The organism is Caballeronia sp. RCC_10 (assembly GCF_041360715.1).
GTDB lineage: Bacteria > Pseudomonadota > Gammaproteobacteria > Burkholderiales > Burkholderiaceae > Caballeronia > Caballeronia grimmiae.
In genome coordinates this window covers 1-51587 of sequence record NZ_JBFUPT010000024.1, presented here as the reverse complement: position 1 = coordinate 51587, position 51587 = coordinate 1, and the positions used below count along the sequence as shown (strand labels likewise).

Sequence of the window (51587 nt, the reverse complement as noted above, 5' to 3'; positions counted from 1 at the left end):
TTGCCAGCCATTATGGCCGACTCGGACCCCAGCTTTTTCCACTTACCGAGCTGTCCGAATTCCCGGCGCCACCTCTCTTTCTCGTTCGGGACGGTGACAAATAGATAACCGTCGAGGTGGTGCGCGATTTTCCTCAGGTAGCCATCGACAAGATGCGGCGGCACGTGCTCAAGGGTTTCCATTGAAACGGCGACGTCAGAGCGTTCATCTTCGGCGAGCGTCATCTGATCCGGCTGGGTGGCCTCGTAAAAAGTAAAGTTGGCGTGGCCTCCCCATTTCTTTGCAGCAATGTCGAGGCCGCCTTCCCAGTTCGCGTCATAACCTACGTACTTCTTCGGCGCGGCGGGAAGGAACTCGATCAGCTTTCCATCGAAGCAACCTAGTTCGAGCACGCTGTTAATTGCAAAGCGCCGGCGAACCAGCTCGCGCGAAACCCAGTGAAAACGAGCAAGGTGGAAGCGCCCACGAACGCCGCCAGAGAACAACCGTTCGTTATATCCATAGCCATCCTTCATACTTCTCATATGCACCCCACCGCCCGTGATGATTGGAGATGTCGACGAAGCGACGACATCCTAACTAAGCAGAAGTGTTGACGCTGAGCGCATCGAGGAACAATCTAGCTCCGCTTTGCTAGCCTCCGTGTGGGCTACCACACACTGGGGCGTCGTGTACTGCTAATGCAACGTTGCAAGCGTCATAGGTTATCTCGATGCCGTTGCAACTGCGCACAGGAAGCGATCAGTCACTACAACGCAAAAAAGAATCGCCGGTTGGCGGACGGTTTAATGCGCAAGACGGACGCTCCAGATCAAGATTAGCCCAATTTCGAACACCCGCAGTGCAATCGACCACTACGAATCGGCTTCTTTTTCTTTTGGTCGACTTAGCCACAGGGGGCGTTCGCTTCCCGAAAATTTCAGCCGCAATGGCTTTCTACCAGCCACCCAACGTGTTGACCCTTTACGCCATTGGCCACCTTCTCGATCACGCCCGCGATTTCGTGACCGGGGCACGCGGGAACCGCAGAGCAGGCCATTGCCCTTCTACGGTCAGGGACCGGCTATGACCAATTCGCCACGCATGTACTTTGATCAACACCTGCCTGTCGGGCGATTCAGGTATCCCGCGCGACGACTTCCAGAGGACCGTTCGATTTTGAACCCTCCACTGCCCCCATCGTTGGCATTGCTTACTTCTGTTCGTCGAAGGGGTGCGGCGTGGCTCTCACGACGCGCAAATATCCTTGCCAACGGGACCGCAAGGCGACTGCATCGTGAAGGAACTGGATGGGCGATTTTGACAGCAGTGATCCCAACGCTCAACGACGCTGAGCGCCGGCGAACGCAATTTGGCTGTTAGCGCTCGCCCTCTGTGTTTTGTAGTTTCTTCGTTCGCCTGTCCAGGGTTATCATTGGAGGACTTGGGCTGAGAAGAGCGGTATAACGCAACCTTAATAGGGGGCACAATGGTTCGGGCACGCGCAGGCGATGTGATTGTTCTTGGGTTTACGCGTTGGAACACTAAGAAGTTGCAAAGCGGCGAGGAGATCGTATTCAATGGGGATACGATAGGACTGCCAGGGCAAACGATCGTCGTAGTTGTACGTGATACGGACGATCAAATCCTCGGGGAGATGCACAAAATCATGGCTGTGCATCAGCCATGACGCTTCCCGTACAAATTGGCGGGGCAGCGGGCGGGAAGGCGTCAAGCTCCGAGCGGTAGACTGCTTGGCGAGTTCGTACTTAGGGTGATGAAGTGCCTAGACAAAGGCTACTGTTAGCCACGTGAGCCGTGTGACACTCATTTTGAGTTCGGCAACGGCCTACGTGACAGAGGCAGGTAATTGTGCCTCCTGTGCGAGGTTCCACCAATACCGCCCACGTTCGGTCTTGAATTTTGTAAGACCTTGCACACATGAGATGAGGTCCGATGAAAGTCGATTCGACCGCCGACTTTCGTATTCCTCAGGCCGCTTCAACAGAACAGATCAGTCCGCGGGGAGGTATCAAGGGACATGAGCGGCGAGGGATCTTCGCGCAGTTTTCGATGGAATGGCGCCGTACAACTTAATTGTCTTGGAGTAAATGTGCCGTCCGGTTTGCTGTGCGTATACGCATATTAATCCGGCTGTCTCGATGGAAGACTACTTTGTAGGCAAGCCGCTCCGATTAGCCGTGTTGTGACCGCTGGCCCATGGGCAGTGTGATAAGGGAGTAGCATTGACTTCACATCTAAATGCGTTGAGGCAACGGCTGCTGCGCGTCCACTCTGACCATCTACGGGCGGCGAAGGGGATGGGAAGGGTCGCGACATTCGTCTTGCTAGGCCGTGCTGCCGGCGCATGCAAGGAGATGGTCATTGCCTACCGGTATGGTACCGGCAACGTCGTCGACGCATACCAGATCGCGCTTACACTCGTGTCGTGGCTGCCCGGCGCGTGTTCAGCGGTGTTTGCCATAATCCTAGTACCGCTGTTCGTCGACCTGCGCAAAGACTCGTCCAGCGAAGAATCGTCATTTCTGGGGGAGTTGCTAGGCTGGAGCTTGCTTGTCGGCTTAGCGCTTACTTTTATGATTTACGTCGGTTCTCGGCTTGCTCTCAACATCATGGCCAGCCAACTCGCGTTGGCGACACGTGATATGGCGCATCACATGATGCTGGTGATGGCTCCAGTCGGTGTTCTTATCATGGTAGAAAATGCGTATTCGACCCGGCTCCAGTCGCGTGAACGCCACATCGTGACTCTGCTCGACAGTCTGCCGGCCGTAATGACACTTCTGCTTGTGCTTCTGATAAGCGTTGGCAACGCAATGGTGCCTCTGATGTATGGGGCGGTGTTGGGGTATGCTGCCATGGTGGCCTTGCTTTCGCCGCTTGCTGGCAAAGTCAACGGCAGATACAGTCGGCCTTCGCTCACCTTCAACTCGCGTCACTGGCGCCCGACGTTTCGCGCGGTGAGGGTTTTTATGTGGGGGCAACTCGTTGTGTGTTGCACCCCGGCGCTGGATCAGTACTTCGCAGCCCGTTTCGGAGACGGTGCAATCGCCACACTCGGTTATGCTAACCGGTTGTTCGGCCTCATCGCAAGCATGGGCGCGCTCGCGATTGCGCAGGGCACACTACCTGTGCTTTCGGATATTGTCGGAAGGGACGTCGCCAAAGGACGGCGTACCGCCATCCAATGGTCGGTCTTGATGCTGGGCGCGGGAACTCTGTGCGCGCTCGTGATATATCCGCTTGCGCCCTGGATGGTGCAGGTCGTTTACCAGCGGGGCGCGTTCACTGCGGCCAACACGGCCGTCGTCGCAGACTTGATCCGCTGTTCGTTACTCCAGTTACCGTTCTACTTCGCATCGCTCGTGATGATGAATCTGCTCGCGGTCGAAAAACGGTATAAAGGCATGGCTATCGTGACCGCCCTTGGCTTCTTGGTAAAGCTAGGCGGTAATGTAGCGCTGGTTCATTGGCTCGGCATGCCTGGCATACTGGTAGCAACCGGGGTCATGCATGCAGCGATAGTTTGCCTATCCACGGTCACCGTTTGGCGCGCGCGCCCGGAATAATCGTGACCCTGGGTGGTACGGCGGCAATCGGTTAAGCTGAAAGGGCGGCAAAGCATACTGGTCGGGATATCTCCGCGGCTCGAGGACATGTCTTCGTCGCTGCAGAACGCCTTACCGTCTGCGCGCTCACGGCGCACGTTGAAAAGTTTTTTGATTGGTCTGCCAGCATTAACGCGTTGGACAATTCGTCACTGTGTACGCTGTCGCACCGTTACGAACATCCGTTTCCTCCTAACCTGAACCGCAGGCACAGCTTCTAGACGTCGACGCGGGACAGCGCGCGCATTTACCGGCACTTCCGACCGAAGGACGTTTTGCGCACTTCTTGACTACGTGACTTAATTCTGGGGAGACTGCGCCACAATGGATCGACTTCTTAGAGCAACGCTCCGTCCGGAAGCTACGACAGCCATGCAAAGCCCCACGTCTGTCCAGTTTGAAGTCTTATGCGACATCGAGAGCTTCCGGTCGCTCGAGCGAGAATGGACGGAGCTTCATGAACGCGCCTGCGGAGAATACTTCCAGTCATTCAATTTTTGCCATAGCGCGCTTGTCGCTGAAGACACGGGGTCGCGCCGGAAGTTGCACTGTATTGTGGGCAGGCGCGATGGAAGGGTTGTCACAATTTGGCCCCTGTTCACCGTCAACAGGAGTTGGTGCACTTTTGCAGAGCCGCTGACTCCGCCAAATAGGTCGCCCAGCGATATCCTTGTCGCGCCCGAAGCCGATCGGGAGAGAATCGTTGAGTCGGCCTGGAGCGCAGCAGTTAACACAAGTCGTGCTGACGTCTTCGAACTCTGGCGCGTCAGAAAGACATCGCCCCTTTACGCCATTGTTTCCGGCAGTCAAGCAGTGAGGCGTGAGTTAGAGGATACTACCCCCTTCTCACGACTGCGCGCAGTGCAGGACTGGAAGTTATTCTGTCGGTCTCGCCCAGGCCGCGAGAAGAACGCGCCTGAATACCTTATGCGGCGGCTGGCAAGGCATGGAGAATTCATGGTTGAACATGTCGAACCGTCGGACCATCGGCTCCCTGCTTTCATCGAATGGTTCGTGGCGCAAAAGCGAATATGGGCCGTTGAGAAAGGGATCCCAAGCGAGTGGACGCACTCGGATGCCAGCCTTAAATTCTGGACAGCACTTCTTGCGGGCGAATACGCAAGTTCTAGCAGCTTTCAGTTTTTCATATTGACACTGGAGGGAAAGCCGGTCGCCGCCAACGTTTTAGCGACGACTGGTCAATGCGCCTACCTGGTCGCTACTACCTACGATATGAGATACAGCAAACTGTCACCGGGTACGGTGCTTGTCGACGAATGCGTTGGGTTGGCGTTTAGGAACGGGCTCGATTTTGATTTTGGACCAGGTGAGCAGCGATACAAGACGTCTTGGAGCGCGGGCGGTGGCTACGCAACATCGTCTTTTATTGTGCTATCGTCCCCTCGGGGAAAAGCAGGCTTTGTTGCTAAGCAGTTAATGAACAACACTCGCGCCAGTACTGCGCGCCTCGCTAGCCAGGTTTTTCCGAAGCGCCGAACGACCATGCAGTGACATAGTTCCAGCACGACGCCCAGACGCGAACAAACGAATCAGTTTGAGGAGATCTGCGACGATCCGAGATGCACTGAAAAAACGTCATCAGACCTTCGATAAACCGGACTGATCGAAACATAGACATCGTGGATTTCAGCAACGGGGATACCGGCTTCCCCTTTCGTCTAACCAGTCGCACCGATGTGCGCCCAACGTTTGAGGCGCGTAGTTCCTTTTTGGAACGCCCACACCTGGAGTGGCTCATTCAACTGTGCTGCACTTTAGTCGCTCGACAACTCGACCCGCAACTCGCCGACGGCTATCACGTTGCCGTCAGGCGAACTTGCTCCGTTGACCCGTATCAACGATACGACGACTTCTTTCAAGTCGGCAGACGTCATGCGTTGCAGAGCCTCGTTCGCACGCATGACGATGGAACCACCGCCATGATGGCTTGCCGCTGAGATTTCGAACGGGCCAACGGTGCCAACAAACTGCGACGCGCTACTGGCGTCCGCGTCTCCCGTCGCGGGCAAGTTGACGTACACGTTGTAGAAATAGCCCCCGCTTTTTCCTAGTGACGTCACAGCTACAGCGTCGAAGACTATGTTCACGAATTTGAACTGCGGTGTCGCGGCCTGAGGGCTGGACAAGGTGGAGGCGCCCCCCAAAGGAATTCCCGCGACAGTGTTCTGCAGAGCCGTTATGTCGGGTGCCATGAGAGAGACGAGGGCACTCACCGAGCTCTCGTTGAGTTTGACGTCTGCCACACCGCCTATCGAGCGTCGATTAGCAGTGATCTGGCGCGGCGCTGTGTTGGAGAATTTGCCAATCGAAGGACGGCCACGAATCGGTGACAACTGCGCTTGCACGCGGATAATCTTCCCGCGTTCAGCGCTCGGCGGCAACGCTGCCGGTAGATTCTGGTTGTCATATTGATAACCGAGAAGCGATGGCTGATACGTTTTCGACTTCGCGATGGTCAGCGCTGAAGCGTACGTGAAAGTACCGGACCAGTACGAATTCGATGGTGCTGGATAGTTGGTTCGTGCTAAGCCTGCCCATGCGTCGAAAAGTCGGTCAACGTTCGCATGATGCAGATAGAATATAGGATCGGTGGGCGACTGCAGGTCTGCCATCCAACCACCAATGATGTTATGTATCGGATTGTGCGGTGCGGACTCGAATGACACTTCATACGAGTTACTGGTTCCACGCTGGAAGTTGTTCATCGTTGTCGAAAAGGGGGCCATTGTTAGCGCACTGCGAACATTCGAATTGACACGACCAGCAACATATAGTGGATTACCCGTTGCGCTATCTAGAAAATCGCTCGGAATTGAAGGGTACGAGTAGTAGTCCCAATACGGCAAGGTTAGATTCATATCGCCTGAAACGGCGCGCAACTGCTGTTCGAAATAGTAAAGATAGCCTCGATGCCACGTGAAGAAAAACGGCGCCGTATGGGGGCAATAATTGGCGTGAACGTTGACCCAGTACGCCCACGACGTTGGCTTTGTCACGTCGCTGACGCCCCTCATTGTCTTTATAGCGTTGAGGAACGATGTATATTGTGGGGTCGTACGAAATGCCTGCCATTCGAGCCTCACACGGTTTGTCGTAGCAGCTGCGGCGGGGAGGGGCAGCGACATCAGTGCTACGGCAGAACCGGACGTCTTTAGGAAAGCGCGGCGGGTACGAAAGTTGGTTGTCATAAGTGCCTCCCTAATGGCGGCTAGCTTTGAGGGCTGGGCGCGTGGCAAAGCGCGAATGCAGCCATCGCAGTTCAGTGTCTTTTGACCCATATGCAACTTGCTATACGATACTCGGGGTCGCTTAAGCGGTACTGCCTTGTTAGATGGAAACGTGGGCGACCGCACATTAATTCCTGTAATGGTCTAGTCTCCCGCACAGGAAGAAGAGCCGATTTGCGGAGGATGGCATGAACGTTTTCCGGTCCTTCGGGGCTGCTACAGCCAATGTTGTTATGGAATTCCGATCGAAGCCTCTCGCGAAGGGAGACGTTCGTATTTATTCTAACGAGCAGCATCCTCATAGCGCGCTGAAATACCGCTCGCCACGCGAGTTTAGGCTCAGGGCCGATCTATCAACTCGAGCTTGAGGCGGTGTCCGGGGATATGCGGGCAATCCACCAACGTTGCATCGCACGTTGATGCAAGGAGCGTATGCTTCCCTAACGGTTAGACGTTGAGTTGTAGAATTTCGGGGCTCCATGCATCGGAGATTGCCTTGAAGAAAAGGAGATTCACGGAAAGTCAGATCGTCGCGGTGCTCAAAGAAGGCGAAGCCGGTGTCCCGGTTGCCGGACTTTGCCGCACGCACGGCATCAGTAACGCCACCTATTACTTGTGGTAGAGCAAGTATTCCGAGGTCCAGGTTTCGGAATTGCAGCGACTTCGCGAACTGGAGGCAGAGAATCAGCGGCTAAAGCGCAGGTACGCGGATTTGGCGTTGGTGGACGTCGCAATAAAGGACGCTCTGAATCGAAAATCTTGACGCCGTCGGCCAAGCGCGAAGTGGCAACGCAGCTGGTGCAAGCCAAACTGTCGATTACCCGCGCCTGTCAGATTACCGGCCTTCGCGGGCGGCGTACTACAAGAGGCCAGGCCAGCAGCAGCAGCCGAACGTGATGCCGAGGTCATTGATGCGCTCACTGGCATCGTGAGTCGGTACGGCCGTTGGGGCTTTTGGGAGTGCTATGACCGGCTGCGGCTTGATGGCCGCAACTGGAACCATAAAAGGCTGCACAGGGTGTATTGCGCGATGGGGCTGAACCTGCCGCGACGCTGCAAGCGGCGCTTGCTTGATCGGCCTCGCCAGCCGTTGGACTTGGCCACAGAGCCGAACCGCTGTTGGGCTCTCGATTTTACGCACGACGCCTTGTACTGCGGCAGGCGATTCCGAACGCTAAATGTGATCGACGAAGCGAACCGCGAATGGTTGGCAATCGAGATTGGCACGTCGATCCCCTCGGCTCGCTTGATTCGCGTGTTGAACCGGCTTGTGGAGTGCCACGGTATGCCTGAGGCGATTCGTTTGGATAACGGCTCGGAGATGATCTCTCACGCGTTCACTCAATGGGCGCAAACAAAGGGCATTGCGGTGCGCTACATCCAGCCTGGGAAGCCCAACCAAAGCGCTTTCATCGAGCGCTTCAACCGAACCTATCGAACGGAGGTGCTGGATGCTCGCCTGTTCGACAATTTGCGGCAAGTCCAAAGCATCACGGACAACTGGCTGATCGACTACAACGAATATCGCCCTCGTGATTCTCTGGGCGGCCTACCGCCGGCGCAAGCATGCCGCGGCTAACCATGGTCGGAAACGTCTACATGACGATGTCTACTTGGCGGGGAAGCGTACGGGAGAATCTCCGGCTCATACCACTAATTTTCGCATGGTAAACCCGCGGTTTGCGGAGCGAAGCCTCGCCGGCGCGAAAACATGCACCATCGCGTCTGGTTTTCGGAGCGACGGGGAAAGATGACCAGCCGCACCGGCTGTGCGACTATGCAGTGCTCGAAAGGCCCACTCGGCTGCCAGGTCAATGTTTGATGAACCGTTTCCAACGCTGAATGAACTTCGACAACTCCGGTTTACCGCGTACCGCCTCCTTGAAATTGTCAAATGCCTTCCATATAATTGGCACTCACTGCACGAGAGTGCTAACAACATATCCGTCCGACGGGTTTCTTCCCAAAGGACGGGCTTTCCCGCGTTTTCAGTCTCAATCTAGAGAGGAGTGTGTATGAACCTTCGTCCTTTGCACGATCGCGTCATCGTCAAGCGTCTGGACCAGGAAACCAAGACCGCATCCGGCATCGTGATCCCGGAAGCAGCGGCAGAGAAGCCGGACCAAGGCGAAATCTTGGCCGTCGGCCCGGGCAAGCGCGATGACAAGGGCACGCAGAACGCCCTCGACGTGAAGGTGGGCGACCGCGTGCTCTTCGGCAAATACGCCGGCCAGACCGTCAAGGTCGACGGGCAGGAACTGCTCGTCATGCGCGAAGAAGACATCATGGCCGTTCTGGTCAGCAAGTAAGCATCCTTCCTGTTAGCCGGGCTTCGCGCCGACAGGGCGGCGAGGCCGGCACACTGAATCGAATCAAGGAGTCTGGATATGGCAGCTAAAGAAGTTATTTTTGGCGATTCCGCACGCGCCAAGATGGTCGAAGGCGTGAACATCCTGGCCAACGCGGTCAAGGTCACGCTGGGTCCGAAGGGCCGCAATGTCGTGCTCGAGCGTTCGTTCGGCGGCCCGACGGTCACCAAGGACGGTGTCTCGGTCGCGAAGGAAATCGAGCTGAAGGACAAGCTCCAGAACATGGGCGCGCAAATGGTCAAGGAAGTCGCTTCCAAGACCAGCGACAACGCCGGCGACGGCACCACGACCGCTACGGTCCTGGCGCAATCCATCGTTCGCGAAGGCATGAAGTACGTCGCATCGGGCATGAACCCGATGGACCTGAAGCGCGGTATCGACAAGGCGGTTGCTGCTGCAATCGAAGAACTGCGCAAGATCAGCAAGCCCTGCACGACGAACAAGGAAATCGCGCAAGTCGGCTCGATCTCGGCAAACAGCGACACGTCGATCGGCGAGCGTATCGCTGAAGCGATGGACAAGGTCGGCAAGGAAGGCGTGATCACCGTCGAAGACGGCAAGTCGCTGCAAGACGAGCTGGACGTCGTCGAAGGCATGCAGTTCGACCGCGGCTACCTGTCGCCGTACTTCATCAACAACCCGGACAAGCAAGTCGCCGTTCTGGAAAACCCGTTCGTGCTGCTGCACGACAAGAAGGTTTCCAACATCCGCGATCTGCTGCCGGTGCTGGAACAAGTCGCGAAGGCGGGCCGTCCGCTGCTGATCATCGCTGAAGACGTCGAAGGCGAAGCGCTCGCAACGCTGGTCGTCAACAACATCCGCGGCATTCTGAAGACCGTCGCCGTCAAGGCTCCGGGCTTCGGCGACCGTCGCAAGGCCATGCTGGAAGACATCGCGATCCTGACCGGCGGTCAGGTCATCGCTGAAGAAACCGGCCTGACGCTGGAAAAGGCGACGCTGCAAGAGCTGGGTCAAGCGAAGCGCATCGAAGTGGGTAAGGAAAACACCACGATCATCGACGGCGCTGGCGAAGCAGCGAACATCGAAGCTCGCGTGAAGCAAGTGCGCAAGCAGATCGAAGAAGCGACCTCGGACTACGACCGTGAAAAGCTGCAAGAGCGCGTGGCCAAGCTGGCCGGCGGCGTTGCGGTGATCAAGGTCGGCGCTGCGACCGAAGTCGAAATGAAGGAAAAGAAGGCACGTGTCGAAGACGCACTGCACGCAACGCGCGCAGCTGTGGAAGAAGGCATCGTGGCGGGCGGCGGTGTTGCGCTGATCCGTGCTCGCCGTGCAATCGACGGCCTGAAGGGTGCGAACCCCGACCAGGACGCAGGTATCAAGATCGTCCTGCGTGCGATGGAAGAGCCGCTGCGCCAGATCGTCACGAACGGCGGCGAAGAAGCATCCGTCGTGGTGGCGGCTGTTGCTCAGGGTTCGGGCAACTACGGCTACAACGCGGCAACGGGCGAGTACGGTGACCTGGTGGAAGCCGGTGTCGTCGACCCGACCAAGGTGACGCGCACGGCGCTGCAAAACGCGGCATCGGTGGCAGGCCTGCTGCTGACGACCGACGCAGCCGTCGCCGAACTGCCGAAGGAAGATGCACCGATGCCTGGCGGCATGCCCGGCGGCATGGGCGGCATGGGCATGGACATGTAAGCTGGCTTCGGCCGGTGATGTCCGCGCGGGCTTCGTTTCTCCGGAAGCAAAGTCTGCGCAGCCAAAGAAAACCCGCAGCGATGCGGGTTTTTTTTCGCCTGTCGAAAGCGCGGCCCTACTTATTCATCTGCTCACGCAGATTCTGCGCCGCCGCTTTGTAGTCGTAAGTCGGATAAAACTCGGTCGTATATCCGCCCCACGCAGTCGTTTCGATCGCGCGATTCACTTCGCGCAACCGCTCGGCCGGCACCCGCAGCGTCACCACCTGACCGATGCCCATCATCACGTACCACGACACCACTTCGATTCCCGGCGGCGGAAACGTCTTAAAGAAGCCTTGCTCCTTCAACTGCTCGTTGATCTTCGGCAGCGGCTTCGACTGATCGTGCTTGAGGAAGATGGTCAGCAGGAACGTGCCGTCGCCGGCGGGCGTCGCGGGTGGAGGCGGTGGCGCGGCGGTCTGCGCGTGCACGGGCAACGCTATCTGAAGCAGCGAAGCGAACATCGTGATCTGAACGAGGCGTGCAATCCGTCGTGCCGACTTGTGCATCGGGCATTCTCCTTTCGATTGAGCGAAAGCTGAACCGCGCTTAGCGGTGATGAAGCCGCAACCGTTCCATCAGATGCAGCGCATTGGGCTGGGCGTTGCCTTGCGCGGTGTTGTCGAAGATGCACCAGACTTCGGCGCTTTTCTTCGCGCGTGCCTGCAGCGTGTGCGCGAGATGGTCGAGATACGTGTAGTCGTAGGAAGACTTGTACAGCTCGGGCGAGCCGTGCAAGCGCACATAAACGAGCGATGCATCCGCCCGATGCTTGATCTCGCAGTCATCGGGAATCGGATCGGCATCGACATAGGCGATGTGATGCGCTTTCAAGAGCGCCGCCGCATCGGCGGTGAACCATGTCGGATGCCGCGCCTCGCATGCGACCGGCAGTTTCGTGCGCTCGCGCAGCGCCTTGAAGAACGTGTCGGCCAGATCGTGCTCGAAGGGCAGGCTCGGCGGCAGTTGCGTGAGCCAGCAGCCCAGCTTGTCGCCGAGCTGGCTGGCGGCGAGCAGGAATTCGTCGATGAGCGCTTCCGTGTCGACGAGCCGCGCGTCGTGGGTGATCGCCTTCGGCAACTTTACCGAGAAACGGAACGATTCCGGCACGCTCTGCGCCCACTTCTCGTAGGTCTGCTCGCGATGCGGTTTATAGAAGCTGGAGTTGATCTCGACGCAAGTGAGCACGCGCCCGTAGCGTTCGATGTGCGAGCCTTCGCCGGGAAAACTCGCGGAGGCCGCGCTCGTCAGTGACCAGCCCGCGCAGCCGATGCGGATCGCGCCTTGCGGGCCGGGCTTTTGCAGATGGGGCAATCGATACGGCATGCGTTCGCGAAGCCTCCCTTATGTGGTCTCCGGCTACCTCGATTCACTGCTTTCTCTTCAGTGCCGCGCTTCTCCCGGCAGCCCGGCCGATTCGTCGGGCAGCGCCGAAGTCTCGCTTTCGTCGTCGGCGTCGTTGGAACGCGCCCAGAAAAAGCGATCCGGCAGATACGCGCCCATCCCCGGACGAAACGCGGCGCGCGCCGCCTGAAACACATACTCTTGCGCCTCGCGGGCGGCCTCAGCAGGCTCCTGACCGTTGGCGAGGAGCGCCGCGACGGCTGCGCCCAGCGTATCGGTCAGCCCCATCACGCGATTCAGCCCGCGATCCCACAGGTCTTGCCGCACCTGGCCTTCTTCGCTATAGAGCGTGTTGACATGCCGATGCGTACCCGTTTCCATCGCCAGAACATATTCGCAGCCTTGCGACAGAATATGGGAGATCGCGGAATCCAGCGTCGGGGCTTCGGCGTCGCTGTCGGGCTGCGCGAGCTGCAAAATCGTGGCGTGATCGGCGATCAGCATGGTCGTTTGCGGCACGAGCAGATCGGCGAGCGATTCGCGCAACTCGTCGGCGGACAGCACGTGTTCGTCGTCGAGCGTGAAGTCGGGCGCGAGGATCAGCGGGACGTCGTCGTAATCGGATACCACCTCGGCAATCGCGGATACGACTTCAGCCCGCGTCGCCGCGCCGATCTTGAACGCGGCGACCGGCATGTCCTCGAGCAACATGCGCGCCTGGGTGGCGACGGTATCGGGATCGAGGCCGGTCACTTCGTCGCAGCTCGCGGAGTCGCGCACGGCATAGCCGGTCAGGACAGTGGCGCCGTGGCAGCCCATGCTCGCGAGCGTCAGCATGTCGGCCTGTATGCCTGAGCCGCCTGTAGGGTCCGAAAGGCCGAACGTCAGAACGATCGGTGGCGAGTCGCCGGTCATGGCAAAAGCGGACATGGTGGATTGGGCACGTGTGGACAATCGGGTCGGGGAGATGCGTTGTTATTGTGCGCGCCACCCCGTTAGATTCGATTATGCGGCCTATTGACGCCCGCCTGTCGCCCGGAACGATGCATTTTCCGCCGGGCGGCGCGTGGCCGTCCCGCTATTCGGGAGAACGCGGGCGGGCGGGCGGCTTGCTAGGCATCCACCCGGCAACACGGTACCATCATGTCCTAATTTCAATCGATCAATCGACGCGGCATAAGTATGGAATACAGAAGCTGGATGTGCCTGATTTGCGGCTGGATCTACGATGAAGAGGCGGGATTGCCGGAAGAGGGCATCGCGCCGGGCACCCGCTGGGAAGACGTTCCGATCAACTGGACCTGTCCCGAATGCGGAGCCCGCAAGGAAGATTTCGAAATGGTCCAGATCTGATCCGCCTATTTACCCGCGCCGCATGGCTTACGTCATGCGGCGCGTGTTTTTTACGGCCTGCGTTTCCGTGCGGAAGCCGTTCAGCCGTGGCTGGCTCGGCTGGTTAGCCGTTTCCCGGGGCTGCTCGCGCAGTTGCGGGTAAAGGCATACGCTTCCAGAGGGCGGGATGCGGCGACTCCCGCCGCAGGCCCGTCGATGATGCAGTTTCACCGCGCGCCGGCGCATCCGCCGCGCACGCGATCTGGCTTGTGAGCGCCCGTTATGACCTCTCGTCCCGATCTACCCGTTCCGATCGAAGCCCTGCCGAATCCGCGAGGCGGCTCCGTGCGACTCGCCGAAATGGCGATCGCGGATGCGCTGCACGCGTTCCAGCGGCAGGGCGAGACAGCGCCCGCCCTGAAGCGCGCGATCGCGGCGCTGAACGCCGCCGGATGGCTACCCGCGCAGCGTTTCGCCGAAGCGCTCGCGCTGGTGGCGCCGATCGGCGATGAATCAGAGCCGACGCGCCAGCGCATCGCGGACGCGCTGCTTGCCTTCGGCATGGCGATCGATCGGCACAATCTGCGCGAGTTGGCGTGCTCGACGGAGCTTTTCCATCACTATCGCGGATTGCACGCGCTGCTTGCCGCGCACACGCGCGTCGCGCCGGTTTCCTACGACGACCTCGCGCTCGCGGGCCGCGCGATCGCCCCGGCCACGCTGCGAGGCGTCGCATCGGAACGGCTCACGCGTGTGCGGGCGCATTACGAGCACACACTGCTGGCGCTGCTGCGCGCGCCCGCCGATCAGCCGCAAGGCGACACCGACGAAACTTTCGCGCGTCTCGACGCCTGCCTCGCGGACCTGGCCGGTCCCGATCCGTACGATTTCTGGCGGCTCGCGTCGTCGACGGTGCGCGCGCTGCGCTCGCGCGGGGGCATTTCCGGACACGCCGACGCCAAGCGCCTGTACGCGCGGTTCAATCTCGTGCTGGCCGATCAGGCGCATGCGTCGTCGTACGCGCCGCGTTCGCTCGTGCGCGCGACGCTCGCGCTGCTGTGGCGCGACTTCGCGCTGTACGGCGCGACGCCGGAAGACGCCGAACACGTCGATGTCCTGCGCGACTACGGCCTGACGGTGGCGTGGCACGTCGCGGCGACGCCGGCTTCCGAGGCGGCATGGGAGCAGGGCGCGGCGCAGGCGAGTGAAGAAAGCACGCGCGATGCGCCCACACGCGACCTCGGCGTGCTGCGCGTCAACGCGGCGGCCTACGAAGACTTTCTGCAGAGTGCGGAAGCGGCGATCGAAGGGTTGGTCGAACGCGGCTCGCAGGCAAGCGAAACCGGCGCGGTCGATGCGTCTTCCGCGCTGCACGCGGCCGATGCCGCGCATCGGCTGGGCGCGGCGGCGTGCGCGCTCGGGCTCGGCCACGTTGCGCTGCTGGCGGATACGCTCGGGCTCGCGTGGCGGCGCATCGCGCATCAGGGCGACGGCGCGGCCGCCCACGGCGCTGCGGGCGCGCTCGACGCCGCTATCCCCGAACGCGCCGCCCAGACGCTGCGCTCGATGCTGCATCAGGCTGCTGCGGGCATTGCGCCGTCGGAGGGCCGCGCGTCGATCGTTGCGCTCACCGCGATGATCGAGCGGCCCGCGGCCATCGTCCGCTAGGCGTCGTCGTCCTCGATGTCCGGCGTTATTGCGCGTTTGCCCGGACCGCGCACGACGTCGTAGCGCAACAGCGTGCGCTTGCGCGCGGCATCGTGATCGACGATCGGCGGCGGATACGCCACGCCGGGCGCGACCTTCGCCGCCTTCAGCGTGTCGGGCTTCGCGAGCCACGGCCCATGGATGTCGCGATCCGGCAGACCCGCGAGTTCCGGCACGTAATGTCGAATGAACTTGCCCGCCGCGTCGAACTTTCGTGACTGCGTGATCGGGTTGAAGATGCGGAAGTACGGCTGCGCATCGCATCCGCTCGACGCGGCCCACTGCCATCCGCCATTGTTCGACGACAGCTCGAAATCGTTGAGATGCGCTTCGAAATACGCCTCGCCGCGCCGCCAGTCGATACCGAGATCCTTCGACAGAAAGCTCGCCGTCACCATGCGCAGCCGGTTATGCATGTAACCCGACGTATTGAGCTGGCGCATCGCGGCGTCCACCAGCGGATAGCCGGTCCGACCCGCGCACCACGCGGCGAAATGCGCGTCGGCGGCATCGCCCGTTTCCCATTCGATGCGATCGTATTCCGGCTTGAACGCGCGATGATCGCCCGGCACGCCGACGCGCGGAAAGTGATGCAGCACGCCGAAGTAGAAGTCCCGCCAGATCAGCTCGGAAAGCCACGTCGCCGCGCCCCGGTCGCCGTGGCGCTGCGCTTCGTGCGCCATGCGGGCGAGGGCGCGGATCGACACCGTGCCGTGACGCAAATGCACGCCAAGATAGCTCGGACCTTTCTGCGCCGGGAAAGCGCGGGCGTGGTCGTAGTCGGTCATGCGGTCGCGGAAGTCGTCGAAGAGTTCGTACGCGCCGCTCGTGCCGGGCGGAAAAGCAGGGGCGTGAGCGTCCGGGAAACCGAGTTCGGCGAGCGATGGAATGCCCGTGTCGGCTTTGGCCGGCGGTTTCGTCAACGCATGCAGATGATCCTCGGACGCATACGGCGTGAGCGCATCGGGCGTCAGCGTTTCGAGCCACTTGCGCTTGTACGGCGTGAAGACGGTGTAGGGCTTGCCCGCGCCGGTCAGCACGTCGTCGTGATCGAAGATCGCCTGGTCCTTGAAACTGAAGAACGCGACGCCCGCACTCGCGAGCGTCCGGGTAATGGCATCGTCGCGGGCTTTCGCGGACGGCTCGTAGTCGCGGTTCGCGAAAACCGCGTTCGCGCCGCATTCGCGTGCGAGCGCCGGGATGTCGTGAACCGGCACGCCGTGACGCACGATGAGCGCGCCGCCCGCGTCGCGTAGCGTGCGATCCAGCTCGACGATGCTTGCATGAATGAACGCCACGCGACGGTCGTTTCGAGCGAGCGGATCGAGGATTTCCCGGTCGAAAACGAAGGCGCACAGCACCCGGCGGCACCGTGTAAGCGCGTGATAGAGTGCAACATTGTCCGTCGCGCGCAGGTCCCGCCTGAACCACATCAGACCCAGATCAAAGTCGGCCATCCGCCAGCGCCTTTGTTAAAATCCTGAATTATGTCCAAGACTTCCGATCGCATCAATTTGACGAACCAGTTCCTGATCGCCATGCCCTCCATGGCCGATCCGACGTTTTCGGGAACGGTGGTCTACCTTTGCGATCACACCGATCGCGGTGCGCTGGGTCTCGTCATCAACAGGCCGACCGACATCGACCTTCAATCGCTTTTCAATCGCATCGACCTCAAGCTGGAAATCGAACCGCTCGTTCACTTGCCCGTCTATTTCGGCGGCCCGGTGCAGACCGAGCGCGGCTTCGTGCTGCACGAAGAGGGCCAGGGCGAGCCGTACAGCTCGTCGATGAGCGTGCCCGGCGGCCTCGCCATGACCACGTCCAAAGACGTGCTCGAAGCGGTCGCGAGCGGCAAGGGCCCCGAGCGCTTTTTGCTGACCCTCGGCCATGCCGGCTGGGGCGCGGGCCAGCTCGAGGAAGAAATCTCGAAGAACGGCTGGCTGACGGTCGAAGCCGATCCGCGCATCATCTTCGAAGTGCCCGCCGAAGACCGGCTCGAAGCGGCGCTGTCGCTGCTCGGCGTGTCGCGCTCGATGCTCTCGGGCGAAGCAGGGCACGCATGAGCCGCGAAGCCACGCTGCTGGCCTTCGACTATGGCGAGAAACGCATTGGTGTCGCCGTCGGCAATACGCTGACGCGCGACGCACGCGCGCTCGCCGTGGTGGAGAATCGCGACCGCGACTATCGCTTCCAGGAAGTGGGCAAGCTGCTCGACGAGTGGAAGCCCGATACGGTCGTCGTCGGCATGCCGATGCATCCCGACGGCACGCCGCATGAAATGAGCGCGCTGGCGAAGCGCTTCGGCAATCAGGTGAACGGCCGTTTCAACGTGCCGGTGCAATGGGTCGATGAGCGCTATTCGTCCGTCGACGCCAAAGCCGACTTGCGCGAGCGCGGCGTGCGCACGAATGCGCGCGGCCGCTTTGACGGCATCGACGCCGAAGCCGCCCGCGTCATCCTTCAACAATATCTCGACGGACTTCCCGACGATCATGAGTTCCATTGACGCCGAGGCGCTTTATCGCACGCTCGTCGAACAGATTCGCGCGGCCTATGGCGCGTCGCTCGCGGCCGAAGACGGCGCGGTGCTCGCGGGTGTCTACAGCGGCGGCGCGTGGCTGGCAGAGCGGCTCGCGAAAGACTTGAACGCGCCGCACTACGGCGTGGTGAACGTGGCGCTGCATCGCGACGACTACGCGAAGAAGGGCCTGCACAGCCAGGCGAGTCCGACCTCGCTGCCGTTCGACGTCAACGGCCGGCGCATCGTGCTGGTCGACGACGTGCTGTCCACCGGGCGCACCGTGCGCGCGGCCATCAACGAGCTTTACGATTACGGCCGCCCGGCGTCGATCGATCTGGCCGTGCTCGCCGATCGCGGCGGGCGCGAAATGCCGATCGCGGCGCGCTTTACCGGCGGCAGCGTCGACGTTCCCGCAGGCGAAGACCTCGTGCTCGCGCGCCAGAACGGCGACACGTTCGCTTTCACAACTGAACCCCGCGCGCAGTAACGCGCGCTCTGCGCGGGTTGCACGGCGGCCCGCGTTCGCAAGTCTCCATCTTCGAAAGAAATACCTGGGATCACCATGAACACCGCCACCCAGAGCGCAGCCGAGACTGGCGCGCAGCATTCCGACAAGGCCAGCGAAAAGTTCCGCTACGGCTTTCTGAAAGGCAATCCGCAACTCACGAAGAACGGTGAGTTGAAGCACCTGTTGACCATCGAAGGCTTGCCGCGCTCCATCGTCACGCACATCCTCGATACCGCCGAGCAGTTCGTGAGCGTGACCGATCGCGAAGTGAAGAAGGTGCCGCTTCTGCGCGGCAAATCGGTGTTCAACCTGTTCTTCGAGAACTCGACGCGCACGCGCACCACGTTCGAAATCGCCGCGAAACGGCTGTCGGCGGACGTGCTGAATCTGAACATCAACGCGTCGTCGACGAGCAAGGGCGAATCGCTGCTCGATACGATCAACAACCTCTCCGCGATGCATGCCGACATGTTCGTCGTGCGTCATGCGTCTAGCGGTGCGCCGTATCTGATCGCCGAGCATTGCGCGCCGCACGTGCACGTGATCAATGCGGGCGATGGCCGTCACGCGCATCCGACGCAGGGCCTGCTCGACATGTACACGATCCGCCATTACAAGCGCGACTTCACGAAGCTACGCGTGGCGATCGTCGGCGACATCCTGCATTCGCGCGTCGCGCGCTCGGACATCCACGCGCTGACCACGCTGGGCGTGCCGGAAGTGCGCGCGATCGGTCCGCGCACGCTGCTGCCGGGCAATCTCGACCAGATGGGCGTGCACGTCTATCACAACCTCGACGAAGGGTTGAAGGGCGTCGACGTGATCATCATGCTGCGCTTGCAAAACGAGCGCATGAGCGGCGCGCTCTTGCCGTCCGCGCAGGAGTATTTCAAGAGCTGGGGCCTGACGCCCGAGCGGCTCGCGATCGCCGCGCCCGATGCGATCGTCATGCATCCGGGGCCGATGAATCGCGGCGTGGAAATCGATTCGCAAGTGGCCGACGGCCCGCAGTCGGTGATTCTGAATCAGGTGACGTTTGGCATCGCCGTGCGCATGGCGGTGATGGGCATCGTGGCCGGCAACAGCGATTAATGAAAACGACATGAAGATCCAGATTCAAGGCGGCACGATCATCGATCCGGCTGCGGGCACGGAAGCGCGCAAGGACGTATTCATTGCGGCGGGCAGGATCGTCGCGATCGGCGACGCGCCCGCCGATTTCAACGCGGCGAAAATCATCGACGCGACGGGCTTGTACGTCGCGCCGGGCTTCGTCGATTTGTCGGCGCGGCTGCGGGAGCCGGGCTTCGAGCACAAGGCGACGCTCGAATCGGAAATGGCCGCGGCGATGGCCGGCGGCGTGACGAGCCTCGTTTGTCCGCCGGACACCGATCCCACGCTCGACGAGCCGGGCCTCGTCGAAATGCTCAAGTTCCGCGCGCAGAAGCTGCATCAGGCACATGTGTATCCGCTGGGCGCGCTGACCGTCGGGCTGAAGGGCGAGTCCATCACCGAGATGGTCGAACTGACGGAAGCGGGCTGCATCGGCTTTTCGCAGGCGGACAACCCGATCGTCGATACGCGCACGCTCCTGCGCGCGCTGCAATACGCGACGACGTATGGCTACACCGTGTGGCTGCGTCCGCAAGACGCCTACATGGCGCGCGGCGGCGTGGCGGCGAGCGGCGCGCTGGCGTCGCGGCTCGGCTTGTCGGGCGTGCCGGTGTCGGCGGAAACCATCGCGCTGCATACGATCTTCGAGCTGATGCGCGTGACCGGTGCGCGGGTGCATCTGTCGCATCTGTCGTCGGCGGCGGGCGTGGCGCTCGTGCGCGCGGCAAAGGCTGAAGGGCTCGCCGTTTCGTGCGACGTGACGATCAACCACGTGCATTTGACGGACCTCGACATCGGCTATTTCGATTCGCAATTCCGCCTCGATCCGCCGCTGCGTCAGCAACGCGACCGCGAAGCGATTCGTGCGGCGCTCGAAGACGGCACGATCGACGCGATCTGCTCCGACCACACGCCGCTCGACGACGACGAAAAGCTGCTGCCCTTCGCCGAAGCGACGCCCGGCGCGACCGGCCTCGAACTGCTGCTTTCGTTGACATTGAAGTGGGCGCGCGAGGCGAACGTGCCGCTCGCGAAGGCGCTGGCGCGCATCACGTCCGCGCCCGCCGATGTGCTAAAGCTGCCGGCGGGCCGCATCGCGACGGGCGCGCTGGCGGACGTCTGCGTGTTCGATGCGGACGCGTCGTGGCGCGTCGATCCGGCGAAGCTCAAGAGCCAAGGACGCAACTCGCCATTCCTCCGCTACGAACTGCCGGCTCGCGTGCGCGCGACGATCGTCGGCGGACATCTCGCCTTCGAGACCCGCTGATCCATGAAGTTCGTGTTGCGCAAGCTGCGCCTGGCGGCTCATCTACTGCGCGGCGCGTGGATCGTGGCGCGGCGCTTTCCGCACTCGACGGCGAGCGAGCGCATGGCGATGAATCGCGCGTGGTCGCTGGAGATGCTGCGGCTCGCGGGCATGAAGCTCGTCGTGCATAACGACGGCGCGCGGCTCGATGCGGGCGTGCTCGTCATCGGCAATCACGTTTCGTGGATCGATATCTACGTGATCAACGCGTGGCGTCCGACGCCGTTCGTCTCGAAGGCCGAGATTCGCAAGTGGCCGGTGGTCGGGTGGCTGGCGGATCAGCTCGGGACGGTGTTCGTGCAGCGCGAGAAGCGCAGCGACGCGAAGCGCATCATGCACGAACTCGCCGATCGGCTGCTCGCGGGCGAAACGATGTTCGTGTTCCCCGAAGGCACCACGAGCGATGGCGTTTCGCTCTTGCCGTTTCACGCGAACATGTTTCAGGCGGCGGTGTCGGCGTCGTGTCCGGTGCAGCCCGTCTGCCTGATGTACGTGGATGCGCGCGGCAGGCAGACGACCGCGCCGGCTTATATCGACGACATGTCGCTCAACGATTCGCTCGATGCGCTCTTGCGCGGCGGCCCGGTCACCGCGCATCTCTACGTGTGCGATCCGCTTGCGCCGGGCGCGGACCGGCGGCTGCTCGCGAGTGAAGCGCAGGCGGCCGTACAGGCGGCGCTAAAGCGGATGCGGGGCGCGCCGACTACATCGGTCGACTTGTCAATCGGTCACTCGGTCGTTACCTCTTCACCCTAGCGCGTTGAGAGATTCCGAACCCAGGTTCGGTGGAGACGCGGGACTGTGTGCGACAGGGCCCGCGAGCACGTTCTCTTTCGAGAACCGTATCGTTGCATAGCCGTAGCCGTCGCTGCGTTGAATTAACCGGCAATAACGATGGGCAACGCCTTGCACGACAGTATCGAACTTCTGGATGTTGAAGCTTCCGGTGGCGCGAACGGCCACCCGGCCTATGTGTGTGCCCACCTTTTTGCCGGCGCGTACTTCGGCCCTCACCAGGTCGCCAGTCTGGAATCCGTGGACACGCTTCGTTCGTGTCATGTATCCCCGCGGGAAGCCGTACCGGTCAAGCCGGGTGCGCTGGTAGCTGCCCCGGCCGGTGCAGGCTATAAAAAGCGTCGGTCGCTTCCAGCCGGTCAGAAAAGATAGTGCACCGACACATGCAGCATCGAGCGCATGCGTTTTCGGTACGCCTAGCTCGGTCCGATTGTATTTGGTGCGCCCACCGGAGCCTAGCTCCAATGACATACCGGTCGCTTTGAGCGCGCTTGTCAACGCCCATCGAGTGGCGTTCACCGCTGCCGCATCCTTCAGCGGACGCTTTGATTGAGCCAAGATGCCCGCCAGCTGCTTCGGTCGCTTGGCTAAAAACTCGTCTACAAGCAGCGCGCCCTTCGCGCGGTTGCAGGGCTCGCAGGCGAGCGTCAAGTTGGATACACGGTTGCTGCCGCCGCGCGACCGAGCGACGATGTGATCCAACTGCAGCGGAGTGTCTTTCGCGTCACAGTAGGCGCAACGCCGGCCCCACTTCTCCAGCACGTATTCACGAACTTCGTAGCCTGCCAGCGTTCCGTGCTGATACTCCACCCCGCTAACCTCCGGGTTATCCAACAGTTGTGTGTCGAAGCGAACCAGTTCGCTGGAAAGTGCCGCTATCGGTGTCCAGCGTGCAATGCGTTGCACCCATGCCATCGTGGTATCGACCCGATGTTGAAGCGACGGCGGAAGCCATCCGGAAGTCCGCGTGCGGTTCAGGAAGCGCGGCGCACGGTAACGCAAGTTGCCGCGACGCCATCGACGCATGGCGCTGCGGGCCGTGAGCGCTTCACTGATCCGTCGACCGCGATGAACAAGCTCAAACAGGTTCAGCACGGCCGCGCCGCGACGGCGCTCGCCGGTGGCCGTGTCGAGCGTCTCGCTATCAACCACGAGAGCAAGCCCTGTGGCCTTGCTGCCTGGGTCGAGTTTCAGGCGCATCAGTTGAAGCTGGCTGGACGCTCTGTCGCGATCCGTGAGCCGAATGACGAATGGCATCACGCGATGCACACGGGCGCGACCTCGCGCGAGCAACAACCTTGCGCGTTTCTCGCTGCACGGCATCAACGGCCGGCCGTATCGGTCGAGTACGAAAACAGCCACAACCACTCCGGTCCAGATCCAGCCGAAATCCGTCCGGCGCGGTGCCCTTACGGGCCTAGTGACGCATACCTTTTGGTATGGCTCCCCTCGACCATGTTGTGCGGCAGGCGAAGCTTTCGCTTCCGTCGCAGCCCGTTTCGTACCTACCCGGGGCTTGTCTGCTGCTGCGACTTCCAGAGCGTCGAACTGAGGAAGCATTCGACGGTGGGTGTACTGTCTCCGCACAACGTAGCGCCATCGAGCGCTGGGTCTGGTCAATCTCGAGCTCGTCAATACCTCATGAGCTCCGGCGTGTGCCGGGGTGATTGACCGCGCAACTCACCTGCGTGACCACCCGTTCGGCGGGCTCCTTTGTTAGCAGTACCGCTGACAGCTTGTTGCCCCAAACGCAGCCGGAATCAACGCACAACACGTCGTCGCGGATCATCAGGCCTAGCGCGGCCCAATGTCCGAAGACGATCGTCGCATCCTGGGTGCGGCGGTTCGGTGCGTCAAACCACGGAATATAGCCAGGCGGCGCGGTATCGGGGCCGCCGTTGTTGGCGAACTCCATCGCGCCGTCAGCCGTGCAGAAACGGATGCGCGTCAGCGCGTTGTAGGTCACGCGCAAGCGATCCATGCCCTTCAGCGAATCTTCCCAGCGATGCGGCTCGTTGCCGTACAGCTGGGCCAGCGTCGCCTTCCAATTCGGCGCGCGCAAGGCGGTTTCCAGCTCGTGCGCGAGTTCGAGCGTCATCGTCACGTCCCATTGCGGCAGGACGCCCGCGTGAACCATCAGCGCGCCACTTTCGTAATGCGCCACGGGCTTGTGCCGCACCCATTCGATCAGATCGTCAACGTCGGGCGAGGCGAGGATATCGTCGAGCGTGTCGCCTTTCTTCGGCTTGCGCAGCCCGGCCGCGACCGACAGCAGGTTCAGGTCGTGATTGCCGAGCACGACGGTCGCGCGCGAGCCGAGCGCCATCACTTCACGCAGTGTCTCGAGCGACTTCGGCCCGCGGTTGATGAGGTCGCCCGCGAACCAGAGCGGCGTTTCGGGCGAAGGAGCGGCTTTTTCGAGCAGACGATGGTAGGGGTCGCAGCAGCCCTGGAGGTCGCCGAAAACGAGGGGGGCGGAGCGGCTATTGGATGCGTCGGTCATTGAGTGTGTATGCGAAGTGCGTTGTGCAATGCCTGGAGAAACGTCGCATGGATTATCCGGAGATTATGAAACAGGCAATGAAGAGCGTCTGCCGACAATATTGACAGTGACGGCGAGTCGCGCGTTTCACCGGGCCATAGCTTGTGTCAAGTTGTTAGGCTGTCGTTTTTTCACTTCTTGGCTTTATAATTAGCGTCTAACCGTATGGCGGGATTGTGCGCGTCCGGTAAAGATTCCGTGATTGCCTGCAACGCCGGTAGTCAATTTTGTCCACACGATGCGAGCGTTTAGTTCGTTGGACTAGGCAGCTAAAAGGGTATTTATGATTTTCGTGACGGGCGGCGCCGGCTTTATCGGCGCCAATTTTGTTCTGGATTGGCTCAAAGGCTCCGATGAACCCGTGCTCAACGTCGACAAGCTGACGTACGCGGGGAATCTCGGCACGCTGAAATCTTTGAAGGACGACGCCCGCCATCTGTTCGTCCGCGCCGACATCTGCGACCGCGCAGCAATGGATGACCTGCTCGCGAAGCACAAGCCGCGCGCCATCCTTCACTTCGCCGCGGAAAGTCACGTCGACCGCTCCATCCACGGCCCGGCCGATTTCGTGCAGACGAATGTCGTCGGTACGTTCACATTGCTCGAAGCCGCGCGCATGTACTGGAGCGCGTTGCCGGAAGCCGAGAAGCAAGCCTTCCGGTTCCTGCACGTTTCGACCGACGAAGTGTTCGGCTCGCTGTCCGCGACCGATCCGCAATTCTCCGAGACCACGCCGTACGCGCCGAATAGCCCGTATTCCGCGACGAAGGCCGGTTCGGACCATCTGGTGCGCGCGTATCACCATACGTACGGCCTGCCGGTGCTGACGACGAACTGCTCGAACAACTACGGCCCGTATCAATTCCCCGAGAAGCTGATCCCGCTAATGATCGCCAACGCGCTCGCGGGCAAACCATTGCCTGTCTATGGCGACGGCCAGAACGTGCGCGACTGGCTGTACGTCGGCGACCATTGCTCGGCCATCCGCGAAGTGCTGGCCAACGGCAAGTCCGGCGAGACCTACAACGTCGGCGGCTGGAACGAGAAGAAGAATCTCGAGGTCGTTCATACGCTGTGCGATTTGCTCGACGAGAAAAAGCCCAAGGCGAGCGGTTCGTATCGCGATCAGATCACGTACGTGAAGGATCGTCCCGGCCACGACCGCCGTTACGCAATCGATGCCCGCAAGCTCGAACGCGAACTCGGCTGGAAGCCGGCGGAAACGTTCGAAACGGGCCTCGCGAAGACGGTCCAGTGGTACCTGGACAATCAGGCGTGGGCGGACGAAGTCGCTTCCGGCGAATACCGGAAGTGGGTCGAAACGAACTACGCGCAGCGCGCATAAGGGAGCACGGCATGGCGCGCAAAGGCATCATTCTCGCCGGCGGGTCCGGCACGCGGCTTTATCCGATCACGCATGCAGTATCGAAGCAACTGCTGCCGGTGTACGACAAGCCGATGATCTACTATCCGCTGTCGACGCTGATGATCGCGGGCATCCGTGACGTGCTGGTGATTTCGACGCCCCAGGACACGCCGCGCTTCGAGGCGATGCTCGGCGACGGCAGCCAGTGGGGCATGAACATCCAGTATGCGGTGCAGCCGTCGCCGGACGGGCTGGCACAGGCGTTCATCATCGGCAAGGAGTTCGTCGGCAACGATCCTTCGGCGCTCATTCTCGGCGACAACATCTTCTACGGGCACGACCTCGCGAAGCAACTCGAAAGCGCCGACGCACGCACAGATGGCGCGACGGTGTTCGCGTACCACGTGCATGATCCGGAACGCTATGGCGTCGTCGAGTTCGACGACAAGTTCCGCGCCCTGTCCATCGAGGAAAAGCCCACGAAGCCGCGCTCGAGTTACGCGGTAACGGGACTCTATTTTTACGACAACAACGTCTGCGACATCGCCTCGGACATCAAGCCGTCGCCGCGCGGCGAGCTCGAAATCACGGATGTTAATTCGCGCTATCTCGAACAGCGGAAGCTGGATGTTGAGATCATGGGCCGTGGATATGCGTGGCTCGACACGGGCACGCACGATTCGCTGATAGAAGCGGCGACCTTCATTGCGACGCTGCAGAAACGCCAAGGGCTCGTGGTCGCGTGCCCTGAAGAGATCGCTTACCGCAAGCAGTGGATCGGCGACGAGCAACTGCTCGCGCTTGCCAAGCCGCTCGCGAAGAACGGCTACGGTCAATATCTGCTCAATCTTCCGAAGGACCAAGTCGCATGGCCATCCAGGTAACGGCAACGGCGTTGCCAGAAGTCAAGATTATCGAGCCGAAGGTGTTCGGTGATGCACGCGGCTTCTTTTACGAGAGCTTCAATGCGCGTGAGTTCGCCGAGCATGTGGAAGCGGGCGTCGAGTTCGTGCAGGACAATCATTCGCGTTCGGCGAAGGGCGTGCTGCGCGGGTTGCACTATCAAATTCAGCATGCGCAGGGAAAGCTCGTGCGCGTGGTCGACGGCGAAGTGTTCGATGTCGCCGTCGATATCCGCAAGAGCTCGCCGAACTTCGGCAAGTGGGTGGGCGTGAATTTGTCGGAAGAGAATCATCGGCAGTTGTGGGTGCCGCCGGGGTTCGCGCACGGATTCGTGGTGCTGTCGGAGTCGGCTGAGTTTCTCTACAAGACCACGGATTACTGGTTTCCGGAATTCGAGCGCAGCCTGCTCTGGAACGACGCGGATATCGGCATCGAATGGCCGATCGACTTTGAACCGATGCTCGCGGCGAAGGATGCGGCGAGCAAGCGACTGGGCGAGGCCGAGGTGTTTGCATGATCGAGCGCACGGTTCTCATCACGGGCGCGAACGGCCAGGTTGGACATGAACTTGCCCGAACGATGCAGGGTTTGGGACGCATTGTTGCGCTGGACCGCTCGGCCCTCGATCTGGCCGATCTCGACGCCGTTCGCAACACGGTTCGCGAGCTCGAGCCGGCGATCGTCATCAATGCCGCGGGGTACACCGCGGTCGATCAAGCCGAATCGGATAAGGACGCAGCGTTCCGACTCAACGCGGAAGCGCCCGGGGCGCTCGCAGAGGAGTGCGCAAAGCTGGGCGCTTTGCTCATTCACTATTCCACGGATTACGTCTTCGACGGCGAAAAGAAGGACCCGTACGAGGAACGCGACGCGCCGAATCCTAAGAACGTGTACGGTGCGAGCAAGCTCGCAGGCGAGCAAGCGGTCATTGCAGCAGGCGGTCCGCATCTCATTTTCCGTACCAGTTGGGTCTATGGCGCGCGCGGCAAGAACTTCGTCAACACGATGCTGCGGCTCGGAGCCGAGCGCGACGAACTGCGCGTCGTCGCGGACCAAATCGGCGCGCCGACATGGTCGAACACGATCGCCACCTCCACCGCCCATGTCGTGGCCTCGGGCCTCAATGCGCCGGAAGCGGATTACTGGAATCAGCGTTCTGGTGTCTATCACTTGACGGCGTCCGGCGCGGCGTCGTGGTATGACTTGGCGTGCGCGACATTCGAGATTGCGATGGGCGGCGCTGCACCGCGTGTAGTCCCCATCGAAGCAAAGGCGTATCCGACGCCCGCTCGCCGGCCACTAAATTCACAGATGTCGAATGAAGCGCTGGCGAAACGGTTCGGTGTTCGTCAACCTCACTGGCGCACAGCGCTGGAGTTGTGCCTCTCAAGGGGCGGCGGTGTCGTACGTTCAAGTTGACAGCGAGCACGGTTCGGATCAGGAAAGTTCTGCGCGTGCAGGCGCGGTCGTGGTGTTTTATGAGCCTGACGCCGCGTGCTTCGCGCGGGCGAATCGTCTGGCGAAGTTGGTTCCGCTGGTCGTGGTGGACAACACGCCGGGTTCGACCGCGCTGCGGCGTGGCAATCTAGCGCCGGACATCGAGTATCTGGCAAGCGGGAAGAACGAAGGTATTGCGGCGGCGTTGAACCGCGGTGTCGAGTTGCTGCGGACCAGAGATTACGATCACGCGCTGCTTTTCGATCAGGATAGTGAACCTTCTGCCGCGCTCATCGAAGGCCTGCTGGTTTCAATGCGGAGTCTTGCTAGTGATCACAGAAAGGTCGCTATTGCGGGGCCGGCGTACCACGACGCGCGGCTCGGTACTATCGCGCCTTTCGTGCGCTTCGGAAAATGGCGTATGTCGCGTGTGCCCGCAGAAGGGCGTGAGCCGCTGGAAGTTGATTTTCTGATTTCGTCCGGCTCGTGCGTCGATCTGTCCGCGTGGCGAAGCATTGGTTCGATGGACGCACGACTGTTCATTGATTTTGTTGACGTCGAATGGTGCGTGCGTGCGCGCCGCGCGGGGTACGCCGTGCTGGGCCTGCCATGGCTGGTCATGGAGCATAGTCTCGGCGACGAGCCTGTCTGTATTCTCGGACGGCGGTTCGCTATGCACTCGTCGTTCCGACACTATTTTATTTTTAGAAACGCGCTGGCGCTTATCTTGTATCGATCCTATATGCCGCTCTCGTGGAAACTCGCGGAACTGGTCAAGTTTCCGGTGCGACTGGTTGTTTACACTCTAATGTCGGGTCACGCGCGCGAGCATTTCACCATGATTTGCCGTGGGATTGCGGACGGCATGAGAAACCGTCTGGGTCCGTTGCCCCGTCAGTGAGGCGGATCGCAGGTGATCTTACCCAAGCGCTTCCGGTCAGTCACTGTGTCCAAAACAAATGCATCGGCCTTGCTCCGATGAAACAGATGAAAGACAAACTCAGGAAATTTGCGGCATCGAGGCCCGTCAACAACGCATTGATGAAGTTGTCGCCCGCTTCGCGCCGCAACCTTCGGCGTGCCGTCAAGGCGGTCTACTGGGCCGCGACGCCGCATCTGCTCGTTCAGCGCGTGCGCATGCTGCGCCTGCGGCGTCAGTTGGGGGGCGTAGCGTCGGTAAGCGTGCATGGTGCACCCGGGACGCTTGCGCCGAGCTATCTTTGTTTCACACCGCACATGACGCGTCCGGATGGGGCTGAGACGCGTATCGCGGCGGAGGACGGGCGTTATAGTCTCGAGACCGACTGGAGCAAATACCACTATTCTTATGTGCCGCCTCGCCGTCCCGATGACATCGACGCGCGCATCGCAGCACTGGACACGCGGCCGATGTTCAGCATCGTCGTACCGACCTACAACACGCCGCTGCTTTATCTTGAGCGTCTGCTCGCGTCGGTGCGCGCGCAATGGTACGGGTATTACGAGTTGATCCTCGTCGACGATAAAAGTCCGAATGCTGACGTCCAGGCCGCAGTGCAGGCTGCAGCGGGCGATCGGATCCGAAGCATCATGCTCCCGAATAATGGCGGCATTTCGGCCGCAACGAACGTAGGCATCGAAGCGGCGAAGGGAGACTACGTTGTATTCCTCGATCACGACGACGAGCTTACTGCCGACTGTCTCTGGGAACTGGCGGTGGCGATTGATCGCACCAACGCCGATTTCCTTTACAGCGACGAAGACAAGCTGTTGCCCTCAGATCAGTTTGCCGAACCGTTCTTCAAACCCGACTGGTCGCCGGACACGATGATGAGCACGATGTTCACGTGTCACGTGTCCGCGGTGCGGCGCACTCTTGTCGTGGACCTCGGCGCATTGCGCAGCGACTTCGACGGTGCACAGGACTGGGACTTGGTGCTTCGCATCGCTGAGCGGACGAAGCGCATCGTTCACGTGCCGAAGGTGCTTTATCACTGGCGCGTCATTCCCGGCTCGGTTGCCGCTGATCTGTCCGAGAAACCGTATGCCATCGACGCTGGCGTGCGCGCGCGCGAAGCCGCGCTGCAGCGCCGCGGAATAGCCGGAACGCTCGAGACCCTCGGGTATTTGCCAGGACACGCGCGCGTGAGCTATGCGCTCAGGGGTACGCCGCTGATTTCGATCATCATTCCGAGCCGCGACAACGGCGTCGTGTTGAACCAGTGCGTGCAGTCGATTATGAAGCGCTCGTCGTACCGGCGTTTCGAAATCGTCATCATGGATAATGGCTCGCGTGACCCGGACACTGTAGCCCAACTCTCGACGCTCGCCGCGCTGGCGCAGGTGAAAGTCGTGTCGCACGATTTTCCGTTCAACTATTCGGAAATCAACAACGTCGGCGTGCGTCATGCAACCGGCGATATCCTGTTATTCCTCAATGACGATACCGAGGTCATTTCGGCCGACTGGCTCGAACGCATGGCGGGATATGCGCAGCAGACCCACATAGGCGCCGTTGGCGCCAAGCTAATCTTCCCGAACACGCGTTCGGTTCAGCATTGCGGCATCGTCAATCTCGCGGCAGGGCCTGGTCATGCGTTTCTTGGCAGCGACGCGGATACGCCTACGGCGTTTGCGCGCAACGTCCTGGAATACAACTGGCTCGCGGTCACGGGCGCGTGCCTGATGATCGAGCGCGCCAAATTTGACCTGTGCGGCGGGTTCGACGAAACGTTTCCCGTCGCGTACAACGATGTCGATCTGTGTTTCTCATTTGTTGAACACGGCCTCTACAACGTGCTGTGTCCGTCGGTGGAACTGACTCATCACGAGTCGCTCACGCGTGGCGATGACGGCCTCGATCCAGCCAAGCAGGCGCGGTTGGTCCGCGAACGACGGCGCTTGTATGCGAAGCATCCGCGCTTCTACATGCGCGACCCGTTTCACAATCCGAATCTTTCGCCGGTCGATCTCCAGTTCCGCATTCCAGCAGGCTGACATGCTGCGCTTTTTCATCGAGCATCCGTTCGGCAATGCGTATTGAACATACAGGATTGGACATGCAACACCACGCTTTAGAACAACTCGTGGCCAAGGCCGCCGATGCGAAGCTCGTGTCGTTCGATGTATTCGACACTCTCTTCGTCCGGCCGCTTTGTGATCCGGAAGACTTGTTCGACATCATCGGCGAACGCTTCTCTATCCCCGGGTTCAGACAGTTACGCCGGGCCGCGCAGACGAAGGCATTCCAGACCATGCACTCCAACGGCCTGAAGGAGATCACGCTGGACGGGATTTACGCGTCGTTCGGCGAGTTGCCGGTGGAAGCCGCGCGTCTCAAGGAATCGGAATACGAACTTGAGCTTACGTTGACGCTGCCGAATCCGGAACTCGTCGGCGCGTTCTTGGAACTGGCGCGCAGTCGGCGCGTGGTGATCACTTCGGACATGTATTTGCCGCAGACGTTTTTCGAAGCGCTGTTCGAGAAGCACGGTCTGCCGAAACTGCCGCTGTTCATTTCGTCCGCCCGTAACGCCACGAAACGGGACTCGGGCGAGCTTTTCGACCTTGTCGCGGCCGAAATGGATGTCGGGCCACGGGACATCCTCCATATCGGCGACAACGAACTCTCCGATATCCGGCGCGCCGCCGAGCGGGGTCTGACAACGTTCCACTATGTCGATCCGCGGCGCGCGCGTCTGCCGGTGAAGGTGCCGACGCCGGCAGCATCGATTGCATTTGGCTTGCCGCGCACGTTTTCGGAAACGGTTGAGCCGGGCTCGTTCGAGGCGCTGGGTTTCGAGACCGGCGGCCCGGCCGCTTTCGCGTTTCTGCAGTGGCTTCGCCAGTCGGCGCAACGTGATTCGATCGACCTCGTGCTCTTCACCTCGCGCGACGGTTATGTGCTCGAGCGGATGCAAAAGCGAGGCGACGCGGGTGCGTTTCCACGCTGCGCATACTTCAAAAGTTCGCGTACCGCGCTCACTTTGGCGGCAACCGACGAAGCGAACTTTGAAGCACGTCTGCCGTTTCTGCTGTCGGGTGCGCAGGAACTGTCACCCTTCGAACTGCTGGAACGCATCGGCGTTACGCCGCCGGCCGACCACGTGATGCGCGACATTGGCCTCGGCCCGGAGGTTCGACTGAACGACGCTAATCTCGGGGTGTTCCGTTCATTTCTGTGGGCGTGCCGCTGGGAAATACTAAAGACATGTCGCACGGTGCGCGCGGGCCTCCACAATTATCTACGCGAGCTGGGTGTCACGGACGGCATGCGCGTCGCGATGGTCGACGTGGGATGGAACGGGACGACGCAGGAAGCGTTCGACCAGGCGCTCAAGGGACTCTACGATGTCGATCTATTCGGTTACTACATGTGCCTGACCGAGTTCCCCGAGTGCAATCGTCGAAAGAAAACGCTGCGCATGGATGCGCTGCTCTCTCGCGAGTCGGTGGGCGCGACGACGGTCGAGCAAGTTTATGGAAACCGTGTCGCGGTCGAATTGTTCTTCTCGGCGCCGCATGCAGCCGTGATCGGTTATGACTTCGATGCCTTGGGACAGGTTCATGCAGTCGAAGATCCAGGCCGCGGCGCCACTGCGGGACTTTCCGCGACGGCGGAGGCGATCCTTCGCGGGATCGAGCGCTATGGCGCGTACGCCAATGCGTTGTATCGGAGCGTTGAGGTGGAGCCGGCGCCGCTCGAAGTGGTCAAGCCGCTGTTGGATTTCGCGCGCTCCCCGTCGCCGGAAGCGCGCAAACTGCTGTCAAAGGTGACCAACTTCGACGCATGGGCCAGCAGCCGCAATCGCGCTATGAGGCTGGATGAGTATTTGGTTTGACTGGCGTTGCCCGAGATCCCATCGAATTTCATGAATCCGTCTTTGCCTCATCACAATCCGCCGCTGCTTTCGCTGGTCGTGCCCTGCTATAACGAGCGCGAAGTGCTGTCCGAGTTCATGCGACAGGTCATTCCGGTGCTGCAGGCGCTGCCGGCCATGAATTACGAAGTGGTGTTCGTCAATGATGGCAGCCGCGACGACACGCTCGACCGGCTGGTCGATATCGCATGCGCTCATGATCGCGTTCGAGTCGTCGATCTGTCACGAAACTTTGGGAAGGAAGCGGCGATGACCGCGGGTATCGACGAGGCGTTGGGCGATGTCGTCGTTCCGTTCGACGCTGACTTGCAAGACCCGCCCGAGGTCATCCCGAGGCTGGTCGCGAAATGGCGTGAAGGCTTCGACGTAGTTATCGCAAGACGCGTCGATCGCAGTTCGGATACTTTGCTGAAACGCAAGTCGGCCAGTCTCTTCTACAAGTTTCACAACATAATCTCCGATATCGATCTCCCGGAGAACGCCGGCGACTTCCGCCTCATGTCGCGCGACGTTGTGGATGCGCTGAAGCGGATGACCGAGAGTCGACGCTTCATGAAAGGATTATTCGCCTGGGTGGGTTTCAATACCGCCGTGGTCGAATACACGAGGCAGGCGCGCGTTGCCGGAAAGACAAAATTCTCGGGCTGGCGGCTGTGGAACTTTGCGCTCGAAGGGGTTACGAGTTTCAGCACGTTGCCCTTGCGGATATGGACTTACTTTGGGTTTTTCACGGCATTCGTCGCTCTGTCCTACGCGGTGTTTGTCCTGATTCGCACATTGATCTTCGGAAATCCCGTGCCCGGCTATGCATCGATCGTGACCATCCTGCTGTTCCTGGGCGGGGTGCAACTGGTCGGAATCGGAGTGGTCGGCGAATATATCGGCCGGATCTACATTGAGTCGAAGCAGCGGCCGGTCTATCTTATTCAGGCGCGGTACGGCGTCAGCGAGAAGGTGAAACGTGGCGGACGCTAGTCGACTGATACGTCGCTTCGTAGCTTATGGCGCGGTTGGCGCCGCGGGCACGCTCGCGCAATACGCGATGCTCGTGGCGTTGGTTCGCTGGGCAGGCATGCCCCCGCCCACGGCGTCGATGGCGGGCGCGGTGCTGGGCGCGGTCGTCAACTATGTGCTCAACCACCGCTTTACGTTCGGGCAAAGCGCTTCGCACAGACAGGCGCTACCCCGTTTCCTGGCAGTGGCAGGACTTGGCGTGATGGTAAACGGCGGCGCGATGACCGTGCTGGTGGATCACGTTGGACTGCATTATCTGCTGGCTCAACTGGTTGCAACCGGATTCGTTCTGCTCCTCACGTTCGTGCTTAATTCATGCTGGTCGTTTCGCGGTTCGCTCGAGCGCGGCGCGTCCGACTTGGACGCCTGAGCTACACAGCATCCCAAACGAGAACATGACACTCAATAGAACGGAACCACGCTTCGGCTTTCTTTACACACTGACGATTGGCGCATGCCTCGTAATGGTGGGACTCTTCGCAGGTTTGATTCCGACGGGCCACTGGCAAGACGAGTTTTTCACTTTTGCGGCGTTCCGCAAGGGTGGTCTCCATTTTTATATCGAGCGGCTCGTCACCTGGAGCCCACGGCCGGTATCTGAGTTTCTCATCTATGTCTATTCGCGCGTGGTCGAAAAGTCTAACAGGCCGCTCATCACGCCGGTTCTTGCGCTGCTCTGGCTGACGCTCCTCGCAGGCACGTTTTACCCGGTCGTCCGGAGTGGAAGCATTGGCAAGCCGGCGCAGCGGGTAATGCTGGCAATCGCCATGGGCACGCTGACGCTGTTTCTGCTGGGGCACCCTGTGTCCGAGGTGTTCTATTGGCCGCAAGGCTCGATGGCTTATCTCCCCACGCTGGCGGTCTTCGCACTTTTGTTCGGCCTGTTCCTCGTAGGTGTCGATACACCGCCGCAACGCGCGTTGTGTGCCGCTGCGCTCGTGCTCGCCGCCACTTCGTCAGAGCTCGGAGCGATGTTCGTCGCTGCTTTCGCCGGAATGCATTTCATCTTGCGGCTGGTGGGCGTCGGACTCCAACCCGGTTCGATGATTCACCGCCTGCTGACTCGGGCGATGATCCCGTGGTTCATGCCACTGGTCGTAGCGGCGGCGGTTTTCGTCCTGATGAAATCCGGTCGGCTCAATTCGGCTGCCGAAGTGTTCGGCGATCCGGCCATAGCGCATCACATCGGCATCGGTCTAATGCACGCCGTACCACAATACCTCATCGAGATTATCGCGCTGGACGGTCAGACCCTGAATTCGCGCAATATCTGGCTTGGCGCAGTTGCCAAGGCGTGTTACTTCGCCGCAGTCTACGTGGGCGTCAAATCGGTACGCGGTTCGCTCAAACCCACAGGCGCGGTTCAACTGCTCATTTTTCTCATCGCAATCGCGGCCGCCGCGTTCATGTCGCTGTTCGGCGCGTTCTATCAATTCGGCGTGGTCTGCTGCGAGCGGCATGACACGATGAGACAGTGCATGAGCATCCTGCTTCTCGGCTCGGTCGCCGCTTTGTTCGCCCGGGCCGGCCGCGCTCGTCCGGCGCAGGAGTTTGAGGAGGAAAATCGGGGCTTGACGTCGCAGTGGTTTTCCGCGCTGATTCTGTGCGCCGTGCTCGTGTCATCATTAACCTCGGCCAAACTGCTGGCGAATGACTACCGGCGCTACGGCCAGTTTCTAGCGTCGCGCAGTCAGACATGGGCTTCGGGTCTGGCGAGCGCACCGGCCATGGTGGTCACTCAAGTTACCCCGGGACTGGTTATTGGCGGGGTAGTGCGGCCGGCGGGCGATTACGTCAGAACTGACGAGACGCCATGGTTCCTTGCCGGCATCCTCGATTTCTTCAACAAGAAGTCGATGACACTGACGAATCCTTGACGCGTGTTGTTCGCCCATGACGCGCGAGCCATCGCGAGAAAAAAACATGCCTGGTCTCAGCCGAATCGCTAGGGATGGTCTAGTACAATGGCCGGTTTCTTCCCGATACGCGGAATCGTGGCGCACGATGGCAGCATACAGAAAGCCTCAAAATTGTCGAGGCACAGCAGCGGTAGCACCCGCCACCCGGGCACTCGCTCAATAGGAGAACGACGCTTTGGCATACCAGACAGACGACATTTTCGCGACCGACATGCGTACAGCCTTGGTGCTCGGCGGGATCGGATTTCTGGGCCGTCACCTCGCGCGCGCATTGAGTGTCAGAGGCGTGAACGTCCGCATTTACGACCGCGGGTTGCACGAGAACGCCGAAGGCGACTACGTATATGTGAAAGGGGATTTCGCGACCGGGGAAGGGCTGGCTGAAGCCCTCGAAGGTGTGGATATCGTCTATCACCTGATCAGCACCACGATTCCAGGAACCTCGAACGCCCACGCGCTCTTCGATCTCGAGAGCAACGCTGGCGGCACGCTGCGCCTGCTGGACCACATGCGGGCTGCCGGCGTGAACCGGATTGTTTTCACGTCGTCTGGCGGTACAGTCTATGGCAACCCGCGCACTGTGCCAGTTCCGGAGGATCATCCTCTTCAGCCGCTTTGTGCTTACGGTGTAACCAAGGTGGCGATCGAAGGTTATCTGCGGCTCTATGCTAGTCTCTACGGCCTGAATGCCGCCGTACTGAGGGTCGCGAATCCATATGGTCCCGGGAATGCGCGGATTGGCGTGCAGGGATTCATCCCAACCCTTTTTGCAAAAATCGCGCAGCAGGCACCGATCGAGATCTGGGGCGACGGATCGGTGGTGCGTGATTACATTTACGTCGACGACACCGTCAACGCCATGCTGGAGGCCGCCTCATGGAACGGCTTCCGGCTCTACAACGTCGGCAGCGGAGTCGGTCATAGCTTGCTGGATGTGTTGCGCACCGTGGAACGGACGACGGGGCGTACCGCGAACGTGGCCTACAAGGAAGGTCGATTCTTCGACGTCGACAAAATTTATCTCGACATCGGCAGGATCACGGACGAAACCGCATGGCGGCCGAAGGTGAGCCTCGACGCGGGCTGTCAGTTGTTCTGGGCTTCCATGACGTGAAGCTCCGAGTTGTTCGCACAAGTGCCGCATAAAATTGAACGAATGTAATGAAGAATTTTTCAGTCTCTCCTGCTGGTCTGATTCGCTCGACCTTCAGGCATCGTCATCTGATCCGCCAGATGGTGATTCGCGACGTGGTGGCACGCTATCGAGGTTCCGCGTTCGGCATCATCTGGTCGTTCTTTATTCCAATGCTGATGCTCGCGATCTACACGTTCGTTTTCAGCTTTGTTTTCCAGGCCCGCTGGCGCGCGGGCAGCGAGTCGAAGACGGAGTTTGCGCTCGTGCTGTTCGCCGGCCTCATGCTGTTCAACATGTTTGCCGATTGCGTCAACCGTGCGCCGCTGCAGATCGTCTCCAACGTGAACTTCGTGAAGAAAGTCGTCTTCCCGCTGGAGATTTTGTCGATCGTCGCGGTGGCTTCGTCGATGTTCCAGATGCTGATAAGCCTGATCGTATGGCTGTCGTTCTACGTTGCGGTGTTTGGCGCGCCACCCGCGACGGCTCTATTATTGCCGTTCATCATGGTGCCGCTTACGCTGCTGACGATCGGCGTCACCTGGATTCTGGCGGCGCTCGGCGTATATCTGCGCGACGTCGCCCAGATTACCGGGGTGCTTACGACCATGCTCATGTTCACTACGCCAATTTTCTTTCCATCATCCGCAGTGCCACACGATTTGCAGTTTCTCTTTGTCATCAATCCGCTGGCGACGGTGGTCGAACAGGCGCGCGATGTTCTGCTGTGGGGAAAGGTGCCGGACCTGGCAATCTATGGTTACATGCTGGCCGTCAGCACCTTCATTGCATGGCTCGGATTTGCGTTGTTCCAGAAGACCCGTGGAGGATTCAGTGATGTCCTCTGAATATTCCATTGTGGTCAGCGGCGTCAGCAAGTGTTTTCCGATCTATGACAAACCGCTCGACCGTCTGCTTCAGATGGTTTATCGCGGTCGCCGCAAATTCGGACGCGAATTCTGGGCGCTGCGCGACATCTCGTTCAGCGTCGAGCGAGGCGAGACCGTGGGCATCGTGGGACGTAACGGATCGGGCAAATCCACACTGTTACAGATGATCTGCGGCACGCTGGCGACGACCTCCGGTGATATTGAGGTAAAGGGGCGCGTCGGGGCGCTCCTCGAATTGGGCTCGGGATTCAATCCGGAATTTACGGGCCGCGAAAACGTCTACATGAGCGCGGCCGTGCTCGGGTTGTCGCGTGAAGAAACGGAGCATCGCTTCGACGATATCGTGGCTTTCGCCGACATCGCGAAGTTTATCGATCAGCCGGTGAAGACGTATTCAAGCGGCATGGCGGTGCGGCTCGCTTTTGCGGTGCAATCCCAGATCGATCCGGACGTGTTGATCGTCGATGAGGCGCTCGCGGTGGGCGATGCGCGATTTCAGGCGAAATGTTTCGACCGCCTGAAACGATTGAAAGACAACGGCACCAGCATTCTGCTGGTCACGCATTCGAGCGATCAGATTGTGAACCATTGTTCGCGCGCGATTCTGCTAGATTCCGGCAATCTGATTAAGCAGGGCGAGCCGCGTGATGTCGTGAACAAATACATGGATGTCCTGTTTGGGACCGACCGGAAGGCGGCGGAAGAAGCGGCACCGGAACTGATCGTGTCCGGCTCGACGGAGCATGGGACGGATCACCATCCGCTCAGTCTTTCGGCCGACGTGTTTTCTGCTAAGACGGGTTACAACCATCACGAATATCGCTGGGGCGACGGCGCCGCATCTATTCTCGACTTCAGCCTCCGCGCGGACGGCCACGAGCCGCACATTGTCATCTCGGGACAAACCATCCAATTGTCCGCATCGGTGCGCTTCAATCGAACGGTTGTACGGCCGATCTTCGGGATCACGATCAAAACGAGGGAAGGAGTCACGGTTTCCGGTACGAACAGCGAACTGCTGTCGGACGAGGTCCATACTCATGGACTCGGCGACGCCGGAAGCGGTGTCGTGGTTCATGTCAAGTTCAAGTGCACGCTCGCGACGGGAGACTATTTCATTTCGCTCGGCGTGGCATCCCGCACCGAAGAAACCATCGTGCCGCACGATCGCCGCTACGACGCGGTTCACTTCACGATCGCGCCCACGGATACGTTCTACGGGATGGCTGACCTTGGATTGAGCCTGGACATTCACGAGGCGACCCAGCGGATCGAGACATCGTGACTGGCTTTGAGGGTTGGGGACCGCGCGTCCCCCAAAGAGGGTTGATAATTGACAGCGTATCTTGAACAAGCGGGCTATGTGCTCGATGCACACGCGAAGCTGTGGTGCAAGCCCGACTATGGAAGCATCAGCTACAGCGACGGAGACGAGGCAGAAGAGCGCCTGCACCGCATTCTCAAACAGGCGTCCGACCTGTCGGTGCTCTCTTCCGAGCTGCGCACCAGCTGCACGGACTGGCCATCCACTTATCACCTGTCCGGCACGCGCGCCAATATCTTGCGTCCGAGCAAGGAACTCCTGCAGGGCGACATATTGGAGGTTGGTGCAGGTTGCGGCGCGATCACGCGTTTCTTGGGCGAGACCGGCGCGAATGTCTACGCGCTGGAAGGCAGCTACCGCCGCGCTTCGATCGCGCGTGAGCGCACCCGCGACCTGTCCAATGTCACCGTGATCGCGGAGCGTTTCGACGACTTCCGCAGCGAGCAGCGCTTCGACGTTATCACGCTGATCGGCGTCCTTGAATACGCTAACCTGTTCACCGGCGGAGCCGACCCGCATTGCGCAATGCTAGAGCGCATCCGCTCGCTGCTCAAACCGAGCGGCACGATTATCATCGCCATCGAAAATCAGCTTGGCCTCAAGTATTTCGCGGGCGCACCGGAAGACCATCTTGGCCAGCCGATGTATGGTATCGAGGGGCGTTACCGCAACGATCAGCCGCAGACCTTCGGCCGCGAAGTGCTCACGGAGATGTTGCAGAGGTCTGGCTACCGGGCGTCTCAATTCTTGGCGCCGTTCCCGGATTACAAGCTTCCCGTCGTGATGATTTCGGAAGCAGGAATGCAGCATAAAGGTTTCGACGCCGCGGCGCTGGCCGCGCAAACGGTCAGGCGCGATCCGCAATTGCCGCCTTATTGCAACTTTGCGCTGGAACTTGCATGGCCGCTGGTATTCGACAATGGCATCGCACTGGATCTCGCCAATTCGTTTCTGATCATCGCGTCGCCTTCCGACGAAGCGCTCAACGGACCTGACGCGCTTGCTTACCACTACAGCACTGATCGCCTAGCACCCTACTGCAAGGAAACGACGTTTCGCGCTGTCGGGGCGGACGTCGAAGTCATCTACACGCCGCTCGGGCCGCGAAACGAGCGTGACCCGGCGCCTCGGCCCAAGGTCCTGGAATTTCACTGTCCGACAGCGGTCGCCTATTCGAAGGGTAAGTCGCTGGCCCTCGACTTTATTCATGTCGTCACGCGCGAAACCTGGTCCATCGACGAGGTCGGTGCCTTTCTCAGGGATTACGTGCGCCGACTGGAGCAGCTTGCCGGACGTGCAGCCGGGTCGCTGGCGGGGGATGCGGTTCTGCCCGGCATGTTCTTCGATATTTTGCCGCAGAACATCATTGTCAAGGCGGACGGCGATGCGGACATTATCGACAAGGAATGGTCGACCGCCGAGGATGTGGCGGTGCAGAGGTTGCTGTTCAGAACGCTGCTCTGGATGAGCGGAGCAGTGACGGCGTTTGGAACCGAGACGACGGTTGGCGTGGCGACGCGCGCCGCTCTGATCCGGCACGGCTTGAACGCGGCCGGCTATCCGTTGACGGACGAGCGCTACGAGACGTTCATCGAACTCGAGTCCGTCGCGCAGAGTCAGGTGACAGGCATGGCGTTGTCGGATTTCATCCGCCGCTGGATCGAGTCGCCCCTGCCGCGTCATTCCCTCAGTCAGGCGATGGTGGCCCGCGACTCAGACCTGGCAGAACGCGATCGCCAGATCGCCAATCTGACGAATGCGCAGGTGGCCCATGACGCCGCCTATGCTCAACAAATTGCGCAGCGCGACCAGGAGATTGCGCAGCGTGACCGGGAGATTGCGCAACGTGACCAGGACATTGCGCAACACGACCAGGAGATCGCGCATTGTGATCACGAAATTGCGCAGCGTGATCAGGAAGTCATGGAACGCGACCACGAAATCGCCCGGCTCGTCGGTCACGAAGTTGAGCAGGCGCAGGGGATGGTCGAGCGCGATCTCGAAATTGAGCGACTTAGAAATCAAGTCGAAACGGACCATCAACGGCTAAGGGCTGCCGATGCGGCGCTTACCGAACAGATTCAGACAGTTCACGCGTTGAGCACGACGGTGGAAGAACTTCGCTACGCGGGCGAGGAGCTTCAGCGCATTCGCGACACGAAGCTTTTCCGGCTCCGAGACGCCTTGGCTTCGCGGGGTTTCGGGCCCAGGCAGATCGCCAAGGTCGGCTATCGCTCGGCCGCGCTCGTCACTCCGCGCGCGCTCGTAAATTCACTCGGACCAGCGGTCGCGCGGCTTAGGCGGGCTTGGGGCGCAACGCCCATAGAGCGGATACCGGCCGATGGACTTGCTACGCCGGGCGACGCGGCGACCGGAAGATCGCCAGGTACGACGCAAGACAAAACCACGATCCCACCCGATTTCGATGCCGCCTTCTATCTGCGCGCCTACCCCGACGTGCGCGAGTCCGGTGCGGACCCGTACGAGCACTACGTGCTCTACGGGAAGAAGGAGGGCAGACTGCCGAGCGTGCCACGGCGCGAGTTGCATGCGGACGAACCCTTCGATGCCGCCTTCTATCTACGCGCCTACCCCGACGTGCGCGAGTCCGGCGTGGACCCGTACGAGCACTACGTGCTCTACGGGAAGAAGGAGGGCAGACTGCCGAGCGTGCCACAGCGCGAGTTGCATGCGGACGAACCCTTCGATGCCGCCTTCTATCTGCGCGCCTACCCCGACGTGCGCGAGTCCGGTGCGGACCCGTACGAGCACTACGTGCTCTACGGGAAAAAGGAGGGCAGACTGCCAAGCGTGCCACAGCGCGAGTTGCATTCGGACGAACCCTTCGATGCGGACTTTTATCTGCGCGCCTATCCCGACGTGCGCGAGTCCGGCGTGGACCCATACGAACACTACGTGCTCTACGGGAAAAACGAGGGCAGACTGTCGACCGTGCCGCGTCCCGAGCTGTACGCCGACGACTCCTTCGATGCGGATTTTTATCTGCGACAGTATCCGGACGTCGGCCAATCCGGTGAGGAACCCTACGAACACTACTTCCTCTACGGTAAGCACGAAGGCAGGCTGGCGACGGCGCCAACCGAAAATCCGGACTTCGACGAGGCGTTCTATCTGCTGCAGTATCCGGACATTCGTGAAGCCGGAGTCGATCCATATCAGCACTTTCTTTTCCACGGAAAGGCCGAGGGCAGAGCGGGTGTGCCGCCGGTCGTCGCCATGCACCTAGGGCCGGCGGGCATTGTTGCTGGACGTGAGACCGTGCTCGTCGTCACGCACGAGGCCTCGCGCTCGGGCGCACCTATCCTGAGTCTCAATATCATCCGGCATCTGAGGGAGTTCAACGTTGTGTCGCTGCTGCTTGGCGACGGGCCACTGATGGGTGCATTTCAGGCTGCCAGCGCCGTTACCGTGGGTCCAACGCGGATTCGCGGAAATCAGATTGCCGGGACCTACGTCGTCGAAAAGTTGCTTGAAACCTTCAGATTCAGTTTTGCGATCACGAATAGCGTCGAAAGCGCAGTCGTACTCAGAGGACTCGCGCAGTATGGCGTGCCGACCGTCAGTCTGATTCACGAGTTTGCTGCTTACACGCGGCCGCTTCAGGCCTTCCCGGAAGCGTTTCGCTGGGCAAGCGAATCGGTGTTTTCAGCGAACGTGACCTACGAGAACGCGGTCTCTATGCATCCGGACCTCGCCGATGCGCCGTATCACGTGTTGCCGCAAGGCCGATGCGAAATTGACGCGGATGAGGCCGGCGACAGACACGCTCATGCCAATGCTGACGAAGAAGTGCATGCGCTGCTTCGTCCGGCGGGCACCACTGCGGACACTGTCGTGATATTGGGTCTGGGTACGGTGCAACTTCGCAAAGGGGTGGACCTCTTTCTCGACTGCGCTGCGCGCGTGCTCAGGGCTAATCCCGATGGGGATTTTCGTTTCGTGTGGTTCGGCAAAGGCTACGATCCGGAGGGCGATCTGCAATATTCGGCTTATCTGGTCGAGCAGATCAGGCGCTCCGGCCTAGAAAAGCATGTCGCGCTTTTTGATGAGACGCCGAGCATCGAAGCCGTTTATCGGCAGGCCGATATCCTGCTCGTGACTTCGCGGCTCGACCCGTTGCCCAATGTCGCGATCGACTCCATGACGGGTGGACTGCCGGTATTGTGCTTCGACAAAGCGACCGGCATCGCCGACATCCTCAGGGCTGGTGGCCTCGGCGACACGTGCCTGTCCCCCTATCTCGATACTGAGCGGATGGCGGCGCATACTGCCGAGCTGATTCGTTCTAAGCCCTTGAGGAAGTCGATTGGCGAGCAATGCAGACAGCTCGCGCTCAAGACCTTCGACATGGTGAAGTACGTGGAAGAGCTTAAACGTCTTGCGTCGGCGGCTGTAGATCTCGTCGAGCAACAGAAGAAAGATGTGGAGACGATCGTCGCTTCGGGCGTCCTGCGCTCCGATTTCTTCGACGTCCCGGCCGCCGCCGATCGGTCCATTGAAGTCAAGGCGCTCGAGCACGTCCGCTCTTGGGCTACTGGCGTTAATCGACGTAAGGCGATGCCTGGATTCGACCCCGGCGTATACATCGAACAGAGTTCCTCATGGCGCGAAGACGTGGATCCTACCGCCAGCTTCCTGCGCGAAGGCTGCCCCGACGGGCCCTGGAACTATGAAGTCATCACCGAGCACAAACCTGCGAAGGCCATACACGAAGGTACACGTGTTGCGCTCCACGTCCATGCATTCTATGCGGACCTTCTTATGGACATGATGAACGCGTTGAATCGAAACGGCCTTCGTCCGGATCTGTTCGTAAGCATTGGTGAGGCAACTGATTCCGCACAGGTCGACAGCGCGCTGCGACTCTATACGGGACGTGTGGCCGAGGTGAGTGTCGTACCGAACAAGGGCCGCGACATCGGACCGTTTCTAACCCAGTTCGGCCAGACGTTCGCCGATGGTTACGATATCGTCGGGCACTTGCATACCAAGAAAACAGTCGATCTCGAGACGGAAAGCGTCGGCAAGAACTGGTACCGCTTCTTGTTGCTGAATCTGCTGGGCGACGGAAGGAAGATGGCCGATATCATCGTCAGCCAGTTGGCGAACGACGCCTCGTTGGGGCTCGTGTTCCCGGATGATCCGCACGAAGTGGGCTGGGGAAAAAACAGGACGTTTGCGGAGCCGCTCGCGCAACGCCTGAATATCGACCCGCTGCCGCGACATTTCACATTTCCAGTCGGGACGATGTTCTGGGCCAAGACGGACGCGCTTAGGCCTTTGTTCGACCTGCGGCTTGGCTGGCAAGACTATCCCGCTGAGCCTCTGCCCTACGATGGTTCGATGCTCCACGCGCTCGAACGGCTGCTTCCCTTTGTGGTGGCGAAGCAGGGCTATCGGATTGCGGCAAGCAACGTGAGCGGTGTCAGCAGGTAGACATCTTGCGTAACCGTCCGCCCCTGACCGTATAGACGCCTGATGAAGGCGAAGCCATGCTTTCTCGGGGCACAAATGTGACTGTGTCCGCAAGGAATCATGGACACAGTGACTGAATTCACCGAAGTGAAAGGCTCCCGGAAGTATCGCCGGCGCACCGTTGACGAGAAACGCCAGATCGTCGAAGAGACGTTATCCAGTGGACGTTCGGTGGCGGAGATTGCACGCAGTCACGAAGTGAACGCGAATCAGCTGTTCGACTGGCGCAAGCAGTATCTGGATGGACGCTTGGCGTGAACGGTCGCGAATGCGCTTTGCTGCCGGTCACCGTGAATGAGGCCAGCGACAGCGGCGCGGCCGAACCGGCTGCATCGACGCCTCCGGCACAGGCGCCCGGCACGATCCGAATCCAGTTGCCACGAGGCGAGATACACGTTGAAGGGAGCGTCGATCCCGACACACACTTCGCGTGGTGATTCAGTGCCTGATCCGATGATTTGTCCGCTCGCAAACACGCGAATCTGGGTTGCCGCCGGATTTACGTATATGCGCTGCGGCTTCGACGGCCTGGCCGCGAAGGTGCAGACCGTGCTGGCGAAGGATCCATTCTCTGGCCACATCTTCGTGTTCAGGGGCAAACGTGGGAGTCTCGTGACATAGTGCATCCTTTGATTAGAAGCCTGGCAATTTGAGTGACTTCTCTGCTTCCTGTCGAGTTTTGAAGTGAGGCGGCCGGCGCTCCTTGACGGCCCGTACACCTTCCTTGACGGCTTCGGAATCGAGCGCGGCAACAGGCACCTGCCAGGGCGCCGAGGGCATGAGCTGAGTCGCAGGCAGTATTCCATCACGTATCAGACGGTGAATCGAGCTCCCGTAGATTCCCAGTCGTCGTGAGGCTTCTTCCACGCTGATCGTCTCCGCGTGCGACGCGGTTTGATCGTAAGCGCTAAAACGGGCACACCTTTCTTCGAGGGGCGTTAAGAGCGACGATTGCGTCCGCAACCCACATTGCGGACGCAGACCATGAGCGAAGATGAGTTTGACTTTCTGCCACTCCGAGTCATCCGAGAATGCTCCAACGGCAAGCGAAGGTACGACCCTGAAGGCAAGCGCCGACTGATTCAGGCGTGCTTGCGACCGGGGGCGTCAATTGCCGGACTCGCACTCAGGGCACAGGTAAACGCAAACCAGCTTCACAAGTGGATACGGCTACATGAGAAGGCAAACTCTGCTCGTGCAGCACGAAAAACGGTTGAGCCGTCAGCGGCGGCCTTCATCCCGGTCGTTGCTATCGAACCAGGCTCTACGCAGCCCGCCCTCGAGCTCGCGAAGTTGCCGGCGTCGTCGAGTCCCAAGCAACCTGCGGCTGCGTCGCGACCAACGGCGCGCCTGTCAGCGCACCTCCCGAACGGGGTAACAGTCGAACTTGAGTGCTCACGGCACGATGCGCCGCTCGTCACGGCCTTGATCGCCGCGCTGCGAGAGCGTTGATGTTCCGCCTTGATTCCGACCTCCGCATTTATTTGCATCGCGAACCGATTGACTTCAGGGCGGGAATCAATAGCCTCACTGCGTTGGTTGAGCAGTCGATGCAACTCGACCCCTTCGCTCGCGCCGTGTTCGCGTTCCATAATCGAAAGCGCAACCGCGTCAAGCTGTTGTTGTATGAGCGTTCCGGCTTCTGGCTGATGTTGAAACGCCTCGAAGCAGACCATTTCGCGTGGCCATCTCGGAAGCAGCCCGTGATCGAGTTGACGACCGAGCAACTGCATTGGCTTTTAGACGGCATTGACATCGACGCGGTACGACGTCATCCGGCCCGGCAGTACCATCATACAAGCTGATGGGGCGCGCTTCTCCAAGCGACGTTCCCGAGAGCTGTTACAAATTTCCGTAAACCCATCGGGCGTTGCATTTCGCTAATGTGGGTAGCATGGACGAACGCGAATTCTCCCAATTGCCTCCTGCCGCGCAGGCTTACATTCGCGAGCTCGAGGCCAGCAACCGCCAGTTGGGCGAACGCGTTCGCCATCTTGAGGAACAGTTCCGGCTCGCGCAACACAAGCGCTTTGCGCCCAGCAGTGAGAAGCTCCAGGATCGAGTGTTCAACGAAGCCGAGCAGGTCTCGATTGAGGACCTTGACGGGGACGTAGAACTCGACTTACCAGACACAGGTCTGCCGGAGGCGCCCGAGCCTGCTCGCCGCAAACGAGGACGCAAGCCTCTGCCTGCAGATCTTCCCCGTCAGCGCATCGAGTACGACTTGCCCGAGGAGCAGAAGATCTGCCCCTGCTGCTGCAACCCAATGCATCGTATGGGCGAGGAAATCAGCGAACAACTGCATATCGAAGTGAAGGCTTCAGTCCTACAGCATGTTCGTTTCAAATATGCGTGTCGCCGTTGCGAGCGGGTCGCTGAACGTACGCCGATTCTGACCGCGCCGATGCCGGCCCAGCCATTGCCAGGCAGTCGGGCGAGCGCGGCCATGATCGCCACGGTGAACCGGTAAGTACGTCGACGGCACGCCGCTATATCGGATGGAAGAGGCGCTCGGGCGTGCGAGCATTCCGGTGGGCCGAGGCACGCTGGGGCACTGGGTCATCAAGCCAACGCAATTGCATCTCGACCGCCTGTACCGGGAGTTACGCAAGACGTTGCTGTCGCAGCCGCTGATTCATGGCGACGAGACGACCGTTCAGGTGCTGAAGGAACCGGGTAAGGCGGCACAAAGCCAGTCTTACATGTGGCTGTACCGCAGCAGGCAGGATAGCGAAGAGCCTGTAGTGTTGTTCGACTATCAACCCGGACGCGGCACGCAATACACTCAGGCGTTTCTCGCGGACTACAAAGGCATGCTGATGACCGATGGGTATAGCGCCTGGCGAAAAGTCAAAGGTGTGACCCACTTCGGCTGCCTTGCTCATGCGAGACGCGGATTCGTAGACGCCCTGAAGACGCAAAAGAAATTAGGCAAACGCGCGCAGCAAGCACTCGAATTCTTCCAGCGACTTTACCGCGTCGAAGCACTCGCGCGAGAGAAACCTCCGAGCGGGGAAACGCGTGCTAGCTATACCTTACGACTGCGACAGCAGCACAGCGTTGCGCTGCTTGAGGCATTCAAAGCTTGGCTGGATGAGCAAGCACCTCAAGTGCCACCCGAAAGCGCGCTGGGCAATGCAATCAATTACACGCTTAACCAATGGGAGTATCTCAGCCGTTACGTCGGCGACGGGCAAGCCCCAGTGGACAACAACATCGCGGAACGGGACATTCGCCCGTTTGCCACCAGCAGAAAGGTTTGGCTCTTCAGCGACACGGTCGCCGGAGCAAAAGCAAGTGCCGTCATCTATAGCCTCGTGCTTACATGCCGCGCGTGCAACGTCGAGCCATACGCGTACCTGCTTCACGTACTGACCCAACTGCCTCAACGAGCACAAGACGTCGACATAAGCGACCTACTGCCATTTCGGTTCATGCACTCTCAGGTTCCGATCGACGCCGGCTGAGCAAAGGAAATCACACGCAAACGTCACGCTTCCACGCCAACAGCTTTGCGGCGCTAGGCGAAATTTATGCGCGCGTCGGTGGGCTCAAATTAGCGCTTACGTTTGATCGAATGGTGCAATGCCCAGCCGTTCACGCATTTCGATAACACGAACCGTGGTCCAGGTCTTGCCGCCTGGCGATTTGCATCGCATGCGGTTCGTGGTCACCGCAAGCTCCCTGTCCGGCCACTGCCCACCAAGCTTGCGCATAACCTCAACAGCACTAAAGTGTTGTCCAGATGGATATCGACCAACATTCACGCGTGCGACGCGCAGCTCCGTGTGCCGACCACCGCTCCAGTGAACCGTGGCGACTGCTTCATTCGCGGTAAGCGACTCGGCACAACCGTTTCCCAGTGCTAGATATTTCGACGCATGATGGGCGCGTTTAGCTTGACGGAGACAGTCAGCCATGTCGAACGCAGCGGGCCGTACGCATCCCCATCGCACGTATGCGCAAGAATTTAAGCAGCAGGTGATCAGGGAGACATTGGAACCCGGCATGTCGGTGTCGATTGTTGCGCGACGGCACGACATCAACGCCAATGTGGTGTTCGCATGGCGCAAGCAATACCGTGAAGGCAAGCTGGTCATTCCTGCACTCGAAGCTGCGCCGAGCGTGCCGAGCACGAAGCTGCTGAGCGTCGACGTGATTGACTCGGCATTGGTACTGCGGCCGCCTGAGTCGGCAATGGCGTCGCAAGCGACGAGCGGCGTACCGATGCCGGCGCCCGTGTGCGAAATCGAGGTGGAGATCGGCAAACGGCGTGTGAGGATTCGCGGCCTGTCTGCCGAGCGCGCTGAAGCGTTCCTGCAGGAATGCCTGAAGTGATCGCGCTGCCGGCAGGTACGCGCGTTTGGCTCGTGGCCGGCGTGACAGATATGCGCTGCGGCTTCCAGGGGCTGGCCGCGAAAGTGCAGACAGCGCTCGAAGAGAATCCGCTGGGTGGCAACGTATTCATCTTCCGCGGCCGCCGGGGCGATCTCGTGAAGCTGCTTTGGGCGACCGACGATGGACTCTGGCTGCTCGCAAAACGATTGGAGCGAGGCCGGTTTATCTGGCCCCAGGCCGACCGTGGAAAGATCCATCTGACGGGCGCACAGCTGTGGATGCTCCTCGAAGGCATCGACTGGCGACACCCGCAACGCACCGCTGCTCTGTCGATGTTGTAAACCACATCGAAGGCTCGTAAACTGCGACGCATGTCCCAATCTGCGCCGCTTCCCACCACCGTCGCGGAGCTCCAGGCTCTGGTGCTCGAGCAGCAGGCGTCGATCGAGAACATGGTGCGGGAGATCGGTAAGCGTCTCGCCGCGGCCGTTCTGGCGTGCTGATTGAGGTTTTGGGTAGTTTGGTATCCACCAAATTATGGTAGATACCAAAGTGGACAAGACGTGGGGCAATCGCGCCGCAGATGGCGCAAATAAGCGGCCGAACTTTCCGACCGAGTTCAAACGGCAACTGGTTGAACAATCTTTTGAGCCGGGCGCGTCGGTGGCGTTGATCGCGCGCGACAACGCCATCAATGCAAACCTGTTGTTCAAATGGCGACGGCATTATCTGGCAGGAGAGTACGGATTGCCAACGCTGCCTGAGGGCGCAACGGCGAAGCAGGCACCGGAGGTGCCGTCGCTGTTGCCTGTGGATCTTGTCGCTGAGGCGGCAGAACATACGCCACCGATGACAGTCGATACAGAGCGGTCGCCAGAGAATCTTTGCGAGATCGAGTTCGACCGTGCACGCTTGAGATTTCGCGGCAACGTGTCACCGGATATGCTCCGGCTGCTGATCCGGGAGCTATCCCGATGATCGGCTTGCCGGCAGGCACTCGCATCTGGATCGCCGCAGGCGTCACCGACATGCGCAGTGGTTTCCCGGCTCTTGCCGCGAAGGTGCAAGCGACACTCGAAGAGAATCCGCTCGGTGGCGACGTGTTCATTTTTCGTGGACGTCGCGGCGATCTCGTAAAAATTCTCTGGGCGACCGATGACGGACTATGGCTTCTGGCGAAGCGGATTTCCCGCGGGCGTTTTGTCTGGCCCCAGGCTGATGGTGGCAAGATCTATCTCACGTCGGCACAGCTGTCGATGTTGCTGGAAGGCATCGATTGGCGACAACCCCGTCGTACGGCCGCATTGTCGATGTTGTAAACCGCATCGAAGACTCGTAAACTGCAGCGCATGCCCGATCATGCGCCACTTCCGGACACTGTCGCCGAGCTCCAGGCCCTGGTGCTCTAGCAGCAGGCGTCGATGGCAAAGATGCTGCAGGAGATTGCCGAGCGCGACCGGGAGATTGTCGAACGGGACCAGGAGATTGAGCGACTGACGGCCCAGATCGACAAGCTCAGGCGTATGCACTTCGGTCGCAAATCCGAGCAACTTGAGCGGCAGATCGATCGGCTCGAAACCCAACTCGAGGATCTGGCAGCGGGCAGCGGCGTCGCCGATGTGCGCCGTGCGCGCGCTCGTGCATCAAGTTCAGGCGTGTCTGCGGCATCCCCGCAGGAAGCCTTGCCGCCCCACCTGTCGCGCGAGGAGCGCGTGCTCGAGCCCGCCTCGATCTGCCCGAAGTGCGACAACGCCATGGAACTGCTCGGCGAGGACGTGTCCGAGCAGCTCGCACGCGTCACAGCGATGTTCAAGGTCATCCGCACGATCCGTCGCAAGCGGATCTGCACCGGTTGCGGCCATATCGTGCAACCTCCCATGCCAGGGCTGCCGATCGAGCGCAGCATCGCACATCCGAGCTTGCTGGCCGAGATCATCGTTGCGAAGTATGCGAACCACACGCCTCTATATCGGCAGTCCGAGATCGCGGCGCGCGACGGCGTACGTCTCGATCGGGCCACCATGGCACGCTGGGTCGGACGTATGCGATCCACGACCGACGCCCCTCAGAGGGGGATGTGCGGCGTGCAGCATGTGTACACGCGGCGCTGGGTTAGCGAAGGTCCGCAGGGATCTTCCAGGGAAGCAGCGCGTCGTAGTCGTCGACGGTCTTTGCCAGAGGTAGCCGGTGGAACAGCCAGGTGAGGTAACGATACGGGTCGATGCTGTTGGCCTTGCAAGTTTCGACCAATGCGTAGAGATTGGCGCTTGCGTTCGCACCGTCGACGGTGTCCGAGAACAGCCACCCACGGCGCCCGACGCAGAAGGGGCGGATTGAATTTTCGCAGGGATTGTTCGATATGGGCCAGTCGCCGTTCTCAATGTATCGGATCAGCTTCGGCCACTGTTCGCGCAGGTAGGTCAGCGCCTTGCCGAGCAAGCTGTTGGGCAGGACACCGGGCGATTGCTCGAGCATCAGATTGTGGATGGCGTCGAGCACACGTGCACTGTACCGTCGTCGCAATCGCTGCGAGTTAATGTCAATTGTGGTGTTTGCAAGGCGCGGCCTGATCAGGCGGCAAGCGGTTGCTGAGCCGGTGTGCTGTCGGTCACCGGTAGTCCGTCTTTGAATGGGACGCCTTCGAGCAGCGAGGCGATTTTTTCTGGCGCACGAATGCGTCGCCATGATTGTTCCGCCGACTCGATTAGCTTGAATGCAAGGCCAAGAAAGGTCGGGCGCGATACGCAATTGCGCGTGCGGGTTGTTCGATGCCGAACGGTGGCAAAGGTTGACTCAATCGGATTGGTAGCCGG

General features: G+C 60.4%; 44 protein-coding genes and 5 pseudogenes. 38 read left to right on the top strand and 11 right to left on the bottom strand.

What is annotated here, in order from left to right:
* The coding region (locus AB6804_RS26610) for a class I SAM-dependent methyltransferase (protein ID WP_370888985.1) at positions 1 to 515 on the bottom strand (515 nt) is incomplete at its 3' end.
* Between the two features lie 404 nt (positions 516 to 919).
* Positions 920 to 1039, bottom strand: coding sequence for an alcohol dehydrogenase catalytic domain-containing protein (locus AB6804_RS26605; RefSeq protein ID WP_370888984.1), 120 nt, complete (start codon positions 1037 to 1039; stop codon positions 920 to 922).
* A gap of 1318 nt (positions 1040 to 2357) precedes the next feature.
* Between AB6804_RS26605 and murJ the strand changes: the two genes are divergently transcribed.
* Together murJ and AB6804_RS26595 are read left to right on the top strand one after the other, a co-directional pair.
* Positions 2358 to 3569 (top strand): murein biosynthesis integral membrane protein MurJ, encoded by a 1212-nt coding sequence (murJ, locus tag AB6804_RS26600; protein ID WP_370888983.1) that lies wholly within the window; start codon positions 2358 to 2360, stop codon positions 3567 to 3569.
* A gap of 363 nt (positions 3570 to 3932) precedes the next feature.
* Entirely contained in the window at positions 3933 to 5120 is a 1188-nt protein-coding gene (locus AB6804_RS26595) for a GNAT family N-acetyltransferase (RefSeq protein WP_370888982.1), read from the top strand.
* Positions 5121 to 5383: 263 nt separating this feature from the next.
* On the opposite strand, the gene AB6804_RS26590 is transcribed toward AB6804_RS26595, so the two are convergent.
* Positions 5384 to 6817 (bottom strand): tyrosinase family protein, encoded by a 1434-nt coding sequence (locus AB6804_RS26590; protein WP_370888981.1) that lies wholly within the window; start codon positions 6815 to 6817, stop codon positions 5384 to 5386.
* A gap of 535 nt (positions 6818 to 7352) precedes the next feature.
* On the opposite strand from AB6804_RS26590, the pseudogene AB6804_RS26585 reads away from it, so the two are divergent.
* The 3 genes and pseudogenes from AB6804_RS26585 to groL all read left to right on the top strand — a co-directional run bounded on the left by AB6804_RS26585 (position 7353) and on the right by groL (position 10884).
* A pseudogene (locus tag AB6804_RS26585) lies at positions 7353 to 8435 on the top strand (IS3 family transposase).
* 436 nt (positions 8436 to 8871) lie between these two features.
* Entirely contained in the window at positions 8872 to 9165 is a 294-nt protein-coding gene (locus AB6804_RS26580; RefSeq protein ID WP_035959805.1) for a co-chaperone GroES, read from the top strand.
* A 78-nt stretch (positions 9166 to 9243) separates the two neighbouring features.
* Positions 9244 to 10884 carry a chaperonin GroEL gene (groL, locus tag AB6804_RS26575; protein ID WP_035959804.1) on the top strand — a complete coding sequence of 547 codons (1641 nt, stop codon included), beginning with the start codon at positions 9244 to 9246 and terminating at the stop codon, positions 10882 to 10884.
* Between the two features lie 115 nt (positions 10885 to 10999).
* Here the strand turns inward: groL and AB6804_RS26570 are convergent, their stop codons facing one another.
* From AB6804_RS26570 to AB6804_RS26560, 3 genes are all read right to left on the bottom strand, one after another.
* A complete protein-coding gene (locus tag AB6804_RS26570) occupies positions 11000 to 11389 on the bottom strand; it encodes a hypothetical protein (RefSeq protein ID WP_370888986.1) in 390 nt (129 codons plus the stop codon).
* A gap of 85 nt (positions 11390 to 11474) precedes the next feature.
* Positions 11475 to 12251: a DUF72 domain-containing protein gene (locus AB6804_RS26565; RefSeq protein ID WP_370888980.1), complete on the bottom strand. Its 777-nt coding sequence runs from the start codon at positions 12249 to 12251 to the stop codon at positions 11475 to 11477.
* Positions 12252 to 12308: 57 nt separating this feature from the next.
* A complete protein-coding gene (locus AB6804_RS26560) occupies positions 12309 to 13184 on the bottom strand; it encodes a hydroxymethylpyrimidine/phosphomethylpyrimidine kinase (RefSeq protein ID WP_244794749.1) in 876 nt (291 codons plus the stop codon).
* A 267-nt stretch (positions 13185 to 13451) separates the two neighbouring features.
* Here AB6804_RS26560 and AB6804_RS26555 point away from each other — a divergent pair, with 267 nt between their 5' ends.
* Positions 13452 to 13622, top strand: a complete 171-nt coding sequence (locus AB6804_RS26555; RefSeq protein ID WP_025527884.1) for a rubredoxin — start codon at positions 13452 to 13454, stop codon at positions 13620 to 13622.
* 261 nt (positions 13623 to 13883) lie between these two features.
* Positions 13884 to 15269, top strand: coding sequence for a hypothetical protein (locus AB6804_RS26550; protein WP_370888979.1), 1386 nt, complete (start codon positions 13884 to 13886; stop codon positions 15267 to 15269).
* On the opposite strand, the gene AB6804_RS26545 is transcribed toward AB6804_RS26550, so the two are convergent.
* Positions 15266 to 16765, bottom strand: coding sequence for a deoxyribodipyrimidine photo-lyase (locus AB6804_RS26545; protein WP_370888978.1), 1500 nt, complete (start codon positions 16763 to 16765; stop codon positions 15266 to 15268). The genes AB6804_RS26550 and AB6804_RS26545 overlap by 4 nt on opposite strands.
* A 30-nt stretch (positions 16766 to 16795) precedes the next feature.
* On the opposite strand from AB6804_RS26545, the gene AB6804_RS26540 reads away from it, so the two are divergent.
* The 6 genes from AB6804_RS26540 (at position 16796) to AB6804_RS26515 (ending at position 21515) form a co-directional block, all read left to right on the top strand.
* Positions 16796 to 17374 (top strand): YqgE/AlgH family protein, encoded by a 579-nt coding sequence (locus AB6804_RS26540; RefSeq protein WP_035959797.1) that lies wholly within the window; start codon positions 16796 to 16798, stop codon positions 17372 to 17374.
* Positions 17371 to 17817, top strand: coding sequence for a Holliday junction resolvase RuvX (gene ruvX, locus AB6804_RS26535; RefSeq protein ID WP_035959796.1), 447 nt, complete (start codon positions 17371 to 17373; stop codon positions 17815 to 17817). The genes AB6804_RS26540 and ruvX overlap by 4 nt, the downstream gene beginning before the upstream one ends.
* Entirely contained in the window at positions 17804 to 18319 is a 516-nt protein-coding gene (pyrR, locus tag AB6804_RS26530; protein WP_035959795.1) for a bifunctional pyr operon transcriptional regulator/uracil phosphoribosyltransferase PyrR, read from the top strand. Before ruvX ends, pyrR begins: the two co-directional genes overlap by 14 nt.
* 75 nt (positions 18320 to 18394) lie before the next feature.
* A complete protein-coding gene (locus AB6804_RS26525; protein ID WP_370888977.1) occupies positions 18395 to 19432 on the top strand; it encodes an aspartate carbamoyltransferase catalytic subunit in 1038 nt (345 codons plus the stop codon).
* Between the two features lie 10 nt (positions 19433 to 19442).
* Positions 19443 to 20720 carry a dihydroorotase gene (locus AB6804_RS26520; RefSeq protein ID WP_370888976.1) on the top strand — a complete coding sequence of 426 codons (1278 nt, stop codon included), beginning with the start codon at positions 19443 to 19445 and terminating at the stop codon, positions 20718 to 20720.
* A gap of 3 nt (positions 20721 to 20723) precedes the next feature.
* The gene (locus tag AB6804_RS26515) at positions 20724 to 21515 is read left to right on the top strand and encodes a lysophospholipid acyltransferase family protein (protein WP_370888975.1); all 792 of its coding nucleotides are present in this window, start codon (positions 20724 to 20726) and stop codon (positions 21513 to 21515) included.
* On the opposite strand, the gene iscB is transcribed toward AB6804_RS26515, so the two are convergent.
* Both iscB and AB6804_RS26505 read right to left on the bottom strand, forming a co-directional pair.
* Positions 21507 to 22916, bottom strand: coding sequence for an RNA-guided endonuclease IscB (gene iscB, locus AB6804_RS26510; protein ID WP_370888974.1), 1410 nt, complete (start codon positions 22914 to 22916; stop codon positions 21507 to 21509). The two genes, AB6804_RS26515 and iscB, sit on opposite strands and share 9 nt — an antisense overlap.
* 277 nt (positions 22917 to 23193) lie before the next feature.
* Entirely contained in the window at positions 23194 to 24057 is an 864-nt protein-coding gene (locus AB6804_RS26505) for a symmetrical bis(5'-nucleosyl)-tetraphosphatase (RefSeq protein ID WP_370888973.1), read from the bottom strand.
* A gap of 322 nt (positions 24058 to 24379) precedes the next feature.
* On the opposite strand from AB6804_RS26505, the gene rfbB reads away from it, so the two are divergent.
* From rfbB to AB6804_RS26380, 25 genes and pseudogenes are all read left to right on the top strand, one after another.
* Complete coding sequence (gene rfbB, locus AB6804_RS26500) at positions 24380 to 25441, top strand: dTDP-glucose 4,6-dehydratase (RefSeq protein WP_370888972.1); 1062 nt, start codon at positions 24380 to 24382, stop codon at positions 25439 to 25441.
* A gap of 11 nt (positions 25442 to 25452) precedes the next feature.
* Positions 25453 to 26346, top strand: coding sequence for a glucose-1-phosphate thymidylyltransferase RfbA (rfbA, locus tag AB6804_RS26495; protein ID WP_370888971.1), 894 nt, complete (start codon positions 25453 to 25455; stop codon positions 26344 to 26346).
* Positions 26331 to 26882 (top strand): dTDP-4-dehydrorhamnose 3,5-epimerase, encoded by a 552-nt coding sequence (gene rfbC, locus AB6804_RS26490; protein ID WP_370888970.1) that lies wholly within the window; start codon positions 26331 to 26333, stop codon positions 26880 to 26882. The genes rfbA and rfbC overlap by 16 nt, the downstream gene beginning before the upstream one ends.
* Positions 26879 to 27784: a dTDP-4-dehydrorhamnose reductase gene (rfbD, locus tag AB6804_RS26485; protein ID WP_370888969.1), complete on the top strand. Its 906-nt coding sequence runs from the start codon at positions 26879 to 26881 to the stop codon at positions 27782 to 27784. Before rfbC ends, rfbD begins: the two co-directional genes overlap by 4 nt.
* The gene (locus tag AB6804_RS26480; protein ID WP_370888968.1) at positions 27684 to 28703 is read left to right on the top strand and encodes a glycosyltransferase family 2 protein; all 1020 of its coding nucleotides are present in this window, start codon (positions 27684 to 27686) and stop codon (positions 28701 to 28703) included. Before rfbD ends, AB6804_RS26480 begins: the two co-directional genes overlap by 101 nt.
* Before the next feature lie 86 nt (positions 28704 to 28789).
* Positions 28790 to 30778 (top strand): glycosyltransferase, encoded by a 1989-nt coding sequence (locus tag AB6804_RS26475; protein ID WP_370888967.1) that lies wholly within the window; start codon positions 28790 to 28792, stop codon positions 30776 to 30778.
* Positions 30779 to 30840: 62 nt separating this feature from the next.
* Positions 30841 to 32622, top strand: a complete 1782-nt coding sequence (locus AB6804_RS26470; RefSeq protein WP_370888966.1) for an HAD family hydrolase — start codon at positions 30841 to 30843, stop codon at positions 32620 to 32622.
* Between the two features lie 30 nt (positions 32623 to 32652).
* Entirely contained in the window at positions 32653 to 33636 is a 984-nt protein-coding gene (locus tag AB6804_RS26465; protein WP_370888965.1) for a glycosyltransferase family 2 protein, read from the top strand.
* Positions 33623 to 34045, top strand: coding sequence for a GtrA family protein (locus AB6804_RS26460; RefSeq protein ID WP_370888964.1), 423 nt, complete (start codon positions 33623 to 33625; stop codon positions 34043 to 34045). Before AB6804_RS26465 ends, AB6804_RS26460 begins: the two co-directional genes overlap by 14 nt.
* Positions 34046 to 34070: 25 nt before the next feature.
* A complete protein-coding gene (locus AB6804_RS26455) occupies positions 34071 to 35552 on the top strand; it encodes a hypothetical protein (protein ID WP_370888963.1) in 1482 nt (493 codons plus the stop codon).
* 217 nt (positions 35553 to 35769) lie between these two features.
* Complete coding sequence (locus AB6804_RS26450) at positions 35770 to 36708, top strand: NAD-dependent epimerase/dehydratase family protein (RefSeq protein WP_370888962.1); 939 nt, start codon at positions 35770 to 35772, stop codon at positions 36706 to 36708.
* Positions 36709 to 36755: 47 nt separating this feature from the next.
* Entirely contained in the window at positions 36756 to 37574 is an 819-nt protein-coding gene (locus AB6804_RS26445) for an ABC transporter permease (RefSeq protein ID WP_370888961.1), read from the top strand.
* On the top strand, positions 37549 to 38901 hold the full coding sequence (locus AB6804_RS26440; protein WP_370888960.1) for an ABC transporter ATP-binding protein: 1353 nt from the start codon (positions 37549 to 37551) through the stop codon (positions 38899 to 38901). Before AB6804_RS26445 ends, AB6804_RS26440 begins: the two co-directional genes overlap by 26 nt.
* 48 nt (positions 38902 to 38949) lie before the next feature.
* On the top strand, positions 38950 to 44397 hold the full coding sequence (locus AB6804_RS26435) for a rhamnan synthesis F family protein (protein WP_370888959.1): 5448 nt from the start codon (positions 38950 to 38952) through the stop codon (positions 44395 to 44397).
* Between the two features lie 99 nt (positions 44398 to 44496).
* Positions 44497 to 44694: a transposase gene (locus AB6804_RS26430; protein WP_370888958.1), complete on the top strand. Its 198-nt coding sequence runs from the start codon at positions 44497 to 44499 to the stop codon at positions 44692 to 44694.
* A 36-nt stretch (positions 44695 to 44730) separates the two neighbouring features.
* Positions 44731 to 45057: an IS66 family insertion sequence element accessory protein TnpB gene (gene tnpB, locus AB6804_RS26425; RefSeq protein ID WP_370888957.1), complete on the top strand. Its 327-nt coding sequence runs from the start codon at positions 44731 to 44733 to the stop codon at positions 45055 to 45057.
* A gap of 363 nt (positions 45058 to 45420) precedes the next feature.
* On the top strand, positions 45421 to 45888 hold the full coding sequence (locus AB6804_RS26420; protein WP_370888956.1) for a transposase: 468 nt from the start codon (positions 45421 to 45423) through the stop codon (positions 45886 to 45888).
* Positions 45888 to 46241 carry an IS66 family insertion sequence element accessory protein TnpB gene (gene tnpB / locus AB6804_RS26415; RefSeq protein WP_370888955.1) on the top strand — a complete coding sequence of 118 codons (354 nt, stop codon included), beginning with the start codon at positions 45888 to 45890 and terminating at the stop codon, positions 46239 to 46241. The genes AB6804_RS26420 and tnpB (AB6804_RS26415) overlap by 1 nt, the downstream gene beginning before the upstream one ends.
* An 89-nt stretch (positions 46242 to 46330) precedes the next feature.
* Positions 46331 to 47903, top strand: a pseudogene (locus AB6804_RS26410) (IS66 family transposase).
* A 451-nt stretch (positions 47904 to 48354) separates the two neighbouring features.
* Positions 48355 to 48774, top strand: coding sequence for a transposase (locus AB6804_RS26405; RefSeq protein ID WP_370888954.1), 420 nt, complete (start codon positions 48355 to 48357; stop codon positions 48772 to 48774).
* Positions 48762 to 49115 (top strand): IS66 family insertion sequence element accessory protein TnpB, encoded by a 354-nt coding sequence (gene tnpB, locus AB6804_RS26400; RefSeq protein WP_370888953.1) that lies wholly within the window; start codon positions 48762 to 48764, stop codon positions 49113 to 49115. The genes AB6804_RS26405 and tnpB (AB6804_RS26400) overlap by 13 nt, the downstream gene beginning before the upstream one ends.
* Before the next feature lie 30 nt (positions 49116 to 49145).
* Positions 49146 to 49277 carry a hypothetical protein gene (locus AB6804_RS26395; protein WP_370888987.1) on the top strand — a complete coding sequence of 44 codons (132 nt, stop codon included), beginning with the start codon at positions 49146 to 49148 and terminating at the stop codon, positions 49275 to 49277.
* Between the two features lie 49 nt (positions 49278 to 49326).
* Entirely contained in the window at positions 49327 to 49752 is a 426-nt protein-coding gene (locus AB6804_RS26390) for a transposase (RefSeq protein WP_370888952.1), read from the top strand.
* Complete coding sequence (gene tnpB / locus AB6804_RS26385) at positions 49749 to 50093, top strand: IS66 family insertion sequence element accessory protein TnpB (protein ID WP_370888951.1); 345 nt, start codon at positions 49749 to 49751, stop codon at positions 50091 to 50093. Before AB6804_RS26390 ends, tnpB (AB6804_RS26385) begins: the two co-directional genes overlap by 4 nt.
* Positions 50094 to 50195: 102 nt before the next feature.
* Positions 50196 to 50816: pseudogene (locus AB6804_RS26380) on the top strand (transposase); the annotation flags it as partial.
* A gap of 70 nt (positions 50817 to 50886) precedes the next feature.
* On the opposite strand, the pseudogene AB6804_RS26375 reads toward AB6804_RS26380, so the two are convergent.
* Both AB6804_RS26375 and AB6804_RS26370 read right to left on the bottom strand, forming a co-directional pair.
* Positions 50887 to 51303, bottom strand: a pseudogene (locus tag AB6804_RS26375) (transposase); the annotation flags it as partial.
* Positions 51304 to 51344: 41 nt separating this feature from the next.
* A pseudogene (locus AB6804_RS26370) lies at positions 51345 to 51587 on the bottom strand (IS256 family transposase); the annotation flags it as partial.

What these genes read in the sequence shown, in the direction of transcription:
- groL (WP_035959804.1), top strand. Translation starts at nt 9,244, where the DNA reads ATGGCAGCTAAAGAAGTTATTTTTGGCGATTCCGCACGCGCCAAGATG.
- AB6804_RS26465 (WP_370888965.1), top strand. Translation starts at nt 32,653, where the DNA reads ATGAATCCGTCTTTGCCTCATCACAATCCGCCGCTGCTTTCGCTGGTC.
- AB6804_RS26445 (WP_370888961.1), top strand. Translation starts at nt 36,756, where the DNA reads ATGAAGAATTTTTCAGTCTCTCCTGCTGGTCTGATTCGCTCGACCTTC.
- pyrR (WP_035959795.1), top strand. Translation starts at nt 17,804, where the DNA reads ATGAGTTCCATTGACGCCGAGGCGCTTTATCGCACGCTCGTCGAACAG.
- AB6804_RS26455 (WP_370888963.1), top strand. Translation starts at nt 34,071, where the DNA reads ATGACACTCAATAGAACGGAACCACGCTTCGGCTTTCTTTACACACTG.
- AB6804_RS26580 (WP_035959805.1), top strand. Translation starts at nt 8,872, where the DNA reads ATGAACCTTCGTCCTTTGCACGATCGCGTCATCGTCAAGCGTCTGGAC.
- murJ (WP_370888983.1), top strand. Translation starts at nt 2,358, where the DNA reads ATGGTCATTGCCTACCGGTATGGTACCGGCAACGTCGTCGACGCATAC.
- rfbD (WP_370888969.1), top strand. Translation starts at nt 26,879, where the DNA reads ATGATCGAGCGCACGGTTCTCATCACGGGCGCGAACGGCCAGGTTGGA.
- ruvX (WP_035959796.1), top strand. Translation starts at nt 17,371, where the DNA reads ATGAGCCGCGAAGCCACGCTGCTGGCCTTCGACTATGGCGAGAAACGC.
- rfbB (WP_370888972.1), top strand. Translation starts at nt 24,380, where the DNA reads ATGATTTTCGTGACGGGCGGCGCCGGCTTTATCGGCGCCAATTTTGTT.
- AB6804_RS26550 (WP_370888979.1), top strand. Translation starts at nt 13,884, where the DNA reads ATGACCTCTCGTCCCGATCTACCCGTTCCGATCGAAGCCCTGCCGAAT.
- AB6804_RS26555 (WP_025527884.1), top strand. Translation starts at nt 13,452, where the DNA reads ATGGAATACAGAAGCTGGATGTGCCTGATTTGCGGCTGGATCTACGAT.
- AB6804_RS26565 (WP_370888980.1), bottom strand. Translation starts at nt 12,251, where the DNA reads ATGCCGTATCGATTGCCCCATCTGCAAAAGCCCGGCCCGCAAGGCGCG.
- tnpB (WP_370888953.1), top strand. Translation starts at nt 48,762, where the DNA reads ATGCCTGAAGTGATCGCGCTGCCGGCAGGTACGCGCGTTTGGCTCGTG.
- AB6804_RS26525 (WP_370888977.1), top strand. Translation starts at nt 18,395, where the DNA reads ATGAACACCGCCACCCAGAGCGCAGCCGAGACTGGCGCGCAGCATTCC.
- AB6804_RS26605 (WP_370888984.1), bottom strand. Translation starts at nt 1,039, where the DNA reads ATGGCCTGCTCTGCGGTTCCCGCGTGCCCCGGTCACGAAATCGCGGGC.
- rfbC (WP_370888970.1), top strand. Translation starts at nt 26,331, where the DNA reads ATGGCCATCCAGGTAACGGCAACGGCGTTGCCAGAAGTCAAGATTATC.
- AB6804_RS26515 (WP_370888975.1), top strand. Translation starts at nt 20,724, where the DNA reads ATGAAGTTCGTGTTGCGCAAGCTGCGCCTGGCGGCTCATCTACTGCGC.
- tnpB (WP_370888951.1), top strand. Translation starts at nt 49,749, where the DNA reads ATGATCGGCTTGCCGGCAGGCACTCGCATCTGGATCGCCGCAGGCGTC.
- AB6804_RS26405 (WP_370888954.1), top strand. Translation starts at nt 48,355, where the DNA reads ATGTCGAACGCAGCGGGCCGTACGCATCCCCATCGCACGTATGCGCAA.
- tnpB (WP_370888957.1), top strand. Translation starts at nt 44,731, where the DNA reads ATGAGGCCAGCGACAGCGGCGCGGCCGAACCGGCTGCATCGACGCCTC.
- AB6804_RS26545 (WP_370888978.1), bottom strand. Translation starts at nt 16,765, where the DNA reads ATGGCCGACTTTGATCTGGGTCTGATGTGGTTCAGGCGGGACCTGCGC.
- AB6804_RS26395 (WP_370888987.1), top strand. Translation starts at nt 49,146, where the DNA reads ATGTCCCAATCTGCGCCGCTTCCCACCACCGTCGCGGAGCTCCAGGCT.
- AB6804_RS26470 (WP_370888966.1), top strand. Translation starts at nt 30,841, where the DNA reads ATGCAACACCACGCTTTAGAACAACTCGTGGCCAAGGCCGCCGATGCG.
- AB6804_RS26475 (WP_370888967.1), top strand. Translation starts at nt 28,790, where the DNA reads ATGAAAGACAAACTCAGGAAATTTGCGGCATCGAGGCCCGTCAACAAC.
- AB6804_RS26570 (WP_370888986.1), bottom strand. Translation starts at nt 11,389, where the DNA reads ATGTTCGCTTCGCTGCTTCAGATAGCGTTGCCCGTGCACGCGCAGACC.
- tnpB (WP_370888955.1), top strand. Translation starts at nt 45,888, where the DNA reads ATGTTCCGCCTTGATTCCGACCTCCGCATTTATTTGCATCGCGAACCG.
- rfbA (WP_370888971.1), top strand. Translation starts at nt 25,453, where the DNA reads ATGGCGCGCAAAGGCATCATTCTCGCCGGCGGGTCCGGCACGCGGCTT.
- AB6804_RS26540 (WP_035959797.1), top strand. Translation starts at nt 16,796, where the DNA reads ATGTCCAAGACTTCCGATCGCATCAATTTGACGAACCAGTTCCTGATC.
- AB6804_RS26590 (WP_370888981.1), bottom strand. Translation starts at nt 6,817, where the DNA reads ATGACAACCAACTTTCGTACCCGCCGCGCTTTCCTAAAGACGTCCGGT.
- AB6804_RS26560 (WP_244794749.1), bottom strand. Translation starts at nt 13,184, where the DNA reads ATGACCGGCGACTCGCCACCGATCGTTCTGACGTTCGGCCTTTCGGAC.
- AB6804_RS26520 (WP_370888976.1), top strand. Translation starts at nt 19,443, where the DNA reads ATGAAGATCCAGATTCAAGGCGGCACGATCATCGATCCGGCTGCGGGC.
- AB6804_RS26480 (WP_370888968.1), top strand. Translation starts at nt 27,684, where the DNA reads ATGAAGCGCTGGCGAAACGGTTCGGTGTTCGTCAACCTCACTGGCGCA.
- AB6804_RS26505 (WP_370888973.1), bottom strand. Translation starts at nt 24,057, where the DNA reads ATGACCGACGCATCCAATAGCCGCTCCGCCCCCCTCGTTTTCGGCGAC.
- AB6804_RS26430 (WP_370888958.1), top strand. Translation starts at nt 44,497, where the DNA reads ATGGACACAGTGACTGAATTCACCGAAGTGAAAGGCTCCCGGAAGTAT.
- AB6804_RS26595 (WP_370888982.1), top strand. Translation starts at nt 3,933, where the DNA reads ATGGATCGACTTCTTAGAGCAACGCTCCGTCCGGAAGCTACGACAGCC.
- AB6804_RS26420 (WP_370888956.1), top strand. Translation starts at nt 45,421, where the DNA reads ATGAGCGAAGATGAGTTTGACTTTCTGCCACTCCGAGTCATCCGAGAA.